At 66.7% G+C, this 48,442-nt stretch carries 63 protein-coding genes; 10 read left to right on the forward strand and 53 right to left on the reverse strand.

Annotated elements, in window-relative coordinates:
* Positions 1–545: 545 nt before the first annotated feature.
* The 3 genes from ABZ412_RS34065 to ABZ412_RS34075 all read left to right on the forward strand — a co-directional run bounded on the left by ABZ412_RS34065 (position 546) and on the right by ABZ412_RS34075 (position 1,592).
* Positions 546–851 (forward strand): hypothetical protein, encoded by a 306-nt coding sequence (locus ABZ412_RS34065; protein WP_357288871.1) that lies wholly within the window; start codon positions 546–548, stop codon positions 849–851.
* Positions 841–1,197, forward strand: coding sequence for a hypothetical protein (locus tag ABZ412_RS34070; protein ID WP_357288874.1), 357 nt, complete (start codon positions 841–843; stop codon positions 1,195–1,197). Before ABZ412_RS34065 ends, ABZ412_RS34070 begins: the two co-directional genes overlap by 11 nt.
* Positions 1,198–1,277: 80 nt before the next feature.
* The gene (locus ABZ412_RS34075; RefSeq protein WP_357288877.1) at positions 1,278–1,592 is read left to right on the forward strand and encodes a hypothetical protein; all 315 of its coding nucleotides are present in this window, start codon (positions 1,278–1,280) and stop codon (positions 1,590–1,592) included.
* A 372-nt stretch (positions 1,593–1,964) separates the two neighbouring features.
* Here the strand turns inward: ABZ412_RS34075 and ABZ412_RS34080 are convergent, their stop codons facing one another.
* Complete coding sequence (locus ABZ412_RS34080; protein ID WP_357288880.1) at positions 1,965–2,189, reverse strand: DUF397 domain-containing protein; 225 nt, start codon at positions 2,187–2,189, stop codon at positions 1,965–1,967.
* Between the two features lie 39 nt (positions 2,190–2,228).
* On the reverse strand, positions 2,229–2,564 hold the full coding sequence (locus ABZ412_RS34085; protein ID WP_357288883.1) for a hypothetical protein: 336 nt from the start codon (positions 2,562–2,564) through the stop codon (positions 2,229–2,231).
* Between the two features lie 152 nt (positions 2,565–2,716).
* On the opposite strand from ABZ412_RS34085, the gene ABZ412_RS34090 reads away from it, so the two are divergent.
* Positions 2,717–3,931 (forward strand): helix-turn-helix transcriptional regulator, encoded by a 1,215-nt coding sequence (locus ABZ412_RS34090; RefSeq protein WP_357288885.1) that lies wholly within the window; start codon positions 2,717–2,719, stop codon positions 3,929–3,931.
* A gap of 3 nt (positions 3,932–3,934) precedes the next feature.
* On the opposite strand, the gene ABZ412_RS34095 is transcribed toward ABZ412_RS34090, so the two are convergent.
* Positions 3,935–4,243 carry an antibiotic biosynthesis monooxygenase gene (locus ABZ412_RS34095; protein ID WP_357288888.1) on the reverse strand — a complete coding sequence of 103 codons (309 nt, stop codon included), beginning with the start codon at positions 4,241–4,243 and terminating at the stop codon, positions 3,935–3,937.
* 160 nt (positions 4,244–4,403) lie between these two features.
* On the opposite strand from ABZ412_RS34095, the gene ABZ412_RS34100 reads away from it, so the two are divergent.
* Both ABZ412_RS34100 and ABZ412_RS34105 read left to right on the forward strand, forming a co-directional pair.
* Positions 4,404–5,126 carry a hypothetical protein gene (locus ABZ412_RS34100; RefSeq protein WP_357288891.1) on the forward strand — a complete coding sequence of 241 codons (723 nt, stop codon included), beginning with the start codon at positions 4,404–4,406 and terminating at the stop codon, positions 5,124–5,126.
* Between the two features lie 584 nt (positions 5,127–5,710).
* Positions 5,711–5,995, forward strand: coding sequence for a hypothetical protein (locus ABZ412_RS34105; RefSeq protein ID WP_357288893.1), 285 nt, complete (start codon positions 5,711–5,713; stop codon positions 5,993–5,995).
* Positions 5,996–6,082: 87 nt separating this feature from the next.
* Here ABZ412_RS34105 and ABZ412_RS34110 read toward each other — a convergent pair whose 3' ends face one another.
* From ABZ412_RS34110 to ABZ412_RS34265, 32 genes are all read right to left on the reverse strand, one after another.
* Complete coding sequence (locus ABZ412_RS34110; RefSeq protein WP_357288896.1) at positions 6,083–8,020, reverse strand: GDSL-type esterase/lipase family protein; 1,938 nt, start codon at positions 8,018–8,020, stop codon at positions 6,083–6,085.
* Positions 8,017–8,343: a hypothetical protein gene (locus ABZ412_RS34115; protein WP_357288898.1), complete on the reverse strand. Its 327-nt coding sequence runs from the start codon at positions 8,341–8,343 to the stop codon at positions 8,017–8,019. The genes ABZ412_RS34110 and ABZ412_RS34115 overlap by 4 nt, the downstream gene beginning before the upstream one ends.
* 49 nt (positions 8,344–8,392) lie before the next feature.
* Positions 8,393–9,637: a hypothetical protein gene (locus ABZ412_RS34120; protein ID WP_357288901.1), complete on the reverse strand. Its 1,245-nt coding sequence runs from the start codon at positions 9,635–9,637 to the stop codon at positions 8,393–8,395.
* Entirely contained in the window at positions 9,634–9,972 is a 339-nt protein-coding gene (locus ABZ412_RS34125) for a hypothetical protein (RefSeq protein ID WP_357288904.1), read from the reverse strand. Before ABZ412_RS34125 ends, ABZ412_RS34120 begins: the two co-directional genes overlap by 4 nt.
* 6 nt (positions 9,973–9,978) lie before the next feature.
* Entirely contained in the window at positions 9,979–10,611 is a 633-nt protein-coding gene (locus ABZ412_RS34130) for a hypothetical protein (protein ID WP_357288907.1), read from the reverse strand.
* Between the two features lie 3 nt (positions 10,612–10,614).
* Positions 10,615–10,887: a hypothetical protein gene (locus ABZ412_RS34135; protein ID WP_357288910.1), complete on the reverse strand. Its 273-nt coding sequence runs from the start codon at positions 10,885–10,887 to the stop codon at positions 10,615–10,617.
* Positions 10,884–11,156, reverse strand: coding sequence for a hypothetical protein (locus tag ABZ412_RS34140; RefSeq protein WP_357288913.1), 273 nt, complete (start codon positions 11,154–11,156; stop codon positions 10,884–10,886). The genes ABZ412_RS34135 and ABZ412_RS34140 overlap by 4 nt, the downstream gene beginning before the upstream one ends.
* Positions 11,156–12,421, reverse strand: a complete 1,266-nt coding sequence (locus tag ABZ412_RS34145) for a peptidoglycan DD-metalloendopeptidase family protein (RefSeq protein WP_357288915.1) — start codon at positions 12,419–12,421, stop codon at positions 11,156–11,158. The genes ABZ412_RS34140 and ABZ412_RS34145 overlap by 1 nt, the downstream gene beginning before the upstream one ends.
* Positions 12,418–13,005, reverse strand: a complete 588-nt coding sequence (locus tag ABZ412_RS34150) for a DUF2744 domain-containing protein (RefSeq protein WP_357288918.1) — start codon at positions 13,003–13,005, stop codon at positions 12,418–12,420. Before ABZ412_RS34150 ends, ABZ412_RS34145 begins: the two co-directional genes overlap by 4 nt.
* Positions 13,002–14,150: a hypothetical protein gene (locus ABZ412_RS34155; RefSeq protein WP_357288920.1), complete on the reverse strand. Its 1,149-nt coding sequence runs from the start codon at positions 14,148–14,150 to the stop codon at positions 13,002–13,004. The genes ABZ412_RS34150 and ABZ412_RS34155 overlap by 4 nt, the downstream gene beginning before the upstream one ends.
* Before the next feature lie 108 nt (positions 14,151–14,258).
* Entirely contained in the window at positions 14,259–14,729 is a 471-nt protein-coding gene (locus ABZ412_RS34160; RefSeq protein ID WP_357288922.1) for a hypothetical protein, read from the reverse strand.
* Positions 14,702–15,634: a phage tail protein gene (locus ABZ412_RS34165; protein WP_357288924.1), complete on the reverse strand. Its 933-nt coding sequence runs from the start codon at positions 15,632–15,634 to the stop codon at positions 14,702–14,704. Before ABZ412_RS34165 ends, ABZ412_RS34160 begins: the two co-directional genes overlap by 28 nt.
* Complete coding sequence (locus ABZ412_RS34170; RefSeq protein ID WP_357288926.1) at positions 15,631–20,157, reverse strand: phage tail tape measure protein; 4,527 nt, start codon at positions 20,155–20,157, stop codon at positions 15,631–15,633. Before ABZ412_RS34170 ends, ABZ412_RS34165 begins: the two co-directional genes overlap by 4 nt.
* Positions 20,158–20,160: 3 nt before the next feature.
* A complete protein-coding gene (locus ABZ412_RS34175) occupies positions 20,161–20,442 on the reverse strand; it encodes a hypothetical protein (protein ID WP_357288928.1) in 282 nt (93 codons plus the stop codon).
* Positions 20,443–20,549: 107 nt separating this feature from the next.
* Positions 20,550–21,002 carry a hypothetical protein gene (locus ABZ412_RS34180; RefSeq protein WP_357288929.1) on the reverse strand — a complete coding sequence of 151 codons (453 nt, stop codon included), beginning with the start codon at positions 21,000–21,002 and terminating at the stop codon, positions 20,550–20,552.
* A 10-nt stretch (positions 21,003–21,012) separates the two neighbouring features.
* On the reverse strand, positions 21,013–21,831 hold the full coding sequence (locus ABZ412_RS34185; protein ID WP_357288931.1) for a hypothetical protein: 819 nt from the start codon (positions 21,829–21,831) through the stop codon (positions 21,013–21,015).
* Between the two features lie 66 nt (positions 21,832–21,897).
* Entirely contained in the window at positions 21,898–22,344 is a 447-nt protein-coding gene (locus ABZ412_RS34190; protein WP_357288933.1) for a hypothetical protein, read from the reverse strand.
* Positions 22,341–22,688: an HK97 gp10 family phage protein gene (locus tag ABZ412_RS34195; protein WP_357288935.1), complete on the reverse strand. Its 348-nt coding sequence runs from the start codon at positions 22,686–22,688 to the stop codon at positions 22,341–22,343. The genes ABZ412_RS34190 and ABZ412_RS34195 overlap by 4 nt, the downstream gene beginning before the upstream one ends.
* Positions 22,689–22,690: 2 nt before the next feature.
* Positions 22,691–22,885, reverse strand: a complete 195-nt coding sequence (locus tag ABZ412_RS34200; RefSeq protein ID WP_357288938.1) for a hypothetical protein — start codon at positions 22,883–22,885, stop codon at positions 22,691–22,693.
* The gene (locus tag ABZ412_RS34205; protein ID WP_357288941.1) at positions 22,882–23,283 is read right to left on the reverse strand and encodes a hypothetical protein; all 402 of its coding nucleotides are present in this window, start codon (positions 23,281–23,283) and stop codon (positions 22,882–22,884) included. The genes ABZ412_RS34200 and ABZ412_RS34205 overlap by 4 nt, the downstream gene beginning before the upstream one ends.
* Positions 23,280–23,672 carry a hypothetical protein gene (locus ABZ412_RS34210; RefSeq protein ID WP_357288943.1) on the reverse strand — a complete coding sequence of 131 codons (393 nt, stop codon included), beginning with the start codon at positions 23,670–23,672 and terminating at the stop codon, positions 23,280–23,282. Before ABZ412_RS34210 ends, ABZ412_RS34205 begins: the two co-directional genes overlap by 4 nt.
* Positions 23,653–23,979, reverse strand: a complete 327-nt coding sequence (locus tag ABZ412_RS34215; protein WP_357288946.1) for a hypothetical protein — start codon at positions 23,977–23,979, stop codon at positions 23,653–23,655. The genes ABZ412_RS34210 and ABZ412_RS34215 overlap by 20 nt, the downstream gene beginning before the upstream one ends.
* Positions 23,979–25,007 (reverse strand): major capsid protein, encoded by a 1,029-nt coding sequence (locus ABZ412_RS34220; RefSeq protein WP_357288949.1) that lies wholly within the window; start codon positions 25,005–25,007, stop codon positions 23,979–23,981. The genes ABZ412_RS34215 and ABZ412_RS34220 overlap by 1 nt, the downstream gene beginning before the upstream one ends.
* A 15-nt stretch (positions 25,008–25,022) precedes the next feature.
* Complete coding sequence (locus tag ABZ412_RS34225; protein WP_357288952.1) at positions 25,023–25,400, reverse strand: hypothetical protein; 378 nt, start codon at positions 25,398–25,400, stop codon at positions 25,023–25,025.
* Positions 25,401–25,427: 27 nt separating this feature from the next.
* Entirely contained in the window at positions 25,428–26,060 is a 633-nt protein-coding gene (locus ABZ412_RS34230; RefSeq protein WP_357288955.1) for a hypothetical protein, read from the reverse strand.
* A 97-nt stretch (positions 26,061–26,157) separates the two neighbouring features.
* Positions 26,158–26,391, reverse strand: a complete 234-nt coding sequence (locus tag ABZ412_RS34235; protein ID WP_357288958.1) for a hypothetical protein — start codon at positions 26,389–26,391, stop codon at positions 26,158–26,160.
* On the reverse strand, positions 26,388–28,190 hold the full coding sequence (locus tag ABZ412_RS34240) for a hypothetical protein (RefSeq protein WP_357288961.1): 1,803 nt from the start codon (positions 28,188–28,190) through the stop codon (positions 26,388–26,390). The genes ABZ412_RS34235 and ABZ412_RS34240 overlap by 4 nt, the downstream gene beginning before the upstream one ends.
* Positions 28,171–29,592: a phage portal protein gene (locus tag ABZ412_RS34245; RefSeq protein ID WP_357288964.1), complete on the reverse strand. Its 1,422-nt coding sequence runs from the start codon at positions 29,590–29,592 to the stop codon at positions 28,171–28,173. The genes ABZ412_RS34240 and ABZ412_RS34245 overlap by 20 nt, the downstream gene beginning before the upstream one ends.
* Before the next feature lie 15 nt (positions 29,593–29,607).
* Positions 29,608–30,213: a terminase TerL endonuclease subunit gene (locus ABZ412_RS34250; protein WP_357288966.1), complete on the reverse strand. Its 606-nt coding sequence runs from the start codon at positions 30,211–30,213 to the stop codon at positions 29,608–29,610.
* Positions 30,191–31,261, reverse strand: coding sequence for a terminase (locus ABZ412_RS34255; RefSeq protein ID WP_357288969.1), 1,071 nt, complete (start codon positions 31,259–31,261; stop codon positions 30,191–30,193). The genes ABZ412_RS34250 and ABZ412_RS34255 overlap by 23 nt, the downstream gene beginning before the upstream one ends.
* The gene (locus ABZ412_RS34260; RefSeq protein WP_357288972.1) at positions 31,248–31,721 is read right to left on the reverse strand and encodes a hypothetical protein; all 474 of its coding nucleotides are present in this window, start codon (positions 31,719–31,721) and stop codon (positions 31,248–31,250) included. The genes ABZ412_RS34255 and ABZ412_RS34260 overlap by 14 nt, the downstream gene beginning before the upstream one ends.
* A 97-nt stretch (positions 31,722–31,818) precedes the next feature.
* On the reverse strand, positions 31,819–32,184 hold the full coding sequence (locus tag ABZ412_RS34265; RefSeq protein WP_357288975.1) for a hypothetical protein: 366 nt from the start codon (positions 32,182–32,184) through the stop codon (positions 31,819–31,821).
* A 784-nt stretch (positions 32,185–32,968) separates the two neighbouring features.
* On the opposite strand from ABZ412_RS34265, the gene ABZ412_RS34270 reads away from it, so the two are divergent.
* Together ABZ412_RS34270 and ABZ412_RS34275 are read left to right on the forward strand one after the other, a co-directional pair.
* Positions 32,969–33,565: a hypothetical protein gene (locus tag ABZ412_RS34270; RefSeq protein ID WP_357288976.1), complete on the forward strand. Its 597-nt coding sequence runs from the start codon at positions 32,969–32,971 to the stop codon at positions 33,563–33,565.
* 377 nt (positions 33,566–33,942) lie between these two features.
* Positions 33,943–34,443 carry a hypothetical protein gene (locus tag ABZ412_RS34275; RefSeq protein WP_357288977.1) on the forward strand — a complete coding sequence of 167 codons (501 nt, stop codon included), beginning with the start codon at positions 33,943–33,945 and terminating at the stop codon, positions 34,441–34,443.
* Between the two features lie 81 nt (positions 34,444–34,524).
* On the opposite strand, the gene ABZ412_RS34280 is transcribed toward ABZ412_RS34275, so the two are convergent.
* The 18 genes from ABZ412_RS34280 to ABZ412_RS34365 form a co-directional block, all read right to left on the reverse strand.
* Positions 34,525–34,746: a hypothetical protein gene (locus tag ABZ412_RS34280; protein WP_357288979.1), complete on the reverse strand. Its 222-nt coding sequence runs from the start codon at positions 34,744–34,746 to the stop codon at positions 34,525–34,527.
* Between the two features lie 146 nt (positions 34,747–34,892).
* Complete coding sequence (locus tag ABZ412_RS34285; RefSeq protein ID WP_357288982.1) at positions 34,893–35,282, reverse strand: hypothetical protein; 390 nt, start codon at positions 35,280–35,282, stop codon at positions 34,893–34,895.
* A gap of 447 nt (positions 35,283–35,729) precedes the next feature.
* A complete protein-coding gene (locus tag ABZ412_RS34290; RefSeq protein WP_357288984.1) occupies positions 35,730–36,668 on the reverse strand; it encodes a hypothetical protein in 939 nt (312 codons plus the stop codon).
* A gap of 75 nt (positions 36,669–36,743) precedes the next feature.
* Positions 36,744–37,097 carry a hypothetical protein gene (locus ABZ412_RS34295; protein WP_357288987.1) on the reverse strand — a complete coding sequence of 118 codons (354 nt, stop codon included), beginning with the start codon at positions 37,095–37,097 and terminating at the stop codon, positions 36,744–36,746.
* 307 nt (positions 37,098–37,404) lie between these two features.
* Positions 37,405–38,238 (reverse strand): TIGR04255 family protein, encoded by an 834-nt coding sequence (locus tag ABZ412_RS34300; RefSeq protein WP_357288990.1) that lies wholly within the window; start codon positions 38,236–38,238, stop codon positions 37,405–37,407.
* Positions 38,239–38,314: 76 nt separating this feature from the next.
* Positions 38,315–39,025, reverse strand: coding sequence for a hypothetical protein (locus ABZ412_RS34305; protein ID WP_357288993.1), 711 nt, complete (start codon positions 39,023–39,025; stop codon positions 38,315–38,317).
* Positions 39,022–39,393, reverse strand: a complete 372-nt coding sequence (locus tag ABZ412_RS34310) for a hypothetical protein (RefSeq protein WP_357288996.1) — start codon at positions 39,391–39,393, stop codon at positions 39,022–39,024. The genes ABZ412_RS34305 and ABZ412_RS34310 overlap by 4 nt, the downstream gene beginning before the upstream one ends.
* Positions 39,390–39,635, reverse strand: a complete 246-nt coding sequence (locus tag ABZ412_RS34315) for a hypothetical protein (protein WP_357288999.1) — start codon at positions 39,633–39,635, stop codon at positions 39,390–39,392. Before ABZ412_RS34315 ends, ABZ412_RS34310 begins: the two co-directional genes overlap by 4 nt.
* Entirely contained in the window at positions 39,625–39,828 is a 204-nt protein-coding gene (locus tag ABZ412_RS34320) for a hypothetical protein (RefSeq protein WP_357289002.1), read from the reverse strand. Before ABZ412_RS34320 ends, ABZ412_RS34315 begins: the two co-directional genes overlap by 11 nt.
* Before the next feature lie 29 nt (positions 39,829–39,857).
* Positions 39,858–40,421, reverse strand: a complete 564-nt coding sequence (locus ABZ412_RS34325; protein WP_357289004.1) for a hypothetical protein — start codon at positions 40,419–40,421, stop codon at positions 39,858–39,860.
* Entirely contained in the window at positions 40,418–40,948 is a 531-nt protein-coding gene (locus ABZ412_RS34330; RefSeq protein WP_357289007.1) for a hypothetical protein, read from the reverse strand. The genes ABZ412_RS34325 and ABZ412_RS34330 overlap by 4 nt, the downstream gene beginning before the upstream one ends.
* On the reverse strand, positions 40,938–41,795 hold the full coding sequence (locus ABZ412_RS34335; protein WP_357289010.1) for a hypothetical protein: 858 nt from the start codon (positions 41,793–41,795) through the stop codon (positions 40,938–40,940). Before ABZ412_RS34335 ends, ABZ412_RS34330 begins: the two co-directional genes overlap by 11 nt.
* An 82-nt stretch (positions 41,796–41,877) precedes the next feature.
* A complete protein-coding gene (locus ABZ412_RS34340; protein WP_357289012.1) occupies positions 41,878–42,144 on the reverse strand; it encodes a hypothetical protein in 267 nt (88 codons plus the stop codon).
* The gene (locus ABZ412_RS34345; RefSeq protein ID WP_357289014.1) at positions 42,141–43,172 is read right to left on the reverse strand and encodes a hypothetical protein; all 1,032 of its coding nucleotides are present in this window, start codon (positions 43,170–43,172) and stop codon (positions 42,141–42,143) included. Before ABZ412_RS34345 ends, ABZ412_RS34340 begins: the two co-directional genes overlap by 4 nt.
* Positions 43,169–44,002 carry a PD-(D/E)XK nuclease-like domain-containing protein gene (locus ABZ412_RS34350; RefSeq protein WP_357289016.1) on the reverse strand — a complete coding sequence of 278 codons (834 nt, stop codon included), beginning with the start codon at positions 44,000–44,002 and terminating at the stop codon, positions 43,169–43,171. The genes ABZ412_RS34345 and ABZ412_RS34350 overlap by 4 nt, the downstream gene beginning before the upstream one ends.
* Entirely contained in the window at positions 43,999–44,286 is a 288-nt protein-coding gene (locus ABZ412_RS34355; RefSeq protein ID WP_357289019.1) for a WhiB family transcriptional regulator, read from the reverse strand. Before ABZ412_RS34355 ends, ABZ412_RS34350 begins: the two co-directional genes overlap by 4 nt.
* On the reverse strand, positions 44,286–44,807 hold the full coding sequence (locus ABZ412_RS34360) for a hypothetical protein (protein ID WP_357289022.1): 522 nt from the start codon (positions 44,805–44,807) through the stop codon (positions 44,286–44,288). Before ABZ412_RS34360 ends, ABZ412_RS34355 begins: the two co-directional genes overlap by 1 nt.
* A 23-nt stretch (positions 44,808–44,830) precedes the next feature.
* Positions 44,831–45,136: a hypothetical protein gene (locus ABZ412_RS34365; protein ID WP_357289026.1), complete on the reverse strand. Its 306-nt coding sequence runs from the start codon at positions 45,134–45,136 to the stop codon at positions 44,831–44,833.
* A gap of 935 nt (positions 45,137–46,071) precedes the next feature.
* On the opposite strand from ABZ412_RS34365, the gene ABZ412_RS34370 reads away from it, so the two are divergent.
* A complete protein-coding gene (locus ABZ412_RS34370; protein ID WP_357289029.1) occupies positions 46,072–46,641 on the forward strand; it encodes a helix-turn-helix transcriptional regulator in 570 nt (189 codons plus the stop codon).
* 563 nt (positions 46,642–47,204) lie between these two features.
* Complete coding sequence (locus ABZ412_RS34375; RefSeq protein WP_357289032.1) at positions 47,205–48,377, forward strand: site-specific integrase; 1,173 nt, start codon at positions 47,205–47,207, stop codon at positions 48,375–48,377.
* Positions 48,378–48,442: the final 65 nt, after the last annotated feature.

Genomic DNA, 48,442 nt, shown 5'->3' on the forward strand with positions numbered 1-48,442 from the left:
GGTGGAGCTGCCGGGAATCGAACCCGGATAGCGGGCCTGGTCATGGACACAAGCCGCCGCCCACCTGCGGAAATACATGCCGGGCGATCACTCGACATCACACGGTCTCACGGGTGATTGTGCCCAGAATGTGCCCACGCAGCCGTCGTTCCCAGGTTGGGAACGACGGCCTAGCGTGGTGCGTCAATAGAGACATGCACCCGGATCCGGACCTGTCGCAGGTCGGCCTGGACTTGCGGATATTCGACGACGACCCGGCGAACGAGATCGTGCGCGCGATCTCAGCCCGCTGGGATTGGGATTCGCGCCGCCCTGCTCGCCTCCGGCGCGCGTGGGAGCAGGGGCGCCGGCACGGTTAGATCTCGTCCGGCGGCGGCAGTAACGGGTACGGCCGGGTGCGGTTCTGATCCTCAATTCGGGCACGGCACTCTGGGCACATCATGGACAGGTAGCCGTCCCCAACCGGCCGCTCGCCGCAAATCTGACACATCCGCTGTTCGTCCGCCATGGCCAGATCATAGAACCGGACCGCGTAGTATCCGCACATGAGTTCGAGCGGGCAGCGCGTCTGGTACCTGCACCCGGACGGTCACGCGATCGACAACGACGAGCTTGTCGAGACTCCGCATGGATGGGTGCAGCCGCGGCCGATGTTCTGCCCGGGCCCGCCGCGTCACGTGCTGACAGATGGCGAGTTCACCCTCGGATGGACGGCGTGCCGCCGCGAGGGATGCCGCCGCGGCCACCTCCTATATACGTGCGGCCAGTGCGGTGCACGTATGTATCAGCCGGAACTCAGCCCGGGCTGCAGCCCGCTCGCGTTCGACGGGCGGGAAAGCGATGGCATCTGACCACCTACTCGCCGCGGTCCTCGACGTCCTCGCCGAGGTGGAGCCGAACGCAGCATTCGACGCGCGCGACGTACTGCGCGTGGTCAGACCGACGGTCGACCCGGTGCCGGACCTCGGCAACGTCGACGAGGTGCTCGAGATGCTCGCGCTGCCGATGCTGGGCGGCGTGGTGATGGTTGGTGACGGTACGTATCGCGCTGGTGTCGAGGCTGAGACGGTGCTAACGCGACTGCGCCAGCTCGGCGACGCCGTGCGCCAGATGGACGTGGACGAGGTCGACACCCACGGGCTCCCGCTACGAAAACAGCCGGTCACAGTCTCGGCTCACGACTTTCCGGGGCCCTGAGTTCCAGATCCCAGTCCAGTTCCGTGGACCCGGGGTATCGTCAGGAGATTCTGTCCGCTCAACCGAGAGGGTCAGTAGTCATGCCACGAATCGTGAAACTCCAGGCCGAGAACTCCGATGGTGAGCATCTCCCGCCGACGTTCTACCTCAAGTTCAGTCAGGAAGAGTTTCCGGCGTTTCTCGCCAGCCCGACGGAAGTCATGAAGGAACTCGGTCACCCTGTAGAGAACCTGAGTGTCTCGGTAAAAGACCACATCTGGGATGCCGGTAACAAGGAATGGGTCAGAAACCAGACCGACGGACACATTGCACGCTTGCCGAAGGTAGTGAAGTGGGAATGGTGGTGCGGTTACTCGGATGAGATGTGCGTATGCGAAAGAGTTATCGTCCCATGAATCGGGTATCCGATACGTCACCGATATCGAGTCGATGGGTGTGATCGGAAGTTACGACGAACGGGCGCATCATCTGATGCGCCCCGGCGGCGTGGTGGCGGCATGTACCGCGCTGGTGTCGAGGCTGAGACCGCGCTCACGCGACTGCGCCAGCTCGGCGACGCCGTGCGCCAGGTGAACGTGGACGAGGTCGACGACCGGTATTGATGTCCGAGCACGCGCGGACGAAAATGCGAGGGTGCCCACCTGTCCGCCTCTTTCGGACGGGTGGGCACCTTTCTCACTGCGACTGGTCAGCTCGCGGCCACATGGCCCAGATGATCACCGCGGCCGGAAGGCCAACTGTGACTGTTAGGCCGATGCACTGCCAGCTCACGACAGGCGGAACTCGCCGCGGCGCACGCCGTCCTCGAATGCCTCCCACTCACCGGGGGTGCAGATGATGGCCGGCCCGGCCGGGTCCGAGTGGCGCAGCGCCACTTCCCCGCTGTCGAGCTCGGCGACGTGCAGGCAGTTCCCGCTCGGGTTGGACGCGGTCGCCTTGCGGAACGGCTTGCGCGTCTTCAACTCGGCCGCGTTGGGGGCGAAGGTGCTCATGATTCTTCTCCTTGATCGGGCGGCGGCTGCCGCCATCGTTCACCGGCCGCGGTTCGGTCGGTGGTCTGTGGCGGTGAGCCCCGCGGACAAGGGCCAGCGGTGGAATGACAAGCGCGGCAGCACGGATTCAACGTCGACCACGCTCAGTAGGGCATTGAGCGCCAGCGCGTCGAGGTGATCCGGGGCCGGGATGATCAGGGTGTCCACGTCGGCCTCTCGGGCGATGTCGACGAGCGGAATGATCGGCACATCCGGCGCCCATTCCAGTTGATAGCCCAGATGTCGTGCGAGCCGCCGCATTTGGGCACGGTCCCAGTCGGGCGCTGAGCTGGCCTCGAAGTCGAGCCAGCCCAGCGCGGTCGGTCGCGGTCGCATCGGCAGCCCCCTGCTCGGTTGGTGACGCACCCGCCACCGGGGACCGAGGTCTGCCCGGTGGCGGGGCGTGTGTCCACCGTGGCGCAGACCCCAGGCGCGAGGTAACAAAGCTTTTGGCACCTTTGCCACACAAGCCGCGCAACAATGAGGCAATGACCGAGGACCGCCGTGGTGTCGGCGCGCGCGTGGCGGAGCGCCGCAAGCTCCAGGGATTGAGTCAGCCGCAGCTGGCCGCGCTGGCGAACATGTCGACCAGCTTGATTCGGCAGGTCGAACAAGGCAGGGTGCCAGCCTCAAATTCGTTCTTGGCGGCGGTGGCGAAGGCTCTGCGCTGCACCCGCAACGATCTCACTGGGCAGCCATACCCGCCTGCGGATGGCCGGGATACGCAGGCCTATGGTGCGATTCGCGCGATCCGTTGCGAGCTGGCCGCCTATGACCTGGATCCGGCCGAGATGGTTACCGCGGTCCGCCCGTTGCCGGAGTTGGAGCGGGAGGTCGCGGCGGTCTGCCGGGGCCGACGCAATGCCTCGTTCCATCGGCTCGGTGAGCAGCTGCCGCTGCTGCTGCCCGAGTTGCGTGCCGCGGTGCACCGCAATGCCGGTGACGATCGCGCGGCGGCGTTCGTGATGCTGTGCGAGCTGTACTACTCATCGCACAGCCTGGCGCACAAGTTGGGGTTCGCGGATCTGGCGACGTTGGCTGTCGAGCGGATGGCTTGGGCGGCTAGCGAATCCGGCGACCCGGTGTGGATTGCTGCCGGACAATTCCAGCGCGCCGCGATCCTCACCAGCGGCGGCGACTGGAATGCGGCGTTGCGCTATTTGGAGACGTGCCGGGGCGATATCGAGTCGCGGCTGAGCGCAGGGCATCGAAGCGACCTGATCGCGTGGGGTGGCCTGCACCTGCAATCAGGGCTGGCTGCTGCCCGGTCTGGTCGGCGCGACCTTGCGGACACGCATCTGGCGGAGGCGCGGGAGACAGCCGCCCGGATCGGTGGCGACCGGCGCGACCTGGTGCTGAGCTTCGGCGCAACGAATGTGGGTATCTGGTCTGTCGCGCTTGCCGTGGAGGGCCTCGACGCCGCGGGCGCGTTGGATCGCGCGGCGGGGCTGATGATCCCGGCTGGTACGCCGAAGGAGCGCGTCGGTATGCACTGGATCGATGTGTCGAGGGCGTACCTGCTGCACGGGAACAAGTCCCGGGCGCTCGACGCGCTGCTGACGGCGCGGACAGCGGCGCCAGCGCAGACGCGCTATAACCCGATGGTTCATGAGACTGTGCGGGCGCTGGCGCGCGCGGAGTCACGGCGCACGGACACCGTGAGCGGATTCGCGTCGTGGTGCGGCATCACCCACGCCTTGTAGCCGTCAGGCAGGCAGGCCCTTCGAGACTGCCGGCGTGAGGAACTCGACGCGGAAGCTGTCGACGAACTTCTCACGCTCGGCGAGGAACTGAAGCGTGTGCTCCTGCTGCTCGTGTACGTCGAACGCATCACGTGACGCGTACACCTCATAGAAGACCCGAGCGAGCGGCTCCCCCTCCACGGCGTGTGTGGCGTACACCAGGGTGCCGGGCTCCCGGTCGCGGATGTGCTGGACGGTCTCAGCGACCAGGGCATCGAAGCCGTCAACCGCTCCGGCATCGGCGAAGTTGAAGCGGACGACGAGAGCGAACATGGTGGTGCCCCTTCCAGTTACGACCCGATGGCGGACCGCGATGGTGCCATCCACCGTAATCCCTCTGGTGGCTGACAATTCGTGCAATTCCCATGTTCGGCGATAGTCGCCCGGTTGTCTGGTCGGTAGCCTCACGGCAACGCGCACCCGAGGGGATCAGATGAGAACTGCCGCACTTCCGTTCGCTGCCACGGCCGCCGCTCTGCTGCTCGCCGGGTGCGGAACCGCCGAAGACCAGACCAGCGCCGCGCCTGGCTCGACGACTGCGCCAGCAGCCGCCACGACGTCCGTCCGGCCTACGGCTACAGTTCCGGCCTACGAGGTCAAAGAGAGCGGCCAGCAGTTCACGGCGCTGGTTCGCACGGACGACACCGCAGAACTCAGCGCCGCGTTCCGGGAGATCGCGCGCAAGGTCCTCGACGGCACCTATCGGGATGGCGGCTATACCGTCAGGTTCGACTGTGCAATCGACTATGACCCGGCGAAGTCGGTGAACCGCCTCGGCACTGGAAAGATCGCCCGTGGCACCCTCGGTGCCGCGCAGACCGGGCTGAGGGCAGGCCAGTACACGATTGACTTCAACACTGGCCGGACGTGCCGCGAGGGCGCACCCACAACGACGTTCGATCCCGCACGCCAACTGGACCATGATTACGCGGTCGAGTTGTGCCTCAAACGGATCGAAGAGAAGTACGTCGCCGACCAGCGCCCTGTAACCCTGTCAGGCGTCAACGTCACCGAGGCGGACGGAAAATGGACAGTGACTGCGGTAGCCCAAGGCGCGCCGAAGCCCGGCATGGGATCCACGGCCGCGGTTGACGTCTCATGTGTGTCGCAGCCGAACCCGCTACGCACCGAACTGACGAAGTTCACAGTGCGATAGCCGTCCTCGAACACCGAACATGTGTCTGGCGGATCTGGCACGCCGCGAATCCGAGACGCGCGACGAGCAGTGACAGTGAAGGCCCCCAACGCTGTTCGGCCCTGGAGGCTTCGTCATGCACGGCACGGTTTGCCCAGAGTGTGCGCAAGGCTACCCGTGCCACGTCTGTGACCTTTCGTGCCAGGTTTCTGTCCGGTTGCTGACATGAGGCGTGGGTAGCGGGAAGGATCGGCGCGACGCTCCCAGCTGGTTCATCGCGGCGTGGCAGTGCCGCGGGGGGAGGTCACTCGAAACCATGCGAGACGAAAGACATTGAGTATGAATAATATTGCGCGAGCCGCAGTGCTGGGTGGAGTCGTTGCGGCGGCGGTTGGTCTCGGGGCGGGCCCGGCGAATGCGGGAGAGTCGCCAACGATCATCGGCCGCAAGGCATGCGAGGACGTCGCGAAGATGTACCGGGACATGGGATACACCGCGCGCTGCTACAACATTCATGGCGAGCGGTACTACGTGCAGTTCGACAAGCCGCGACCGGGCACGCTGCCGTCCACTGGCAGCTTCGGATCCAGCTAGGCGGAGGCGACATGGTGAACGATCCTGGGAACATCGTTCCGGGCTCCGACTTCGGTACCGGTAATCCTTTCGACCGCCCGCAGGCGCCGAAGGCCGAGACCATCAACACCGGTCAGCTGGTGGTGAACGGGCAGCCGGTCAGGTTGCCTCCACACATCCAGCCGGTCTATGTCGTGCAGGTGCCCCGCGACCAGATCGCGACAGCAGTCATGCGCGGCGTCATCTACGCAGTCGTCATGCTGGCACTGATCGGTTTCGCGATCGCGCTCTTGATCGGCGTGGTCGCCAACCTGTGAGCATCGAGGAGTGCTGACTCCTCAAACACCGAAAACGTCCAGGGTGTCCGGCTGTTGGCCGGGCACCTTGGACGCGTTGTATGGGTTTCACAGTTGTATGTGCGCTCTCAGCGTGCGGGCCAGCACGCCGACGCCCTGCGTACTTGGGTGCGTGGCGTCCGAGCAGCAGAGCGACGCGTCGATCGCCGATGCCGACGAGGTGCGCATCGCGACGTCCGAGTCGACCACTCCAGCGATACCGCCCGGCAACGTGCTGAGCCAGTTGTTCACGCCAGTCCGAACCCCCTCGGTGGTAGAGAACGATCTCGGCGCGATGTTCACCACGTAGATCGGTTTGCCCGCACCGATGATCGTCTGCGTGTTGCCGATGATCGTGAGCAGGTCCGCCTGGATCTGCGCCAGCGTTCGGCCCGCGTTCACGTCATTCGAGCCGAGCCCGATGATCGCGCCGCCCCAGGAACCCTGCGACGTGTCCAGCCGGGACCACAGCGCGTGCGAGGTGTTCGCCCAGGTCTGCGCCGAGATCGTCGCAATCGCGTGATTCTGGACGAGCACCGGAGAACCCAGCTCCCACTGCTGCGGGTAGCTGGCGCGGTACAGCGAGGTAGCGTTCGCCCCTGCCTGTCGGTCGCCGGTGATCCCTTCCATGATCGAATCCCCGATGCACAGCCACGCCGAGCGCCGGGACGTCGACTCGTATTCGATCACCCAGTCGATCGGGATGTACTGCTGCGGGGTCGTCGCGGCCGAGCCCGCGATCGTGGGGTCCACTCCCCCAGTCGCATTCGACCAGTACCACGCGCGGCCCGTGCCGGTCTGCATCGTGATCGAGCTGCCAGCAGTCCAGGCGACCGCGACCAGATGCTCAACGCCGGCGTCGAACTGATCGGCGGCGGCGGTCACCCACGCACTCGTGTACCAGCTCCCATCACTGGGGATGGTGAAGTCGGATCCGACGATGGTGCTTGCGGCATTGCCAACGAAGTTCCCCGTTTCCGGGACCGCGGCCGAGACCGACCGGGCGTGATCGCCGTGCAAGATCTTCTTGCCAGTGAGCGTGGTCTTCGCGGCCTGGTTGAACACGTCGTAATTCCGCAGCCGGATCCGCCAACGCGTCGAGGCGACAGGCAATTTCACGATGACCCGGAAGCTGGCCGCCGCGGTGGACACCGTGACCGCGAGGCCGCCCAGCCCGCCGTTGGTGTAGCTCAGGGTGCGGGTTACCGCCGCGCCCTGGATCGCATCCTGCGCTTCGGCCAGAGACGCGGCGCCAGAAGCGGAGCGGGCGGCCGCCTGGGTGGCGGCGGTGAGCAGGGCTCGGCCGATCGTGGTCGAGTCGGAGATATCGGCGGCCGGATGGGTGTGTGCCGAGGGCGTGAACGTGGACGGCTTGCCGGTGATGCCCGACCAATCGGTTGTCCCCGCCGGACCGGTCGCGCCTGTGGCGCCCTGAATTCCCTGAATTCCTTGGTCGCCCTTCGGGCCTTGGGCGCCGGTGGCGCCGGTGGCTCCTTGGATACCTTGAGCGCCGGTGTTTCCCGTGTCGCCCTTCGGTCCTTGGGGGCCGGTCGCGCCGGTATCACCTTGGGGTCCCTGGATACCTTGCGCCCCTTGCTGTCCGGTGTTGCCGGTGTCGCCCTTCGGTCCTTGCGGACCGGTCGGGCCCTGAGCTCCTTGCACGGGGGTGCCCGCTGATTCGGCAGGCCATGCGCCGGCGGTGCGCCGGTACAGCTTGCCGCCCGCGAGCCACACCGCGCCGTCGGGTGCGGACGTGGGGAGCTCGGCATAGGTGGAGACCTGGCCGTCGATCTCCAGCCCATCGCCGGGGTCGCCCTTGGCTCCGGTCGCACCAGTGTTTCCCGTGTCGCCCTTGGGTCCGGGGACCGTGGACGCGGGCCCGGTCGCGCCTTGCGGTCCGGTCGGGCCGGTCGGGCCGGCGGGTCCGGGGACGGCCAGGATGATGCCGCTCGGGCGCGGCGTGGTCTCGATGATCTCCCCGCCAGGGGAGGAGCCGCTGAGGATCATTCGCCTTGCCTCGCAATCCGGCCCAAGGCCAACGGTCGACCGCCGGCGGCTTCGCCTTGCGGGAGGAACACCAGCTGCCAGAGGGTTCCCTCGTCGATCAGGTCGGAGGCGGTCGACTCGACTTTCAAGTTCGCCTCCGACCCGGTAATCGTGAATGTCCACAGCGTCAGCGTGGGCACGGTCGCGAGCTCGAAGTACAGCGAGCCGGCCGGGAAGTTGACCGGGTTCCGGTTGAGGTCGAGATGCTGCCAGTAGTACTCAAAGTCGCGGCCGCGGGTGAGTACCAGCGTGTCGGATGGAAGCTTGTCGCCAATGATGGCCACGGGCGGTGGTCCTTTCCGTGTGGCGGGGAATGGGGGCGGCAGGTCTCGTCTATGAGCGGGTGAGGATTCGCACGTCGTTCCACGAGGCCGAGTTGCTGCTCGACGCGCGCTCGACGCGCAGGCCTGCCCATGAATTCGTGGTGGTTACGGTGTGGTTCACGTCCGCCATCAGCACGATGGCGCCGTTGAGTTCGATCCATGCCGCTTGCCCGGTGACCGCGAATGCGAGTGTTGCGCCGTCGGGGACTGCGATCTCATCGGTGTTCTCGAAGTCGGAGAACGTCGGGGCTTCCAGGCCGCCTGTGAAGTGGGCGAGATAGAGATGTCCCGAGAAGATGTTCGCCGCAAGCCCTTCGCTGCCAGTGGCGTTGGTGCGCAGGATCAGCGACGAGTCGGCCTGGCTAGACGGTGGCAGGTCGCCGCCGATCGTTCCTTCGATCCGCTGCACGCCATTAGTGACGCCGGTGTCGCGGATCAATCCGCGGCTGCCCGCGGTTGTGCCGGTCGTTGACCAGGTGTTGTTGACGATGGCGGCGTCGGTGCCGAGCTGTGTCCACCCATTGCCGGGCGGGCCGTTGACCCTGTTGAAGTTGTCGGCGTAGACCTCGGACCATGGTGCGACACTTTGGAAGTCGCTGACCTGGTCGAATAGAACGAAGTTCCGTTGCATGGACCAGGCGGTGCACTGGTTCAGGAAGTTCATCGCGCGTTTGCCGGGCCCGGACGCGTAGCCGCTTGGCAGCCATTGCTGGATGAGGAACACGCCATTGATGTACGCGCGGACGAGGCGGTCGCGGTCGACGAGAACGGTGAACCTGCACCACGTCCGATTCATCAGCCCCGAGAGCTCGCCAGTCTCGGCGAGAGTCTCGATGGTGTTGAGGTCGTGATAGACCATTACTTTCAGGGTGTTGCCGACCTGTCCGACGTTGCGGTGAATCGCGACCATCGGCCGATTGGCGAGGTCGGTGAACGCGACCGATGTCCACGTCGGCGAGATGCATGCGGCGAAGAACTGCTGCTGAATCAGGATCGCGCCATCGATGTTGAGGTCCATCTCGCAGCCCCAGTTCGATGTGAACGGCTGCTGCTCGTAGCTGACACCGCCGAGTTGCATGGGCGTTGAGAGGCCATCGGCGATGCTGAGAATGTTGTTCTCCAGCCACACGTTGCGGCCGGTGTTCGTGCGCCGCCAGGGGGGTTGGATGGGGTTCTCGTCCGGTCGTGCGTGCACCGCGTCGAGGTCGCGCCAGCCCGCCCACGCCCGGCCGGTGCGACGCACCAGGAAACTCACGGTGCCGGTGCGCCGTCGTCGACGCCGCCGGTGATGGTGCCGCCGTTGTCCGCCAGCCAGGTTCGCAGCTTGAGCAGCACGCGACGGTTGCCGAACAGGCCGAGCGGGTCCGCGGGATCGACCAGCGCGCGAAGGCCTTCGGGGTCGCTGTTGAATCTCGCGATTGCCGCGTCGACCATGGCGATCGCGTCCGCGGCCGGCGTCATATCGAACAGCCCCTCAAGGGATTCGACGCCGAACGCTGCCGACCACAAGGCCGCCCGGTACGGCTGCACGGTGACCGATGAGTGATAGGTGTCAGCGGTGGCGATGCATTCGAATGCGAGCACTTCCATTGCCTCTCAGATGAATACGCCAGCAACGGCGACTTGCAGAACAGTTGGGGGAACCGTCCCGGATATCGCCGTGACGTACGGCCAGAACCGTTCCTTGTCCAGCACCGATACGCCGAGCGCGGTGAAGTTGCGGCGCGTGACGTTGGGGCCGAGGGTGCCGGTATGGATGGTGGTGTAGCTGGTCCCGGCCGGGTTCCACTTGCGGGTTTCGATCGTGATGCCGTTGGGCTGATTGAGTAGTCCGATGTGGATGTCGGTCAGGATCGCGGTGCGCCCGTCCTGCACGTTGAGAACGGGCCCGAGCAGCAACTCGTTCACGCCGAGCAGTACCTCGGCGCTGGCGACGAGGAACTCGATCGACCAGAAACTCGCTGTGTTGTAGGCGATGTCCGCTTTCTCCACCGCGTTCGCGGCATCGTTGGCGGCGGCTTGCGACGTCGTGACCGCTTGGTCCGCCGCGCCCTGCGCCAGCTCGATCGGGTGCCGGACTTCCGAGCCGACCGCATTCTGCGTGCGGGTGTACGCGGCGATGGTTCCGGCCTTGAGCTGCTGCTTGGTGGTCTCTGCGTTCAGGTCGGAGGAGAACGCGCCGCCCACGACGAGCGCGTTCTCGGGGGGTGGAATGCCCGGGGTGGTCACTGACTAGACCTCCTCGCGCAGCCGTTCGGGGATCTCGGGTGTCTGCGGGGCGGGCGTGCCGAGGCGGTGCGCGTGGGTGAGCTCGGCGATGTGGGCCATCAGGATGCGGATGAATTTGACGGCTTCGCGGAACAGGCCCTTGCTTTCGGCGAGTTCGCCCTCGACCTTGTCCACGCGTGCTTGCAGCTCGGCGACCTTCTTGACCTGCCACGTAGTGACCGCGCCGATGAGGGTGGTCACGATTGCGCCGATGGCGGTTATCTGGTCCGTCGTCATTGGTCGCCTGCTCGCGGCTCAGCGGCCAGCCACGGGGCCCACTCGGAGAGCGCGGCATTGACCGCGGGCACGGACATGATTCGGGTGATCGCGCCCGAGATCGCCAGCGCGGTGCCGATACCGGCGGCCGTGGTCGGCAGGCCGGACGAGGCGACGATCACGGGCATCATCGGGGCAAGGCCGACGACGAGCTGAAACACGGTGCGCGTCGTGGCGCGCCATGGATAGCGGACCTGGCTGGCTGTCTCGGGTGCGCTGTGCTGCCCCATCACTGCGCGGCCTTGATCGCCGCGGCGATCTTCGCGGGCAGCTCGTCGAGTGTGCGCTGCAGCGCGGCGAGCTGGGTGGGTACGTCGACGCTGGCCTCGTGTTCGCGGCCGTCGATGTTGAGGACGAATCCGGCGAGGGTGTCGACGGGCTTGTCGTCGTGGCGGTACTTGGACCGGGACGGGTAGCGCTGAGTCAGTTCGCGGTGGACGTCGGCGAGTTGCTTCGCCTGCTCGGGAGTCATGTCGTCGGTCTCCTCATTCGGGGTAGTAGTGGTGCGGTTGGCCTTGGCCAGCAGGACATCCCAGGGAAAGTCCGGGCCGGGGTCGGTGTGGTCGGTGGCATGCCAGGCGTCGACGGTGTCGGCGTGCCCGCCGACGCCGGACCGACCCGCACGCATCTCGGCGCCGGAGAGTTTCACCAGCGGGATGCCGTAGCGGTCGGACCAGTCGCGCAGCACGCGGGCCGCGGCGTCGAACTGCGCCGGGGCGTCGAGCCATTCGGCGCGCGTCTGCTCGGAGTAGCCGAGGAAACACAGGTGCAGGCCGATCTCGTTCGCGGGCGAGCCGGCCGACCAGGGAACGTAGTTGTCGTCATTGGATCGGCCGATCCGTCCGTCCGCGCCGACGACCAGGTTGTAGCTGACCTCGCGGGCGGGGTCAGCCATGTAGCGCAGCAGACCCTCGACGCTGCCCATCTCCGGACCCTGGTTGGTGTGGATCACGATGAGGCGGCAGGCGCGTGGATCGCGGGTGCCAGAGTCGCTGGGCGACAGGATCGTCACGTCGGCGTCGAGCTGATTCCCCATGGGCTTTCCTCCTGGTGCGGGTGGGGTCGGTGCGGGTGAGGGCGCGCCGGACAGCCACACGAGCGGGTTGAGGTCGCGGCCGCCGAATCGGCCGGGCGGTCCCCAGATTTCGAAATGCAGGTGCGGCCCGGTCGAGCCGCCTTCGCTGCCCACGTCGGCGATGTGTTGGCCGGCGGTCACGCGGTCGCCGAACCGCACCCGGAACGAGGCGGGCGGCATGTGTCCGTACACGCTGTCGACGCCGTGCTCGTCCTGGTGGTCGATCACCAGCCAGGATCCGAACCCGTTGGGGTCGTCGTTGATTCCGCAGTGCGCGACCCATCCGTCGGCGACCGCGTAGATCGGTGTGCCGTAGTCCGCGGGGAAGTCCTGGCCGCGGTGGTCGGGGCGGCCGGGTGTGCGGTAGCCGTCGCCGGTGCGGTAGGTGCCGGTGCGCAGCGGCATCACCTTGCCGCTCATGACCGGCCGCCGCTGTGGCGCTTGAGGATTCCGTTGCGTGCCTTGCCGTGCCGCTCGGCGTAGATCACGCGCGCGTGCTCGACCTCGTCGTCGAGGCCGCGCAGGTAGGCGTTGACCTCGGTGACCGAATGCGCGCTCGGGTCGAGGCGCGGCGGGGTGTCGATCGCGTCGACCTCGGCCGCGCGCGGCTGCTCCGGTTCAGGCTCGTCGATCTTGTAGCCCAGGAACCGGTACCGCTCGAGCTGTGCATCCCGTTCGCGGGTGGTCATCTGCACGGGATCCTGGATCACGACCGGCGGAGCCTCGGGTGTATCGAGGGGAACCCATTGCGCCGAACCGTTCAGGGTTGTCTGCTCACCGCGGTACGGGCGGATGAACTTCTTCGTCGCGAGCGCCGGATCCATGGGCGGGCAGCCGGCCTCGGTGAGGTGACGGGAGATCGCGCGGGCGATCGGTTCGACGAAGATCATCGGCTGTCCGGTGCCCGCGCCGGCGAGGTCGAGCGGGATGCACTGCAGCGCAGGTAGGAACCGCTCCTCGGGGTTGTCGGGGTCGATGTCCTCGAGCCGCCATATCTTGCTCACAGCATGCCCAGTTCTCGCGCGATGGCCGCGACCTCTTGAATCATTTCGAGTCCCTTCACGATCGGGTCCTCCTCATCGCGGTGACCGACGGTGAGGTCGAAAATCGGTGTCGTCTTGCGGTCCCACGAGATCGTGATCTCGGTGATCCGGTCGACGTAGATGACGCCGGGCACGCCCCAGTCCTTGACCGTGGTCCCGATGCGCGTGCCCAGGTACGCGTTGCCGTGGCCGTACTGGCCGATGCGCAAACCCTCGTACCCGTCGACCACCTTGAGTTGGTGGGTCGACTGCTCCCTCGTTCGCCACCAGCCAGCCCTGAGCGCGAGCAGCGCTGAGATGGTGTACGCGCGATCGCTTCCCTCACAGAGGGTTTCGTGCAGGTGACTCCAGCCCAGGCGGCCAGCACGGACAGGGTCGTGCTGCTTCATGTACGCGAACAGGGTGTCGGTATAGAGCGGCTTGAGGATCGCGTCGATCGCGCCGCCGACCGGCGGGACGAACAGGGCCGCGGCCACAAGATCACCCGCCATGTTCACGGCCGCCGAGATCGCCTCATTCACGCCGTAAGCGGAGTGACCCCCGACCACGAACCCGACGTCGGTGGCGGGCTTCCATTTGAAGCTGGACGTCTTGATGCCGGTGCGGTCGCCGTCACGCAGAACGATGCCGGGTGCCCGGGCGATGGTGCCGCGGTAGCCGGGCTCGCTGTACTCCGGCGGGAACGTCGGGTCGGGAATCGTCTCCTCGCCGGAGTTGAATCCGTTGCCGCCGATGATGGTGCGGGCCCGGTCGAGGCCGTTGAAAACGTCTCCGCCGAACGATGTTTCGATGTCCCAGGACGAGGAGTCGACCAGGTCCCACACCAGCGTGCCGTGCCGCAAGGTTGCCCCGGGCCACGGTGGCGGATCCCCATCGAGGTATCGGCGTGGCAGCCACGTGATTTGCGCGTCCGCGCTGATGCGCTTCTGCACGTCGTACATGTACTTGAACCGGCTGTGCACGATCGCGAACTGCGAGTGATCGTCCTCGATCGCAGTGGGTTTGACGACCTGCTGCCAATTCGACTGATCGAGACCCGTCCAGCCCGAGCCGTTCATCGGGTCGGCCGGCAGCTCCCACGGGAGGCCAGACTGCAGACGGAACAAGTTCAGGAAGAGGGTCAGCTTGAGAGCCCAGATCGCGGGCCCAAACAGGATCCAGGTTCGCGGGAACTGGACCTCAGGAAGTAAGAACTCAGGCCTTTGCCTGCCCCCCTACCCGAAGGCAGGGGGGCAGGCAAAGGGGTTGCAGTACACCAGGATATGCCGCAGGTGCTCAAAATCGTGCTTGAAGGTGGCGCGCACGATGCGTTGACCGTCGTCGCCCTTGGTGAGCTCGACATCGTCGAGGAAGCCGGACCAGCGGGTGCCGAGGTGGTCCACGGTGATGTGGACGTTGTCGGTCGGCCGGTTCTTGTGGTCGGTGAGCCACCGCGCCAGGTAGTAGGTCGCGGGCAGTTCGATAGTCCCGACGCCGGTTTCGTTTTCGAGCAGCTGGAACTTTGCGCTGATCTCGCGCCACACGTCGCCGCGGTAGTTGTAGTCCCCATCCCACAGCCGAATGGTCGGCCGCTGGATGCGCCGCTCGTCCTCGCGCTTGAGGCGGGTGGCGATCTCATCGAATACGGCGTCGAAATCGATCGTTGTGGTGGTTGCTGTCATTCGAGCCCCCAGGGTCGTGGCCATTCGAGCAGGCAGCGCAGTCGGATGCCGGCGCCGATGGGGGCGCCGGTGACGGTGACGGGGATCTGCGTTTTCTTCAGGCCGCCCGGGAAGGGGTACATGAACTTCTTGCCAGCCATCCGCAGGTACACCTGGGTATCGAGGCTGGAATTGACCTGGCCGTTGCGGGCCATCTTGTCCGTGTCGATCCACAGGTGTTCGCCCGCGATGAGCGGAGGCATGGTCACCTTGCGCAGCGCGTCCTCTTCAGCGCGCTCGTGTTCGTCGTTGCCCCAGGAGTAATCCGGGATCGTCCACTTGATTCCGGCCGTGCCCTGGACGTCCCACTGCGGCCAGCTCGGGTAGTCCTCGGGCAGTGGGTTCCACGCGGTGACGTAGCCGGTTTCGGTTCCGCCGCCGGTTGTGTCGGTGGCGGTGATGAACTTGGTCTCGAATGCCTTCTGCACCCACCGCGGGTACGGCCCGACCAGCGGCAGCAGCGCGAGCGCGTAGCCCTCTGAATTCGGGTCGTTGATCGCCTTGATCTTTGGTTTCGCGCCGAGCCGCACGGTGAGGCTGCGGCGGGATCCGCCGACCTCGACATGGATCTTGCTGTCCCGGCGGACCGAGAACATTTTTCGAAACTCGGAATCGGCTTCGCGCCAAGTCATCTGGGGTGTGCCGATGATGTGGCATGCGAGGATGAAATCGTATTTGTCTTCGCGGTATCCGCCGAAGTCGGCTCCGATGCTGAATGCGGTGGCGTTGTAGATCGCGGTGATCGGGGCCTCGTACATGCCGTCGAAGTCGGTGCCGCTGTCCTCGTCGGCCAGGGCTACGCCCTGTTCCCATTGCCCGGGCCCGGCCACTGTGATCCGCCGCCCGTTGCAGCCCTCGATCTCGATGAGGGTGTTCTCGGGCGGGTTCACCGCGTCGCCAGCCGCTTGGCTCGCTGCTGCTGCTCGAGCTGCATCATCTTCCATTCCCGCTGGAACTCACCAGCGCTCATGCCGGTGGTGAGGTTCTGGATGGTCACGGAGTTGTCGACGTGGCCCGCGGTCCCGCCGATCTGGCTGGCGGCGACGTTGCGGGCCGCGGCGAGCTGGTCGCCGGTCAGTACCCATTCCTCTTGCCCGGACAGGTTCAGGGCGGCGACGCCGTGCGGCAGTGGGCCGCCCATGTCGCGCAGCACGGTCGGCACGGTGAACGTCTTGAGCAGCTGCTCCATCCAGTTCGGCGTGCCGGGGGTGACCGGGCCCTGCTTGTCGATGTCGTCCTGGCTGATCGCTGGTTTCGTGAACTGCTGCTGCGCTGCGGTCTTGGCGTTCTGGGACTGCAGCGCTTCGCTGTACTTCTTGCCTTCGGTTATGGCCGCGCCGACCGCGCCGCCGATGTTGCCCTCGAGTCCAACCACGGTGAGGAAGTCCGAGAGCTGCCCGGTGACAGCGGTTTTCACGACGTCGCCGACGAGGTTGACGACGCTGCTGGTGTCCGACGAACCGGTCGTCGCCTTGGATTGCTTCTGCTGCTCGGCGACCAGGGCGTTGCGCGCCTTGTAGACAGCGCGGTCGGCGGCCGCCCGTTCGGCATCGGTCGAGGTGGGATCGTTGTAGACGTCGTCCCGGTCGGCCTCGGCGTTCTCCAGCGCGTCCTGCAGATCAGCCAGGGTGATCTGGTCGTCGGTCATGGTGCCGGTCAGGTCGGGCGCGGTCGTGACGTCCTTGCCGCTCTTGGCCTGGTCCCGCTTGGCCTCCAGTTCCTTGACCCGCAGCTGCGCCTGCTCGACACGAACCTGCGCCGCGTCCTTCTCGGACTGCTTGGCCTTGGGGTCGGCGAGCTCCTTGTCGCGCGCCTCGATCGCCTGCGTCACAGCGATGTTCGCCGACCGCAGATCGAGTTCGTCGCTGTCGTCCCAGGTCTGTTCCTTGCTCTTGCCGTTGCGGCCGCGCCGCCCCTTGGTGGAGGTGGGCGGGTTGAACTCGGTTGTCGGCAGGTAGTAGCGCGGGCCGAACTGGCTGTCGGTGACCGGGGTTGCGCCGGCGCCGACACGGACGCCGTTGGCGCCGGACTCCAGCGCGGTGCCCGCGAGGTTGCCGGCCATGTGGGAGTACTGGCCGCCGCCGCCGTTGTGCACGGCGATGGTCAGGCCGCGGCCGGTCGGGTCGGCACCGGAGAGGAATCCCAGCGAAGCGAAGTTCGATTCGGTGGTGAACCAGCGCGTGAACGGGTCGAGCCCCTTCAGCAGCGCGAACGCGGCGGAGATGAAAGCCGAGCAGTCCCAGGACGGATTGCCCACTCCCCCGTACTGGTACGGCTTGCCGGACTCGCCGCGCAGGTAGCTGAGGGCGCGGGTGACGGCGATGCCGCCGTCGGCCATCGGGGTGAGCTGGAACCCGAACATGTTCGCGACGGTGCCGAGGATATTGGTTGACCGCTCCCGCTTCCCCGCGGCGAGGGGGATGAAAGCCTCACCGCCCGTTTCGGGTTCGGCCCACTGGTACAGGCGCGACTGCGGCGACTGGATCGTTGCCTGCCCGGGTAGCGGGCCGTCGATTCCGCCGGCCGCGCGGGGCTGGGCGATCGGGATGTCGTCGATGTTTTCGTGCAGCTTGCGGATGGTCGGATCCGGCAGCGAACCCTGCTCGTAATCGACCTTCACTTTCTGCGTCTTGTCCGGCAGGGCCGTGTTGATCAGCGTGGCCAGTTTGTCCAGCACGGCCTGCAGATCAGGCGCCGTGATCTTGACAATGCCGGGCTTGCCGTTGATCTCTTCGACCTGGGCGCCGGCCGCGCGCAGTTTCGCTATGAGGTCGGCGTCGCCCTTCATGTCGAGCGGGACCTCGGCGCCGCCGCCGGTCATGCGCAGCAGGCTCTCGATGACGACGAGTTTCTGCTCGACGGAGTCCGCGCCCTTGAGTTTGGCGAGGATCTCGATGTCACGCGGCAGGTAGCCGAGCTGGCTCGCCATCTGCCGGACCTGGTCGACGGTCAGCCCGGCGGAGTGGGCGAGCTGCTCGAACTGGGTGTCGTTGCGCGCGAACACGTCGGCCATCGGCAGGCCGGCCTCGGCCGCGGTGAGGGTCGCGTCTTTGATCTTGGTGAGCGCCTGAAACAGCCTGTCGCCGTTGCTGGTGGCCGTTTCGACCGAGCCGTCCTGGCGGACCAGCTGCTCGCCGAATCCCGCGGTCTTGTCCCACACTTCGGCGGTCGCGGCCGCGGTGTCGCGGACGGTCTGGTTGTACTTGGCCAGCGCGTCCTGCGCGGCGACCGGCTTACCCGAGAGCAGATCGAGCGCGGTCCGCATGGCGTTGAGGCGGTCGCCCGCCGACGCCGATTCGTCGGACAGCGTCTTGACGGCCTGGGTCAGGCTGGCGAATCCGGGCGTGGTGTTCTTCGCCGTGTCCTGCAGCTTGACGATGTTGTCACGCAGCGCAGACAGCTCCGACAGCGCGAACCTACCGTCGGCCCCGGCGCCCTTCAGCTTGTCCGACAGCGCGTTGAATTTCGCGGTGTCGCCGAGGGTTTCGGCGAGCTGCTCGTCGGACATCTTCAGGTCGTCGATGACCTGCTTGGCGCCCTTCCACCGGTCGGCGTACCAGTTCTTGTTCGCGGTGGCGTCGTCGTTCAGGGTGACGACGTTCCAGCCCTTCTCGAAGAATCCGGCCCGGTTCTTCGCGGCCTCGTCGAGCGACTTCTTCATGATGCCGATTTGGCCGGTCACGTTGGAGATGGCCTGGGTGTTGAACACGCCGCCGTTGACCGAGAAGATCTCCGACAGTTCGCTGCGGGCGACGCCGATCTCGCGCATGGACTGGCGCATCGCGTTGGCGTGGTCTTCAGCCTTCTTGAACTCCGAGTACAGCTGATAGACCGCGGCCGCCGCGGCGGCGATGCCGACGACCCACGGGCCACCCAGCATGCTGACGACACCGCCGACGGCCGAGCGTGCACCGCTCGCGGCCGCGGCAACCGCGCCCTGTGTGCGGGCGAAGTTCGTGGCGCTGCCGGCGGCGGTCCGGTACGCGTCGCCCATCTGGCCGAGGGCCGGGACGCGTGCCTGCACGGTGGCCATGGCCGCGCCCCAGTTGGACAGCGCGACGCCGCTGGCCGCGGCCAGTTGGCGCTGCACGACCATCTGGTCGCCGAACCTGCTGAACGCGGCGGTCGTCGCCGTGACAGCGGCGGAGATCGATGTGCCGATCGATGTGGCCTTGAACAGGACCAGCGCGGCTATCGCTGCGTGCACCGGGCCCGGCAGTCCGACGAAGGCCTGCACGACCGGTGCCACAGCCTGACCGACGCCGACCAGCGCGGTCGCGCCGTCGCGCAATCCGTTGACCAGCCGCGGTGTCTCGTTGGTGACGAAACCGGCGACGCTCTTGGTGAACTGCTCGAGCGGGCCCTTGACCTCGTCGTAGATTTCGAGCGCGAGGGATTCGGCGGCGTTCTGCACCATCTGCATGGCGCCTGGCAGGCCTTGCATTTTCGCGGCCGCCACGTCGGCGGCCGATCCCTGCTTGGACATGGCCGCGTGCATGGAGTCGAACCCGGTCACGCCCTTTTCAGCGGCGATACCCGCCAGACGCATTGCGTCCGAACCGAACAGGGTGGCGGTCGCGGCCTGATACATCTGCGGTGTCATGCGCTGCGAGGCGCCCTGCAGCTGCTCGAACAGAGTGCGCAGTCCAGCGAACTTGCCCTGCCCGTCGTAGACGGTCAGGCCGAGTTCCCTGATCGCCTCTTGCGCGGGCTTGCCCTGGTCGGTGAGCGCCAGAAGCGCGGACTTCAGCAGGGTGCCCGCGTCGCTGCCCTTGATGCCGGAGTTGGCGAACATACCCAAGGCGGTCGCGGTGTCCTCGACGGTCAGCCCGAACTGGTGGCTGACCGCGCCCGCGGCCTGCAAGCCGTGGGCGACGTCGGTGATCTCGGCGCTCGACGCGTTCGCGGTGTTGGCGAGCACATCGGCGACGCGGCTGGCGTCGGACGCGGACAGGCCGAAGGCCTGCAGCGCGGCGGACTGGATCGTCGCGGCCTGGGCGGCGTCGATCTGCGCGGCTGCCGCCAGCTGCAGCGAGCCCTTGGCCGCGTCCATCGATTGCTGAACCGTGAACCCGCCCTTCGCGAGTTCGGTCATGGCCGCGGCAGCGTCGTTCGCGCTCGTGCCGGGCAGCGTGATGTCGTTGCCCAGCTGCTTGGCCCGCTCCGATACCGCGGCCATCTGGTCGGCCGACGCTCCCGCTACCGCCTTCATGGTGTTGAGGGAGGTAGTGAAGTCGTTGCCGACGCTGATGACCTTGCCGAACGCGGCCGCCGCGCCGCCGCCGATCGCCAGCCCGAGGGACGCGCCGATACCCGCGGCCATGCCGAGGGCGGGTGAGAGTCCAGACCGCATCCTGTTGGCGAAGTCCCGGGTATCGGGGTGCAGCAGGATGTCTATGCGGCCGCCGGCCATGGGTCACACCTCCCCTCGGCGCGCAGCAAGTAGCTGCTGGAGTTTGCTTTTCGGCTGTTGTTCCGGAACCCGGAACGGTCGTTGCGCGGCCTGGTAGCGCTCGACCAGGGCGGCGGTGACCAGCGGGTCACGCTGGGCGATCGGGGCGAGGATCGGCAGCGGCGGCGGCTTGATGCCGTGCCGGGCCCGTTGCGCCCGTTCGTGTTTGACCTCGGGATCCTCGGGATCGGTGGTGCCCGAGACGTAATCGAAATTCAGCCCGAAGTCGTGGCGGTCGACGAGCATGGCCAGGTTTTCCGAGTCCCGGGCCCGCTGTGCGTCCTGCGCTGCCGAGTCCTCCAGCAGCGCAGCGACGTCTCGGTAGGGGAGCTCGGCCAGCGCGACGCGCAGGTTCAGGCCGTACCAGCGCTGGACTCGGGCGAAGGCTGCGCCCCAGCGGTCGGGGCGATGTAGCCCGACAAGGGCAGGGGCGCCAGCAGTTCCCCCGAGTGCAGCCCGCTGATGTTGATGATCCGGTTCAGCGCGGTCGCCGCGTGCGCTGGTGTGAGCGCGGCGATCTCGGCCCACAAGCCGGGGCCGTCGCTGGTGATCAGCGACAGCATCGCCTCGAACTCGTTCTCACCGATCAGCCGATAGAACGTCACGGCCTCGGCGCCGGTGAATGTGCGGCGCACGTCGGCGTCGACGCCGAGCAGGGTGATCGGCACGGGCGGCTGGTCGCCGGTGCCGAGCTCGGCCAGGACGTCGACGCGGTCGACGCCGGGCGCCGCCGGCGCGGCCGAGGTTCTCGACCGTGCCGGGCGGCGCGGGGCGGCAGTCTTTTTCGCGGGAGTCTTCGCGGACACTGCTGCTACCTCAGCTGATGGTCACGGTGCCGGACGGGGTGAGGCTCGCGCCCGTGCTGGACAGCACGCCCACCTTGCTGATGGTCACGGAGTAGGGGCCGCCCGCGAGGCCGGTCACGGTGACGTTGCCCGCGCCGATGCTGGACAGCGCTTCCAGCGCGGTCTGCACCGCGGACGCGGCAGCGTTGTACGCGATGCCGGATGCGGTCTGCCCGTTGAAGGTCAGCGGGAACGTGCCGCCGGTGGGGCTGCCGCCGATGGTGACGGTGAAATGGGACTGCAGCGGGTTCCAGTTCGTCAGCGGGATGAACGGTTCCAGGGCCAGCAGCTCGAACTCGAAGCCGTCGAGGTCCTCCTTGCCGAAGGTGCGCGGCGGCGGGGTGGTGAGGGTGACTCGCGGGGAGTAGAAGCCAGCGGCGCTGCCCTCGTCGCGCACGTTCAGCAGCACGGCGAAATCCTCGTCGTCGCCGTTGTGCCATTCGAAGATGCCGGAGCCGGGCGGGGTCTCGACAATCGAGCCGCCCTGCAGCGCGGTGAGCACGGTCGCCGGGCTGTAGTCAACCGGGCGCAGCTTGACGCGCTCCTCGGTCGGGGCCTTGATCACCTTGTACGGGGCCAGGCGCCGGTTCCACACCTTCTTGGGCGAGACGTCGCGCGTCGGGTTCACCTCGAAACCCGCCTCAATACCGCCGTAGCACAGCCACGGCACGGCACCGGATACAGGATTGTCGGCGAACGGGGCGGCGGGGCGCGCGGTGCCGGCGGGCGCCCGGTAGACGTCGCCGTCAAGCCAGACATAGGCCTTGTTCGGATCGGCGTGAGTACTCACGATTCAAACCTCCAGAGGGAAGGGAGCGCACGGCGAAATGCCGTGAGCGAGAAGGGGGAAGGGTGATCAGGCGCGGGCGGCGCGCATCTTGAGGTCGACCCGAATGGTGGCCCGGAAAATCAATTGATCGGGGCCGCGGGTCTTGTCGACCGCAGTGAGGATGCCGGTGCGCCAGTGACCCGACCAGGCCGAACCGCAGAACGGAATGTTGCGGGCCCGGCCGAGTAGCTGGCCGGCCATGGCCGCGATGTCCCACGCGACTTCCTCGGGATCGGTGGTGCCGCCGAGGATTTCCAGCGACGGCGCCCACGCATCCAGCTGGACGGTCGGTGTGCGCAGCATTGGGTCATCCCCAGAGCCACCCATGCCACGCAGCGTGACGAACGGGCCGCGGATCGGATCGGGCACGTCTCGCGTGGTGACCGACGCGGCGGGCACGAGCGCGGTGAACGCGGCCTGCCCGACCAGGAACACGCGGGCCGCGCCGGGCGCGAACGGGATCGGCGCGCTCATCGCTTACCCATCGCCTGCCGGAACGCGCCCTTGTCGTTGTACTTGGCGAGCTCCTGGGCGGCCTCGGACAGGATCAGATGCGCCGGGGTGTCGACGGTCCCGAATTCCTTCATGAACGCGATCGGATCGTTGTCGACGACGAACACGTCGTCGCCGTCGACAACCACGTCGATACCGCCCTGATAGGCGCCCGAGACGACCGGCGCGAGGTCGATCGCCTTGAGCGCCACCTCGTAGGCCATCGCTTCGCGGTCCGGTAGCGATGCCTTCTTGGCTTCGCTGCGAACCTGGGCGGCGAAGATGGTGAGCCGTACCCGCCCGTTGTCGATGACGTTGTCGGACATGGTCAGTCCACGCGGGCCGATCGCCGCGCCGGCTTGGCGTCCAACTCGGGCGCGGCCTCAGCCGGGCCGTCGACGGCGGGCGGTTCGGCCGCCGCCGCCACGGTGGGCGCGGCGGGTTCGTCGCGGTCTCGGTAGGCCTTGCTGGTGCTGTCGGCCCAGTGGGTCACGCCAGCCGAGTCGGTCCACGAAACGATCACGGTGCTGTCTCCTGTAGGTCGGTGGAATGCCGCACTACCGCGGCGATGTAGGCGGGGCGGCGAGATCCTCGGGCGGGGCGCCGCACTCGCGGGATGCCCTGGACGGTCACGTGGTCGCCGACCTTGATGAGGTCGGATACCGATGTCGGTCCGTCGAATCGCCAAACGTCGCGGCGGTCGGTGCCGCCGGGCAGCCCGGGGGCGAGCAGCAGGGTCACCCGCTGCGTGACGTGTCCGTCGTCGAACTCCTCGAGGACGGTGTCATCGGTGAGTACGCGGATCTGCAGCAGGCCACGCCAGGGGACCTCGCTCACCGGTCCGGGCTGGCGGTTTCCGGTGACCGGGTCGAACACCGGTGTGCCGGGGCGCAGCAGCGTCCATCGCTCAGGCAGGTTCACGACTGGCCGCCCACGACGATGGTGAAGGCGCCACCGGTTTCGGGGGTGTCGAGCAGTTCCTCGAGCTCGGCATCGGTGAGGTAGATCAGACCGCGGTCGGGCCCGCTGTCGCTGTACTCGGTCATGACTTCCGGGTACTCGGTGCGCTTCACACCGATGCCACGCCCGATGGCGGCCATGGCGCGCATGACCATGTCGACGCCGATGCCGGTCACGATGTCAGGATCGAGGCCACCCGCCGCGATCCGGGCGTCGAGTCCAGACACCTTGGATCGCATTCGCGCGCAGGCGATCGTGATGAACCGGTTGACCTGGGTGATCTCCGGTCCGACGAATGTCTCGCCGGAGATCTCCTGAACGTCGGACAGGTCAAACAGCGGGGTTGCCATCGGCCCCGGTGTTGCTGTTCTCGGCGGCGGCCGCGATGACGGCCAGGACGTCGGCCTTCTTCGTCGCGTCGCCGAGATCGATCTTCTTGTCGGCCGCGTAGTCGCGCAGCTGCGGGACCGTCCACGATTCCGACGGTTCCGATTCCGGGACCTGCTGCGCCGGTTCGGGATCCGGCGGGTCAGCCCAGGCGTCCGGGTTGGTGATGAGCTTCGCGAGCTCGGCCGGAACGGTGTCGTCGGGCCCGAGGATGTGGGTGACGCCGTCCTCGTCGTGGACGTGCACGAACGTCGCAAGACGCGCTGCCATCACAGGACCTTCACGATCATGCTGGCGTTGGCGTTGAGCAGCAGCGGCAGCGCGATGCCGCTGGCCTTGGTCCAGCGGGCGACAGGGTCGTTGTCCATGTAGGAACCGACCACGATGCCGGGCGCTTCGGACGCGTCGATCCCGTAGTCGGGTTCGATCGCTTCCGCGGTGGTGCCCCAGGCGGTTTCGCCGAGCTTGCTGTTCCCGCCGATGTAGAGGATCCGGTCGTCGGGGATGAGCCGCTGGGTGTTGCCGTCGGCGTCCTCGACCTGGGCGTCGAAGATCTCGAACGGCGGGTGACCGAACGAGGTGAACAGGGCATTTACCTGATCGCGGGTCACGATGCCGCTGGTCGAGCCAGGCGGCAGGCACGCAGCGCGAATCTTGTCCTGCCGCATGAGCGTCGACATGACACGCTGGCTGGTGATCGCGCGCGCCGGGTTCGCCGAGTTGCTGACGCGGAAGGTCGAGAAATACGATTCCTGGTCGATGACCGGGTCGGCCGCGCCGGCACCGGTCACGCTCCACAAGACAGCCGCGGTGATGGTGTGGCCGGGGAGCCGCAGGAAATCGGCCTCAAGGTCGAGGCCGTTCTCGGTCAGCGTCACCTTGCCGTTCACCAGGGCGGCGGCCTTGGCCATGATGACGCGGGTGCGGATCGCCTGCGCGAGCTCGACCGCATCGTTCTCGATGACGTCGCGGATCGCGGTGTCGGCCTTGCGGAGTCGCAGCCGGTCATATTCGCCGAGCCGCCGCTTCTCCGACATGGGCGGCAGTTCGCCGCTGATGCGGGCGATTCCCTTGCGGCCGCTGATGCGGGCCTCGGTGTCCCACGACCGGAACTGGCCGGCCTTACGCAGACCACGCTGGGTGATCTGCGCACGGAACTCGACGTCGTCGACCATGGTGTCGGGGAGCAGGTCGTCGATGATCGTCAGGTCGTTGATCGGCTGGTCGGCCAGGGCTTCGCGGACGTAGCCGGTCAGCTCGGCCGGGGTGACGTAGTCGGAATTGAGCACGAGTGCCATCGGTTACGCCTCCTCTCAGAAGTAGGTGATCTGCTTGGCAGTCGCCTGCCCGGCAGCGTTGACGGTGTGGGGGCACTTGGCGGCCAGGACGCTGCCGTGCCACAGCAGGGCGCCGGACACCTTGGTCGCGCCGGTGGGGATGCGTACCGGGGTCAGCAGGTGACCGGCGATCGTCGCGGTCGCTTCGTCGCCCGGGCTGAACAGCCCGTACTTGCCGCTGCCGAGCTTCTTGAGCGCATAGCCCGACTTGAGGTAGCCGTTCGGGTAGTGGGTACCCGCGGTGAAGGTGGTCAGGTCCAGGGTGATGGTGCGGGCCCGGTTGGTACCTTCGGCCGACGCCATCCAGGACTGATCGTCCTGGCCGAACGTGTCGACAGTGATCTTGAGATCCATTGCGCCCCTCCTTTTCTGGGGTCGTGGTTACTTGCGGTTCTTGCGCGCTTCGTAGGCCGCGCGGCCGGCGGCCATGGATCCGGACACGTCGCCGCTGCCCCCGCCTTGGCGGCGGTCGGGCTTCGGGGTGCTCGGTTCCTTGGTGTCGGTCGTCGAGCCCTGCGCGGTATTGCCGCCGATGAGCGCCTTGAGGTCCTCGGCGTCGGCGATCATTTCGTCGAGGGTGCTGCCCTTGAGTCGCTGCGCCAGGGCCAGTGACAGCCCGGTCTTTTCGGCGGCCTCGTAGCGGAGCGCCTTCGCGGCGTCCTTCTCGAGTCCGGCGATCCGTTCAGCGGTACGCTCGGCGTCGGTCTTGTTCGCATCCTCGAAAGCCTTGAGCTTGGCCGCGAGATCCTGCTCGCGCGTGGTGCTCTCGCGGGCGGCCTTCTCGGCTGCGCGGCGCGCGGCGCGCTCGGCCTTGAGTGCCTTCTCGCCGCTCTCGCCGAGGTCGTCCTCGTCGGGGGCAGGAGGCGGCGGGGTGGGGACGTTCGGCTCGGTCGGCGTCGCGCCGGTCGGGTCGTGGTCGGGGGACGCGCCGCGGATCGGCCAGATCGGTGCGCCGGTGCGGCGCAGGCCGATTGCGCGGCCGAAGATCGGATGCACGGGCAGGTCAATACTCATCGGGTGGGGCTCCTCCATCGCGGAAGATTCCGGCCGGCCTCGCGCCGGTCGGGACGAATACGCCCTGTGCGCCGGGCGTCGGCGGTGATTCCCGCTGCTAGCGGGAAGATTCGGCGGCGTCGCGGCCGGACTGCCAGCCGGTCAGCCACAGTCGCGCCAGGGCAGCCCCGCGAGGATTCACCTCGGAAGGATCACGCTGCTCGACGACGATGTCCCGCACGGTCATTCCCGCGCGGGCGGCGGTGGCGTACGGGTTGGCGGTGGTCGGTTCGCCGCGCCCGTAGGCAGCGCGCCCGGCGGCGAGTGCGTCGCGGTAGTCCTGGCTGCTCACTGCAGGAAGTCCCTTCGGCGAGACTGCATCCGGGCCAACTCGGTCGGGTCGAGTAGCTGGGCCTTGAGCTCGGCCGCGGTCATGCGGCCGTTCTGATCCCACCATCCGCGCAGTTCCTCGGAGGCGTATTTGCGGGCCCGGTCTTCGGGCATGGACCACAGCTTGCGCGGGTCCACACCTGCGCGTTCGCCCGCCTTCGACAGCATGTATCCGTTGGTGGCTTCCTCGGCGTTCAGCCAGGCGTGGTGTGCCTCGTCGCGGTGCCAGGCGCGAACCTGCTCGTCGAGCCCCTTACCTTCGTAGCCGAGTCCCGCCAAGTGCGAGCGGGCGTTGCGGCGGCGCTGCTCGGGAACAGCGACGCCGTAGGCCTTCTCGATGGCTTCCTCGTCGTCGACGCCGGCGCGGGTCAGCTGCTCGTATTTGTCGTCCTGCGCTTTCGCTTTCGCGTCACGCTTGGCGGCGCGGCGGTCGCGCTCGACCTTGGCGCGTTGGTCGCGCTTGTCGATCTCGGCGGCCAGGCGGTCGAACTCTTCGTCGATCTCTCCGGCCTCGGCCTTCGCGTTCAGCGTGGCAGTGAGATCCTCGGTCGTCCGGCCGGCGAACGGGGAAGACTTGCGGGCCTTCTTTTTCGGCTCGGGCGCCTTTGGCTCGGTGGGCGCGGTCTCCGGTTCGATGGGCGCGGGCGGCTCGGCCGCGGGCTTGGCTGCCTTCTTCGCCGCCTTCTTCGCGGGAGCCTTAGCGGGTTCGGCGGGCGGCTCGGCCACAGGGGTCGGTGCAGGTTCCGGTTTCGGCGCAGCAGATTTTGGCGCGGCCGCGGTGCGCGGTTTGGCGCCCTCGAGCAGGTAGCCGTTTTTGCGCAGCAGCTCGAGGGCTTCCTCGCGGGTCTCGGCGATCTCGTAGATCGCCTCGGGCATGAGCCGCGGCGTGGTCCGCGGATTGCGGCCGCGGGCCCGCATCGTGCGGCCGGCCACTCCTCGGCGCGTAGTGCCTTCGCTGGTGGTCAGCAGTTGGCGGCCGTAGACCTCGGTGCGCTGGGCGCGGCCGCCGATGATGGTGAGGCCGCGGCGGGCGTTCACGATCTGCGACATGTCGGCGCCGTCGCGGATCGCCTGCGCGCCAGCCTTGCCGAACACCTTCGCCTGCTCGGCCTCGGTCAGCGACTCGAAGTACTTCACGGGGTCGGTGCGGATGTCGTCGGCGTGGTCTTCCCTGGACGGGATGTGTCGGCAGTTGCAGTTCGGATGGCGCTGGAAGCCTGACGACCAGTGGTAGTACCGGCCCGCCAGGACCACGCAGCGCGAGCACGAGGGCGGCGTCAGCATCCGCACGTACCCGACGCCGAGCCGGGACACGATGCCGATGCCGGTGGCGGCGCGGCCCGCGTCGGCGAATTCGTTGCTGATCACGCGCCGCACCTCGAGCCCGGCCTCTTGCCAGGCTCGGTAGGCGGGCATCCCTTCGGCCATGCGGGCGCGGGCGCCGATGACCGACTGTGCGAGCAGCCCGTCGATGGTGCGGCCGTCTGCGGTCACGCCGACCAGGCGGGCGGGGTTCGGGGTGCCGGTTTGCGGGGCGCGGATGCCCTGCTCGTCCAGGGCGTCCGCGACGTATTGGTTTGCGCCGGCGACCGCGGCCGCCTGGCCGGCGGTCACGATCTTCGTGAGGCGGTCGACGTGGCGGGCGAACCAGGCGTCGAAATCGCGCGGCGGGGTCCGGGCCCACTGCTGGGCGATCTCCTCGATCGCCGCGACCGACAGCTTGCGCTGTGCGTCGTCGAACTCAGTTGCCGAGGCCAGCATCGACGCCGGAATTCGCCAGGGTATCGGCGGCGCGCTTGGCGTCTAGCTCTCGCTGGATCCGGGTGACCTCGGGGTCGATGCCCTCGTCCTCGAAGTAGCCGCGCTCGCGGGCCTTGCGTTCCTCGTCCCAGCCCATCTCGTCCCAGGAACCCTCGCGGGACAGAACGGGGTTGCCGCCGTTGAGTTTCTGGATCGCGTCGGCTTCCTCGGCGCGGGTGGGCGTCGCGGGGTCGCGCCACTGGACAGAGATCGGATCCCCGGCGGCGGGCCATTCGCCGGTGCGGAATCGCTCGTAGAGGGCCATCACCCAGGAAAGTCCCACGCCCATCTGGGTATTGAAGTCCTCGACATTCGACACGATGCGCGACTCGTCAGCCCTGATCGCGCCCTCGGCCGCGGGGTTGGCGGTGTTCTCGCCGAAGTACCGGAACGGCAGCCCGGTCACGGAACTGGCCAGCCCGGCGTACAGCTTCACGGTTTCGTGGAAGTTCCGCAGGTCCGTCGCCGAGAACTGCCCCAGGGCAGCATCCTTCGGCGACTTCTGGGTCGCCCAGATCGACTGGTAGTAGGACTGCCACACGGGCAGCGGCTTGCCGTCCTTGTCGACGAAGTCGCCTTTGCTCATGCCGAGCGCCCACCGCGGCGGTACAGCATGGGTCTCGACACCCACGCCCATGTTGGTCAGGGTCCGCGCGCACGCGTCGGTGATCCCCATGACGTCGGACATCTCGGATGCGCCATGCCATTGGCCGAGCCGCTGCCGGTTCAGGAACATCACCATGGGCACGCGGCCGAGTTTGTGCTCGTCGCGCCCATCGTCGCTGCCGACACTGTCGACCACCCAGCCGCCACGGCCCGCGACGACCTGAATGGTCTTGTCGGGCAACAGCAAGGTTCCAACCCGTTCGCCGTTGTCCTCGCGGAACTGGCGGAATCCGGCGGCCAGGCGTCGACGGCGCCGGTCGACGAGCACCGAGATCTGTCGAGCCGACTCGACGCTGACCAGCGGGCGGGCGGTGTCTTCGTCGTTCGTGCCCACCACTGCGAAAGCCCGGCCGAAGATGCGGGCTTCCTCGATGAGCAGCGACACCTGAGCGGCCAGGTTGTTCGTCGTGAACGCTTCCTGCATCTCCGGGTCACGCATGTTGCGGCCTGGCCGGAAGATGGCCTTGATCTTCGATCGGCGCTTCAGCTCACGCACGTACATGCCTGGCCAGTTGGCGACGAGCTCGAAAATGCGGAGCTCCTCGGGCACGGCCAGGCCGATGTGCTTGAGACGCTGCGAGCCCTCGAAATAGGCGTCGAGCAGCTTGTCATGACGCGCGTCCTTGTGGTGCTTGGCATTGAGCTTGCCGAGCATGTCGCGTTCGTCGTCGGTGAGCTGCGTCCGAAGCTCGACCATTCGCGCTCACCTCCTTCAGCTGAAACAGAACATGCGGCCGTCGGTGGCTTCCCATCCGCCTTCGCGCGCGTCGGCCGCGGCCTCGTGCGCCAGGATGGAAGTGATCGCGGCGTCAATCTTTTGGTGGTCGGCGGGCTTGCCGAGCACGTACTTGTTGCCCGGCTTCGCCACCTTGCGCGCGTTGCCGATGTGGGTTGCTGCGATCGGGCAGCCGTCCTGGCGGATCCGGCCGGTCTGCAGGTCGATCTCGTATCGGCGAATCGCCTCGTACATGGGCGAATTCCGGTTCGTCGCCCACTCGATGACGTGCTCGTCGCCGTATCGCAGGGCCCAATCACCTATCTCGCTGCGCCAGTCCTGCGGGTCGCAGTACATCCGCTCGACCGCCCACATGGTGAACACCTCGTCGACCGCGGCGTGCACTTCCCCACGGGGGATGCGGCCGCCCCATTCCTCGGGCGCCCAGATCGTTGGCCGGCGGTCCGGACCGTACCGCGGCGTGAACTGCAGACCGTCGCGGGTTTCGCAGCGCAGTGCAGTCCAGTCGTTGTTCTCGCTGCCGTCGAACCCTGCGCAGACCGCGGTCCCGGATGGCGGGTTAGGTAGCCATATCTGCTGCATAGCGGCTCTCCCAGAGGCCTTGCGGTAGCCAGGTTCCCGCGCGGGCGACCAGGCGGTTGCCGAAGAACCGTTCGGCCTGGGCGGGATCGGTCTCGCCGAGCTCGACCGCTTCGGCCTCGATCGAATCCAGGTTCACCCAGGGGCTACCGGCGTAAACGTGGCGCAGGATCTTGCGCCGCTCGCGCTTGTTGCCCCACGACAGCCCGGTCGGTGGCATCCGGAAGAACTTCCAAATGTCGGGCGCCTTGGACTCCCAGGTACGTTGCGCGGTCGAGTTCTCGGCCGGATCCCACGCGTTCGTGGTCTCGATCGTCCGACCGCCCATACCGGCCGCGCCGCGGCGCTGGTGCTCGGCGATGGCGACCATCTTGTTCCGCTTGGTGTACAGGCCGGTCTCGTCCTGCAGCGCCCAGCTGATCGGATTGCCGACTCGACCGTTGGCGCTCGAGGTGACGGCGTCGATGCGGTCGAAGTCCTCGCCGCCCGCGTCGCCCAGGATGCGAATGAACGTGTCGCGCACGGCCATCAGGTCCGACAGCGGCCCGAGCTTGATCATCGCGGTCAGCGGACGGTACACGTTGCCGACCTGGTCCTCGTTGGTGGCGGTCAGCTGCAGCACCGGCGACGGGTGCCGCATGGCCATCGGCTCACCGGGCAGATATTCGTACTCCCAGCCGCAGCCGCAACCATGCTCGCTGCATGCCCACCCGTCTCCGGCTTCTGCCCAGCCGAGGAACTGCGACGGTCCCACGGCCTCGAGGCACGCCATCGACGCCGCCCACGGGCCCTTGCCGGTCTTCTGCGGGGCAACGATCTGGACGCGCCGGTAGACGAACGCCTGATTGAACAGCGGCTGTTCAGGCGCCGGCCACGCGACACCCTCACGGACGCGCCCGTAGTTGGCCGCGCACCAGAATTGCCAATCCGACCAGGCGAATTCGGCGCCGCGCCGGTAACCGTCGGGAATCCTGCAATGCTGGCGTACCCAGGCATCACCGATGTCGCCGAGCGTCGGCCAGTCGACGCGCCAGCCTTCAGGCGCCGCCACCGGGCATTGCCCGCAAGCGGCGGGTAGGCGCCGAAGGTGTTGCAGCCGGGGGTTTCTCCACGGCCGCAGCGCGAGCGTGGCTGACCTCGTCGACGGCGATGCACCAGCCGTTCTCCTTGAGTCCGGCCGGCGTCAGCCCGATCTGGTCGCCGAGCTGGCGCATCGCCGTGGCGTCGGCGGCGGTCGCGTCGGCGAGCTCGGCGCGCACCTTCCAGCGCACGTACATGGCAACGGTTTCCCACCGCCACGGCTCGCGGGCCCAGGCGACCGCCTGCGGGTATGTCCAGATCAGGCGCCAGAGCGCTTTCTCGCGGACCTTCGGCCGCGGCAGCGGGAACTCGGGCACGTCACCCGAGTAGCCCTCGCTGGGCAGCGCAGTCAGTTGCAGGCCGCGCCGGTCCGACCGCGCCGAGCGCGGATCCGGTTGCGGGCCTGAGCGGTTGCGTGCACCTCCACGCATTGCGCACCTCCTCCGCAGCATCGCGCTACGGCAAGCAGGACAACGGCCGACATCATCGCGATGCCGGCCGGATGGGGCGCTGGTGAACCGAGAGGGCTTAGCTGCTGGTCACATTCGAGACGACCAGGACGTTGCCGAGAGGGTCGACTCGCAGGTGACAGGCCACCGTCGACCGCAGCGTCGCGCCGAGGCCGTTCTTGGATTCAACCCAGCTGGAAATCTTGTGGGTGTACTCGCCGGGCGCAGTGAGCGGCTCGACTTCCATGGGGCCGAATGTCGCACTGCTGGGCGAGGTGAGTCGGGCGGTCGCGCTCTGCTGGCAGGCGGCGACCATCTTGTCGTCGCGGCTCTCGGCGGACGCTGAACGTCCGACGAGCAGCCAGGCCGCGAGACCGGCGACCACGACAACGACGGCGGCCGCGGCGACGATCACCCGCGGCTGCTTCAACGCTGATGCACCCAATGCAACCCCCTCGGTCAGGCAATTCCGAGGACGCTACCGGGTCGAGCGGCCGGGGGTAACCCCATCGCCCGAACAGGCCGAGCCGCAGGGTAACTGACCGATTGCGACCGACGGGGTCGAGCTCCGGGTCGGCTGATCGGCAGCCGCCCGCCGCCCCCTCCCCCGGCCGGTCCGGGCTTTTGAACCCTCCAAACCCCCGAGCGCCCTCCCCGTAGGTGGCGCTCCGGGCCCCCATGGGGGGTACCCCCCTGGGGTATCGGAGAATTAACGGTACGCGCGTTCTATTCGAGCAGATCGTCAGCAAACACTTGACAGGAACTAGCGAATACGCTTGCGGGAGTTGCAACTTCGGCACAGCACATCGAGCGGCCCATCGGGGCGGCCGCCCGCGGCGATCGCGTGCCGGTGGTCTGCTGTGAGGTCTGTGGATAAGTGCCCAGGCCGTCGCCAGCCGGGACACCAATCGCCATGTCGCTCACGATGAAGACGCACCACGGCCGCACGCCGTTGTCGCTCGCCCCAGTCGCGCGTCGCCTTGGTCGGCGTGGTCTGCCGCCGGTGTCGCTCCTGGTCACGCTGGTGCCGTGCACACCGCGGGAGGACCTGCAGCTCAGGGCAACCCACGACTGCGCAGACACGCAGCCGGGTACGAGTCACAGTCTGGGCACCCCTTCACATCAGGAATGGCAGCACATACAAAGAGTCCCTGATTACCGCGACGAAGTCAGGCGACCCGGGGGTCGAATATTCTGCCTGCGAAATTGGTTCCTGGCAGGATCACAGCGTGATCGCTTGGCTCGCAGCAGACCCTGTTCAAACGGGTGGTGTGTCGTGGAAGGACTTCTTATCGCTCGGTGCACCGGTAGCAACCATCACGGCCGCACTGATCGCTGGTGCGTTCTTGCTCCGGAACACTAAGAAGACTCCCTACGATCGACTTGATTTGCTGGTCAAGGTCCGGAGTACCTGGCCCGACGAAGTCGATGGAATCGATACGGTCGATCGGTCGATCGGTCGTGCGCTGGCTGAGATTCGTACCGCCGAAGGCGCTGCGTCGCAGCCATCCGAGTCAGCGGACGAACAAGCAGCTGACAGACAACTCGCTCGCGAACTACGTAGCGAGACGATCTTGAGCTTCGTTGGCACTGTTCTCGCAGTCGTTGCTGCCGTCGGTAACTATCTGTATGACCGAAGCGCTACCGGTCTAGGAATTTCTGCCATTGCCATCGGGCTCGGCACGGGGCTTTTCATCAGAGCTCTGGGCAACATCCGCTTCCTGTACCGAAGTACGCGACGCCTTAACGACGATGCCGAGATTGCGATGAGGGCAGAACGGGCGCGCGCCCGCACTGAACCAACACGCATCACGTACGACTACTGATCCGCCAGTCGAGGACGTTGCCCGGACATCCACCCCGAGTCCGGGTTAGCGCCGGCCGCAGGTGGTCACGTGATCCGTCGCCGCGCTGCTTGTTGCACACGCCATGTAGCAGGCGGTCGGCCTGTGTACCGCCGTGAGCTCGGGCATGCGAGGGTCGGCGGCCAGGCTCTCGCCGTCGCGGTTGCGGGCGGCGTCGCGGTACATCGGTTCGCCGCACCACCAGCAGCGCGCGCCGTCGCGGTGCCGACCGAGGGCAGTGCGCTGTTGCTCGTGCTTCCAGCCGAGGCCACGTTGCGTTGTAGTTCGGCGAACCATCCTCACCCCCTGAATGCTCGGCATGAGCCACGAACCGGGCAGAACCTGCATACCGTAGGCGGGTGAAAACCTTTGGTGACGTATTGGAGTTGCTCGGCTCGCTGATCACCGCGGGCGGATTGGTCTACGCCTGGCACAGGCTGACCGGACGGTTCACACAGTGGCGCAGCGCCATTGCGAAGGTTGGCTCCGAGATCAGAGCGCGACTCAGTGGCCCCCAAACCCACACGATCGAGGGAGCCACCTTCGGCGGGTTCGCAACGCTCACAGCGACAGCGGAAAAGTCATACCCAATCGACGTGACATTGCCGCTCGAGCGCCAGGTCGCCAGGTTGGTGGAGATTTCGCAAGCACAGCAAGTGGAAATCAATGCGCTAGAGCGGCACATTCATAGTGTTCGCGAGAACCCCGCGGTCACGATGGAGGATGTTGAAATAGCTGTGGCAGAAGCGATTTCAAAACTCGAGTCCATCCAGACTGGATCCGCTGTTCGCGACCTGGGTTGGGCTCTCCTCGGCATCGGACTTACGGTTGTTGGGATCTCCGTCGGGATTGTGGCCTAGCGGGGGCCGTACATCAGCGTGGCGAGGGTGGTCGGCCACCAGGCGAACGGCAGGACGAGGATCGGATAGTGGAGTTCCACGTCATCCCCTCGGCGGCCAGTTCCAGCACCCGGCGGCGGGCTCGTCGTTTTCGGCGTGCGGCACTTCGGATTTGAAGCTGATCCCGTTGTCGTAGAACACGGCCAAGCTCACGAGGTAGCCCTCAGCCTTGGTCACGATGGCCGCTTGCGGCGCGGGCACGTGCTCGCCGCCGGGCGTGCCGTAACTCTGATAATGAACGACGCGCCCGACGGTCGGGCTCATCGGGAGATGACGCGGATCAGTGCGCCGCCGATCTGGGCGACGATGTCGACAACGGCGCGGCTGACGACCGACCAGTCGACCTGTTGGGCAGCGGCGGACATGGTGGACCACATGTGATGCTCCTGTGGGGTTGTGGCGTTTTTGGGTTAAGCGGGCCGGTCGTCGGGTACGGCGATGCCACCCCAATCGACAATTTCGTATCCCGCGCCGAACTGGGGCAGCTCCCAGACGAGCAGGCCCTTGATCGTCCGGCCGCCCCAGAACGAGCGGCCGACACCGCGGAAGAACCGGCGCTGTCCCGTAGCGCTGATGCCGGTGACCTCGTAGTTGGTGGCGTAGTACGGGACGTTGTCGAACTTGATTTCGACCTGGGTGTATTCGACGCCGCTGACGACGTGCGGGATGTTGAGGTCAAACAGATACGAGCTGTAGTTCGCTGCCGCGGTCTTCAAGCGCGCGTAGCGGAACGGCTCAGCCATCCATGTCACCAGTAGCGATTCGTCCTTCTTCAATGCGATCTCGCGTACGACAGTCACGCGACCTTCCTTTCTCTTGGTGGGGGAAGCGCGTATTGCGAACCTTGTGCTCGCGCCATCGTTGGGCGCTGGACTACAAGGTGCGGCGATGGTCCCGAACCTCGACCGGCCGGAGCCCCGAGTGGTCAGGGTTGTCTGCGTCATCCGCGGCAGGCTCACAGGGGAGACTCGGGATGTTGCCGCGATCGTGACCGCGGGAATTCGTAGTGTTGGTTGCACCCTGGACTCACGCCCGATGCCCGGATGGTGCTCGATGGCCGGTGCAGGGTGCGGGAATGGCGAAGGCCACGCACGGGCTGCCCGTGGTGGCCTTGAGGATTCAGTGCCCGGAGTGGACGTGCTGCGCGGACAATTCACGCGCTACGCGCTCAGCGTAGCACCTGGGGTGTCCGTAACAAGATCACCCGAGTTCGACACGCCAGCGGAAGGTTTCAGCAACCAGCATGATCAGCAAAGATCATCAACGTCGAGAATCTCGGTTCGGCGGTAGCGGGCATAGGTGAGTTCATCTGTGGAGATCGGCTCAGCAACAATCTCACCGCCGAGTACGGCCGCGCGAACCTCGGGAGAGGCGTCAGCAGGTGGCTGGCACAACCCAGCCAGAGCGCTCGCGAAGGCATCCCAGAGAAAATACCTCTCAGCTGGGTCGTTGATCGTCCGGATTCGATCGGCGATCTCCTTGGGCTTGCGCACAACGCCGGCGTCGGGGAACAGCCAACTGTCAAGTTGCGGCGGAAGATCGGGTTCGTCACCATCCGCGTAGACAGGCATCACGCCTGGCTCTACAACTACGAGGAGCTTCAGCTCATACGGTGGATCACCCCAGCCACCGATGGACTCGATCCGGAGCTCGAGAACGTCACGCATAACCTCGGCAAAGGCCGAGTTCTGCTTCCCAACACCGGTGCGAATGAACTTCTCCAAGTTGCTCAGCCAAGGCGTGACCTCATCGGGGAAGGCGAAGCGTCCGAATTTGCGAGCGACCGCGGCGCTGAACTTGCGGATGGCCATGTCGGTGGCGACACCTCTCTTCGGCGAGAGTGGTGCGATCACCGACTTGTGAACCGTCGCAATCACTTCCAGGTCCGCAAACCAGTCGGTTCCGAACTCTGGCAAGTGCGCGTAGCGGGGACGTCGCCCGCTTCGTGCAAGGCTCGCATCGCTCTCGCGAAGGGGAACGAGTTTCGCTACCTGCACATATGCTCTGGTCTCCTGGACGATGTCGCATGTTTGGCTGATCAGCGCAACGCCATCCGACACGTTGATCGGATCCCACCCGCTAGCCGTGAGGACGCAAACTTCGGTGAGGCCATCGAGGACATCACCTTGCTGGAACCCCCTGAGCAGCGGAACCTTGGTGTCTACCCCAGCTCCTGCGTCGGTCACCGCTTGTAGTGCCCCTCCTCGATCAGAGGATACGGATCTGATCGAATTCCCGTGTCGAGCAACATCTGCGTAATTCTACTGTCGCGCAACGTCTCCGTGTTGAGCACCGAGGTAGAAATCCGGCGACTCCATCGCTCCCGATACGTCCCCCGGGCCGCTGCGGTGGCGGCTCCGAAACCTGTCCACCAGGCTCAGCCCGTCCGCATCGGCGGCCAGCAAAGCACTGCGCCGCTCCTCTGGCGTGTCAGCACCAAGCTGTTGGACCACCGCGATCAACTCGTGGAGGGTCTCAACGTTGCTGGCGTTCATCCGGCTGCCGCTTGCCCACATGTGGACGGCACGACGTGACACTCCAAACACGCGCCCCAGTTGATCCCAGGTCAGCCCGGAGGACTCATGGAGCCATCGAACAGCGTCCTTCGTACTCATCGCGGCTGCACCCTGCGTTCGCAGGGCCTCCACCTTGCCGATGTCCTGGGACGCGTGAGTTACGCCGGTCGGCGCCGCTGGTGCCTGCATAACTCGACGGTTCGAGGTTCGATCGCCTACATACCCGCACCACGCCTGCGGTTCACGTACGGGAGATGCCTGGGTCGTACCTCCGCCACCAGTGAAGATGCCTGCCACCACCAGCAAGGACACACCGAATTTGGGTAGCTTAGACGCGCCGCTCCGCCCAGGGGGCTGGTTCCCAGTCCACTCTTCTTCTGGAATCGACCTCTGCCAGAGTTCTTGATCAACCGCGTGCATCTTCGCTTCCTCCAAATACTTCGAGGAATTGCTCGGTGACCGTCCATCGGAAGTATCGATACGCACGGCCAGCCAGATGGCTGATATTTTCAGCAAGTTCACCGGGCTGAAGCTGCGACAAGCTGTCTTCATAGTTCATGAAGGCATCCATATCCAGCACCCAACTCGGCGTGTCCACCGTCGGAACGGTCGGGTCAAATGCGGCACCGGCAGGCAATAGTCCCCATCGCGCATGAAACCCTTCTCGACCGCCTAAAGTATATGCCGCCTCGCTAATAGAATGCCGCCGCTCGACGGGGGCTATTGACGCCGCGGCTTCGCCCAGCATTTCAGGTCGCACCAGCTCAGGCAGCTGATCTATCGCAACACCACCGGAAATTCGGTTGGTGTATCGGATTCCAACACGTTCGTGGCGAACCGATTCGATTACGTTCGCAAAAACCTCCCAGGAATCCAGGAGTCGCTTCACAAAATCGGATCGACTGGTGTACTTCAATGCCGTGAGAGAGAAGAAATCACTGCCGAAGTTGATCATCCAATTACGATCCCGACTCTGGAGTTGCCAGATCGGAGCAGCCTGCGGCACCGGCTGAATTCCATCGGGTCCGATCTGAAACCCAGTCTCCATCCTATGGTCGAAGATCGGATACTCATGACCTACACGCCCGATGAACTCTCTCGCTGCGGCATCACCAACCCACAGCTGAGACACTTTCGCAAAACGCACTTGAGCGAGGACCTGAGCCAGGGGTGGACGGGCAAGCGGCACCTCGTCCAGCGGTTCCGAACCGAATGGGCTTCCCAACACAACTCCCGCCATACTTCACACTGTACTTCACACACCTGCAGACCTGCGCACTATGCCCAACGTCGGACTGTCCTTGTCGTTCAGAAACTCAACGACCTCCTTGAGTAGCCTGTCCGCAGGTCTTCCGCCAGCAGGATTTGGCATGCCGATCCCGGATCGGCACTCGCAGGTGCGAGTCAAGTACCTCCCCGACCGCGAACAACATCGGCCAATCCGGTCGCCACGGCCCCGGGACGGGATCGATTTCGCCCGCCTCCTTCAGTACGTGCACGCGGCGCCGGGTGAGGTTGCGGTACTCCTCGCCGAGCTCCTGAGCGAGCGTGGCGATTCCGGACGCGCTGAGCGCCATCGCCCGGGCGCGAGTCAGCTTGGCGTCATCGACCACGATGGCGACCGCTGGCGGGCACACGATCCGCTCCGCCTGGTCTGCGATCGCGCGCAACTCGCGGTAGCACTCCCCCGCACCCTCCGTGATGGCCAGTGAGTAGACGTGTCGGGCAAGCCATCTGGCGAGGCTACCCGTATCGGCCAAGCCCTCGTAGACAACCGCGCGCTGCTCACACACCAACCGCACCCAGCCGACGAGCTCGTTCCGGAGCTCGTCTGCGACGGCCGCCGCGCCGAGGTGGACCGGCAGCGGCTGCTCGGACGGCCGGTGCTGCTGCCGCCGCCGAATAACCTCGCCGAGACGGGCCTGCTTGGTTCTGGTGTCGCCGAGGTCAACAGCGAGCTGGGGCAGATCAGCCAAGAGCCGCCGCAGCAGCTTCAGTTCGTGGTCGGGAATGAACGCCTCGGTCACTTCGCCTCCCAGGTGATTTCGAGCCACAGCACGCCGCCTTGGCCGCGCTCTGCGGGGTGAATGATCGGTTCCGGCTTGGCCATGTGCGCCTTCGTCCCGGCCGCGAGGGCGTCGTACGCCGGTTTCGCAGTGGCCGTGAGGTTGTCGGTGTCCCGCCGGCGCCGGTCGCGCGGTCGGTAGTGCAGCTGCACGGTGACGTGGTCGAGGCCGCGCGGCAGCTGGGCGGCCTGCGCGAGGCGGTGTACCGTACCGCGGACCTCGGCCACCCTGCGGGCGTGCGCGTATCGCGCGCCCGGCGTCCGCCCGCGGTCGTTCATGCTGAGCGGCGGTGCCGTCCAGGGCAGTTCGAGAATGGCGTGACCGGTCATCGTTCGGCCCTCCTGGTGGTGATGGCGTCGATCAGCGAGATAGCCCCGCCGACGATGCTTTTCAGCGTCGGGGCGACGAGCTGGGCGGGGGCCTCGGGCGCGGTGCCTGTGCTGCGGCATCCGCACGTGGGATCGGTCGCGCCGACTGTGAGCGTGGCGCAGCAGGGTGCGGCGGCCATTCGCGATCCGCGGGCGTGCGCGTCGTCGAAGTCCGCGAACCAGGGGCGGCGGTCAGCGCTCATCTGGCCACTCCCCTACGGCCTCGGCCACGGTGTCGAGCACGCTGGGCGCACGGTCGGCCGCCTCCGGGCAGTCGCAGGCATCCAACTCCGGCACGCCGATCTTGGTGCGGTTGCCACACTCCCAGGTGTGCCGCTGACGGCTGGACCGCGCGAACGCCGCGCGCGCTTCGGCGATCAGGTCTCGGTCAGGCATTGCTCATCTCCTCCAGGAGCTCCAGCAGGTCAACGGGGTTCGGGCTTCGGCGCTGGCGTCAAGGCGTCATCGACGAGCAGGCTCACGGCCAGCGCGGTGAGGGCGATGGGGTCGCTCGTGTCCACGGGATAGGCCCGGTCCCAGGCGTGCGCGTGTTCACGAATCGACGCCGGCATGGACTCGGCCCACTGCTGTAGTCGGCGGTAGGTGACCTTTGCCTCGGCCAGTAGCGCGCCATCTCGCCACTGCTTCGGTTCGCCGTTGTCCCACCAGGCGACCGGGTGCCATTCGTGCCACGTGCCAATGACCGTGGTTGTGGTGCAGCGGAAATGGAACTCCCCGCCGCCTCCGGACCGCGTGCCGCAGTCGTAGGTCTCGGCCGCCCGCTTAGGCGTCGCCAGGAACTCTGCCGCGAGGCCCCGCAGCTTCAGCAGCAACGCCCTTTCGTTCGTCGTGAACGCCGAGCGGGTGATCCGCTGCGCCTCAGGCTGATCTTGGCGCACCGCTTCCGGCCACCTGGATGCCCACGGGAACGATCGGCCGAATGCCGCGATGCTGGCGAGCGAAACCTGTTCGGGTGAGAGTGTGTTCACAATCCACCCCCGAACGCTCCGGCGTGAGCCATCGCATTGAGCCGCTCGAGGCACGGAATTTTCTGCGCAGTCCCGCGCCCGGTCACGCACGCGCCGTTCGGCTCGGCGTGGCAGCGCGGGCACTCGCGGTCGATCGCGCCGTGCACGTCGTAGGCCGCCCAGACCGGCGCGCCCTCGGCGCCGATCGGCAGCCCGGAGTAGCCGCGAGGAAGCGCGGCCGCAGCGGTCACTTCGGAGCGCACCTCGGCGGCCTTCTCCCGCTCGGCGCGCTGGCGCCGGGATTCGCGGGCGTGGTGCAGCAGGTCGCCGACACCGATGGTGCGGCCGGCGGTCTCGCCCTCGTAGAAGCGAGTGACGCCCTCGAGCAGGTCCGAAACGTCGAGCCGCCAACGTTCGACGCTCTCGGCCCAGGCGGCGATCCGGGCGGCGTCGGCGTCGCCGAGTTTGTCGTCGAAGATGCGGGCCCGGGACCAGGCCGCCGCAGCGGCGCGCATGGCGTTCTGGCTGGCGGAAATCTCAACGGCCATTCGTCATCCCCTCATTGATCAGCTGCTCGGCAACGGCCATCGCGTCCACAGCCTTCGCGCTGGGCTTGCCGCGGCCACGCTGCTTGCCGCCGCTGTTGGCCTTGTGGACGAAGGACGGAATCTGCGAAGTCGCCGTGATGGGCGACTCGGACCAGGCAACGAGCCCGCGGACGATCTGGTCGGAATCGATGCCCGATTCGAGGCAGTCGTCGATGCGCTGGGCGATCTCGGTGAGCACCTTGCCGGGAACGGCTGCGCCCGAGTGCTCTTCGTACTTTCGGGCGATGGCGTGCGCGGCTGCCGAGTGGGCGGTCTCGTTCCATCGCTCGGCGATGGCCCTTCCCTTCGTGGGTCGCAGCGCCACCAAGGTGCCGCCGGGCTGGGGGGTAAGGGGGGAAGTAGTTACGTCAGTAACTACCTGGTCGGGTCGGGTCGGGTCGGGGGTAGAAGACTCACGCGTGTTGTCACGCGTGACATCCGACGTGACAGACCCGTTCGAATCAGGCGGCACGGCAGTCTTTTTGGCCTCCCGCGTAGCCCTCGAGCGCTGCTGCCTCTCCCGGGCGGCCGCCCTCCGGTCCTTCACCGTCGCACTGGTTTCCTGGTACTCGGCCCAATCGTGAAATACGTAGCCACCTGCTGTTTCGGTCCACAGCCCAACGGCCACCAGCTCCTCGGCGGCCGCTTTGTCGCCCACCATGCGCAGTACGGGCGTGCCGATCACGCCGTCGGTGAGGTGCTGGCAGGCGTACGCGCCCGCCCGCACCCACAGCGCGACAGCCGAATCCGACAGCCCGACCGTTTTCGGGTGCGACCAGAAGCCGTCATCGACCTTGAACCACGTCACCTCGCGGCACCTCCCGCGAACGCGTCCAGTGAGTCACGCGTGACAGCACGCATGACAGCACCGGAATCGGAAGCCAGGGGCATCACGCACCGCCCGCCAGGCCGAGCGCGGCCTTGATGTGCTTCCGGATCGCCTGGCGCTCCTCGTCGTTCAGCGGTACGGCCGCGGTGACGTACGCCGAGATCAACATCTGCAGCTTCTGCTGTTCGACCAACGCGGCCAGCTGGTCGCCCGCGTACAGCAGGGCATGCGCGGCGGCCTCACTGGTGTAGGCGATCGCGTCCGAGTAGGGGGTACTCGCGGCGTTCTCCAGAGCGTTCAGCGCTGCGGCGCGGTGATCGGTGCTCATTCCGCACCGCCGTCCGTGGCGCGCGCGTCGGCCAGCTCGGCGGCGAGGGTCTCGGCCTCGTCGTAGGTGAGGTCCTTCACGGTCGTGATTTCGCGGCCGAGGATCCGGGAGGCCAAGTCCAGCTGCTGCGCCTCCTCGGCCACGCCGAGAGTGGCCAGGTGCCCGCCGATGACTTCGGACTGCGCCTTGGTCATCCGCCGCGTAGTCCGAGCGCGCTGCTTCTCGGCGGCATCATCTGTGGGCGGCTGCTCGGCGGGCTGCTCGGGTTCCGGCGTCGCCTCGGCGGCCTCGGCCGGGCGGTCACCGGCCCATTCAACGACGGCTACGGGCTGTGCTGGTGCGGCGTCCTCGCCGAGCACTTCGGCGGCCGAGACGCGTTCAGAGGCGACCCGCACCGGGGCTGGCGCGGGCTCGGACTCCAGATCCTCGGTGGTGCGGGAGATTCCGAGCAGCACGTCCGGGGCCAGGCGGCGGCAGACCTCGGCGGCGGCCTTGGCGTACAGCATGTTCGCCGAGTCCGTCAGGTACTTCATGTTTCCGGCGAGCTTGCCGTTGGTGTTGACCGCGTAATCGCCGGTCTTCGGGTCGATCTGCGGCACGTACCCGGCCTGGATGGCGCGGTCGATGGTCCAAGTGCAGGTCTCGACGTCCCCGCCGGGCGCGGTGCCGGTCACGGTCGCCACGGTGGCGGTCGCCTCGACGGTCTGGAAGCGGTAGCCGCGGCGCTTCAACAGCGCCACCATGGTGCGGGCGTAGATGGCCGGGGTGCCGTGCACGGTGAAGATCTGCTGCAGCGACTGGATCGGGTTCAGCCCGATTTCCGCGCCGTACAGGATCGCCACGGCCGCATCGGCGGGCTTGCCGCGGTACACGGTGCCGACAAGCGGTGTGCGGCACAACTTGTCCGCGAGGTTGTACGCGGTGTCGATCACGTCCAGGTAGATGCTGACCGCGCCCAGCGGGTCACCGAACCCGGAGCCGAGCGCGGGAACGAACTGGTCTTCGGTGGTGGCGATTTCGGCGCTCACGGGCGGTACTCCTGGTTCTTGTAAGCCCAACGGGGCAGGTCGATTTGATGGATCACGGGCGCGTGGCCGGGCCATTCATCGGCCGCGGTGCACTTCGCGAAGATGTCGAGCGCCCGGCGCTTGGACTCGCGGCCGAGATCGGTCGCGCGAGGCGGGAGTTCGTTCACGCTGACCAGGTACGGCGGCCGCTTGGACACGACCACCCACAGCCATGCCGACAGCGGCAGGCCAGCCAGCTCGAAAACGTCCTCGTAGAAGGGCTGCTGGATGTGGTAGCCCCAGCGGGCCACGGCCTTCTCGAACTCGTCCGGGTCGGATGACTCATCGGTCTTCAGGTCCACGGCCACGCGCCCGCCGGCGGCCTCGCGTAGCCAGTCGGTGCGGGCCCGCATCATCACCCTGGTCTGCGGGTCACGGGCGTACGCGCTCAGTTCCGGTGCCCCACTGGTGAACAGCGGCCCGGCCACGGGGTGCTCACGCACGGCCGCGGCCATCGCCCGCACCTGGTCGACCTGCGGAGGCAGCAAAGGCACCTCACCGCGAGCGCGGATGGCCTTGCGCCGCTCCTGGTCCGCGGGCTTCTTCCAGTTCAGAGCGTCCACTTGCACGTACCGCGCACCCTTGCGAAGAACCTCGGTGTGCACCGCGGTCCCCAGCTCCATCGACTCGGTGGGGACGCGGGTCTCGGGGTGGTCCTGCTCCCACTTCCATTCCGCCGGGGTGATTTCCAGCAGGCGGCGGGCCTGGCTGCTGGAGATCGAGCCCCGGTCGGCGTGGTAGATCGACTCGGGGACACCGGAATAGACGCCGGGCTCGGTCGGGGCGGTCACGCGGCTTGCCCGCGGGCCACGGCTTCCAGCTGCGCACGGGCGCGGGCGAGTCGCCGCGTTACGTTGCTGCTGGTGCTGTCGCCCATGTCGACACCGGCAATCACGCCGTGCCGGATATCGGACTTGAGCGCCTGGGCGGCGCACTGCGCCCGGACCGGACACGCCCCGCAGATGGCGACGGCGTCCGCGGCGAGTTCACGCCGTGCGTCGTTGTCGATCCGGCCGACGGGGAAGAACAGCCCTTCACGGCCCTTGCATGCCGCGTCGTCCTGAAGGTTCGGCATCATCGCGCACCGCCCTCGTCCGCGATGGCGCGGTCCCAGGCGGCGCCGTCGTCCTCGGGGTTGTCCTCGCCGTCGTCCTCGGCGACCGCGCGTGCCAGCAACTCGCGCTCCCAATCGGTCAGCGCCGCACCTCCGGTGGCCGTGTTCCATCGCTCGGCTTCCGCGAGGGATTCGGCCTCGCTGACGCACCCGGTGCACCCGTCCGAATAGCCACAGTCCTCGCGGGCATGGTCGCGGCCGGGCTCGCTGGGCTCGCACGGATCCGCTTCATAGACGCTGATCAGGTCGGCCTGCGGTGCTGGCTGCATGAGGGCACAGTCGAGTTCGGTCATGCCGGATTCGGTGCCGGTGGGCGGGGCCTTCCGCTCGCTGGTCATGACGGCGAGCGCATTCCCGAACTGGGCGTAGAACTCCTGCGCGTCCTCGAACGACAGGTGCAGCATCCCGCCGAAGTTGAACACGGCAACGATGCACTCGCGGTCGGTGCTCACGCGGACGTCGAAGCCTCGTTCGATGCTCATGCTGACGGAGATGTGAGACCGGCTCATCGCGCACCACCCTTCGGCGCGCAGCCGTGCTGCGCTTCCCAGGACGACGTGGAGGTCCAGCCGTCCACCGGCGGCAGGTTCTGCAACCACGCGTTCCAAGGCAGCTCGGCGTCCACTGCGGCCGGGTCCATGGTCAGCACACCGTTCCGCACGAACGGCGTCGCCATGGTGATCGGCTGGGTGTCGTCATCGCCGAACTGCGGCGCGCTCGGCCGGGCGATCCGCGCGGCGTGGTGCGCGACGATGGACTGCACCAACGCGCGGGCGCGCCCGCTGCGCTGGCTCAGGGTGTGTTTCCCCATTAGGATTGCTCCTTGATCTCTGGATTGCGCCCCGTGAGCTGGTACCTCGCGGGGCGCGTGCTTTTTCAGGGGTTGATGGACAGGACGCCCGGCGCGGGGATAGCTACGCCAGCGCCGGGCATACTGATCTCCGGCGCGAACACCGGAGACGTAGGGGCCGTGAACGTGCAGTTCAGGCAACGGCAACCGACGGCGTGCATGTACATGTGCGATCCGCGCTCGGCCGCCAATTCGTATGGCTCCCACCAGCTCACGACGCCGCTCCGGTCGTCGTGGCAGCACCGGCGTCCAAGTACGCATTGACGTCGTCCCAGCAGTAGAGGACGCGGCGTCCTAGCTTCCGAAAGGCCGGACCTTCCCCGCGGTACCGCAAGTTGGCGAGGGCACCGACGGTTGTGCGAAGCGCATTGGCGACTTCGAGAGGCGTTGCCATGGCGGGAGCTACTGGGCTCATGACGAGACCGCCAGCGCTCCACGGCCCGTCAACCGATTCGACTTGCCTTGGGTCGTAGTCGGCGACACTCCGGGCACAAAAAGCGTTCCCGGGAGCACCCGGAGGGCCTCCTCAATGAGACTGCCGACCTGCTTCGTGCATGTGCGACGCTGCCCAGACACGAGCAGGTGGATGAACTGGCGACTACATCCGACGTATCGCGCGAGGCGCGCTTGCGAGAAGTCGGCATTCGCCATGTAGCGCGCGAGTAGGTCGGGATCGCGGACCTGCATCCAGACTCCCTTCGATTTCCTGCGCCGACGAAGTGCGGCATTCAAGATCTTTGCCCCCTATGACCTAGTTGTCAACGTCTACGACACATATTGTGTCGTAGACGTTGACAAAATGTCAACCGCGCCAAAGGGGGAATAGGTGCAGGACCGGGGGTTGAGACGCCTAGAATCGTCCATAGTCAGTTGACAAGATTCCCCCAACGGGCGACATGGCCGTGGTTGACAAGCCATCCCGCTCCGCCTGGACCGCGAAACCGCCATCGGAGAGGCTCGACCCCGTGCATCACTTCCGGAGTTTCATCCAGGAGCAACTGGACATCCGCGGCTGGCGACAGGCCGACCTTGTCCGTTCCTCCGGGCTCTCACGATCGTTGGTTTCGAAGCTTCTGCGCGACGAGCGGCCATTCCTTGGCCAGATGCCCGATCAAGAAACCATCGAGGGACTCGCCCGCGGCTTTGGGGTCAGCGAAGAGGTCGTCAGGACGGCAGCCGCCCGAGCCCTGAGTGGCTACACCGACGATGGGCAGCCCCTCCAGATCAACCTGACCGAGGTGCCCACCGACGCCCTGTTGAACGAGATCAGCCGACGACTCCACCGCGCCGAGTCCCCAACGACCGGTTCCGGCATGTGGACACCCGCGCTTGCGCCGGTTCCAAAGTTGACAGGTAACGACGATTCGATGCCACCGTGGGACGAAAGCCGCCAGCTGGCCGCCTACAACCCTGCCGACGGAGATCCCGACAAGGATCGCGACGACGACTGGAACAACATCCCCTAGCCAGGTTGGCACGATTGGTCACACGGACACCCTGCGTGAACCCCTAGCAACCACACTCGAACACATGTTCTAATTCTCGGCTATGGGGAGATCATTACCTGAACGAAATGGTCGGTGGAATCCCTGGCGGCACCTGAGTCGCCACCATCCACACATCCGCGTGTCGTGCAGCGCGGACCTACCAGGTACGCAGCGCGCGTCGTGGACAGCCGATGGGGTCTACCTCGATCGAGCTCTCGATCAGACGGCCCGGCGATGCGCCCTCGCGCACGAGATCATTCATATTGAGCGAGGCCCGGTACCCGACCATCCCCACCTAGCCGCAGTCGAGGAGCGAATAGTCAGCGCCCTCGCCGCGAGACTCCTCATCTCGTTCGCCAGCCTCGCCGACGCAATCATGTGGGCTTCCCCAACTTCCGAGGCCGAGCTAGCCGACGAACTATGGGTCGACGTACCCACTCTCCGAATTAGGCTTCGCAGCCTGACATTCCATGAGCGTGCCACGCTGAAACAGGCGGTCCACGACCGCCACCCGTGGCATTGCGATCCGTAAGGGAGATCCCATGGCGACAGTCGAGCCGTACGAGACGAGCAAGGGCAGACGCTACATGGTCCGGTATCGAAAACCGGACGGCAAGCCGACCAAGAAGCGAGGCTTCCGGCGCAAGCTCGATGCCGAGAAGTTCATGGCCACCATCGAAGTGCAGAAGATGACCGGCGAGTACATCGCTCCATCGATGGGCCGGATCACCGTCGCCGAGATGGGCGAGAAGTGGCTACCGCGACAGGTGCACACGAAGGATTCATGGTCTGAGCGAGTCGAGTCGATCTGGCGCGTGCACGTCAAACCGTATTGGGGCACAAGGCAAGTCGCGTCGATCGTCCGGCCCGAGATTCGGGACTGGATTGCGGGAATCGACCGTGCCCCGTCAACGATCGAAGACATTCACGGCGTGCTGCTGGCCGTCCTTGACGAAGCGGTGGACGAGCGGCGGATCGCGGCGAACCCCGCCGCGGGCGTTCCTCTCCCCCGCCGAGTGCCGGTCGATCATGTCTATCTCACGCACGACCAAGTGGCCGCCCTCGCGAATGAGTGCAGCAAAGGAGCCGAGATCGTCATGCTGCTCGCGTACTCCGGAATGCGATGGGGCGAGATGGCCGCGCTGCGCCCGCGGGATGTCGATCTCGACCGCCGGCGTATTCGGGTCGCGCGGTCTGCGTCGAAGGTCAACTCACGCAGCGTGATCGGCACGCCGAAGACCTGGGAACAGCGGACCATCGCGGTGCCCGCCGAGGTGGCCGAACTTTTACGCCCCGCGGTCGAGACCCAGAAGAACCCCGCCGAACTCATTTGGTCACGCGAGGACGGAACGCCGATTCGCCCACCGACTACGACGAACTGGTTCACAAAGGCCGTCGGCCGATGCATCGCGGCGTCGGTGCCGCGGGACGATGACGGCGAAGAGGTTGGCCCAGCGACCTTTCCGCGCGTGACCGCACACCAGCTCCGCCACACCGCGGCGTCCCTCATGATCGCCAGCGGTGCGCACGTGAAGACCATTCAACGTCAGCTCGGGCACAAGTCGGCAACCATGACGCTCGACAACTACGGGCACCTGTTCGACGACGACCTCGACGACGTCGCCGGGCGCATGGGCACGGGTTTTCGAGCTGCCGCTGAGCGGCGTGCCCAAAATGTGCCCACGGCAACGCATTTGCGGGTGGTCGGCGAATGAAAAAGCCCCCTGACCTGTACTCCAGATCAGAGGGCCTTGGTGGAGCTGCCGGGAATCGAACCCGG

It is taken from the genome of Nocardia sp. NPDC005746 (assembly GCF_040630785.1).
Taxonomy (GTDB): domain Bacteria; phylum Actinomycetota; class Actinomycetes; order Mycobacteriales; family Mycobacteriaceae; genus Nocardia.

Excerpts from the sequence above, each read along its gene's own strand:
- ABZ412_RS34065 (WP_357288871.1), top strand. The coding sequence starts at position 546 with ATGAGTTCGAGCGGGCAGCGCGTCTGGTACCTGCACCCGGACGGTCAC.
- ABZ412_RS34070 (WP_357288874.1), top strand. The coding sequence starts at position 841 with ATGGCATCTGACCACCTACTCGCCGCGGTCCTCGACGTCCTCGCCGAG.
- ABZ412_RS34075 (WP_357288877.1), top strand. The coding sequence starts at position 1,278 with ATGCCACGAATCGTGAAACTCCAGGCCGAGAACTCCGATGGTGAGCAT.
- ABZ412_RS34080 (WP_357288880.1), bottom strand. The coding sequence starts at position 2,189 with ATGAGCACCTTCGCCCCCAACGCGGCCGAGTTGAAGACGCGCAAGCCG.
- ABZ412_RS34085 (WP_357288883.1), bottom strand. The coding sequence starts at position 2,564 with ATGCGACCGCGACCGACCGCGCTGGGCTGGCTCGACTTCGAGGCCAGC.
- ABZ412_RS34090 (WP_357288885.1), top strand. The coding sequence starts at position 2,717 with ATGACCGAGGACCGCCGTGGTGTCGGCGCGCGCGTGGCGGAGCGCCGC.
- ABZ412_RS34095 (WP_357288888.1), bottom strand. The coding sequence starts at position 4,243 with ATGTTCGCTCTCGTCGTCCGCTTCAACTTCGCCGATGCCGGAGCGGTT.
- ABZ412_RS34100 (WP_357288891.1), top strand. The coding sequence starts at position 4,404 with ATGAGAACTGCCGCACTTCCGTTCGCTGCCACGGCCGCCGCTCTGCTG.
- ABZ412_RS34105 (WP_357288893.1), top strand. The coding sequence starts at position 5,711 with ATGGTGAACGATCCTGGGAACATCGTTCCGGGCTCCGACTTCGGTACC.
- ABZ412_RS34110 (WP_357288896.1), bottom strand. The coding sequence starts at position 8,020 with ATGATCCTCAGCGGCTCCTCCCCTGGCGGGGAGATCATCGAGACCACG.
- ABZ412_RS34125 (WP_357288904.1), bottom strand. The coding sequence starts at position 9,972 with ATGGAAGTGCTCGCATTCGAATGCATCGCCACCGCTGACACCTATCAC.
- ABZ412_RS34135 (WP_357288910.1), bottom strand. The coding sequence starts at position 10,887 with ATGACGACGGACCAGATAACCGCCATCGGCGCAATCGTGACCACCCTC.
- ABZ412_RS34140 (WP_357288913.1), bottom strand. The coding sequence starts at position 11,156 with ATGGGGCAGCACAGCGCACCCGAGACAGCCAGCCAGGTCCGCTATCCA.
- ABZ412_RS34145 (WP_357288915.1), bottom strand. The coding sequence starts at position 12,421 with ATGAGCGGCAAGGTGATGCCGCTGCGCACCGGCACCTACCGCACCGGC.
- ABZ412_RS34160 (WP_357288922.1), bottom strand. The coding sequence starts at position 14,729 with ATGGCCACGACCCTGGGGGCTCGAATGACAGCAACCACCACAACGATC.
- ABZ412_RS34170 (WP_357288926.1), bottom strand. The coding sequence starts at position 20,157 with ATGGCCGGCGGCCGCATAGACATCCTGCTGCACCCCGATACCCGGGAC.
- ABZ412_RS34175 (WP_357288928.1), bottom strand. The coding sequence starts at position 20,442 with ATGCTCGTCGACCGCCACGACTTCGGGCTGAATTTCGATTACGTCTCG.
- ABZ412_RS34190 (WP_357288933.1), bottom strand. The coding sequence starts at position 22,344 with ATGAGCGCGCCGATCCCGTTCGCGCCCGGCGCGGCCCGCGTGTTCCTG.
- ABZ412_RS34195 (WP_357288935.1), bottom strand. The coding sequence starts at position 22,688 with ATGTCCGACAACGTCATCGACAACGGGCGGGTACGGCTCACCATCTTC.
- ABZ412_RS34210 (WP_357288943.1), bottom strand. The coding sequence starts at position 23,672 with ATGGCAACCCCGCTGTTTGACCTGTCCGACGTTCAGGAGATCTCCGGC.
- ABZ412_RS34215 (WP_357288946.1), bottom strand. The coding sequence starts at position 23,979 with ATGGCAGCGCGTCTTGCGACGTTCGTGCACGTCCACGACGAGGACGGC.
- ABZ412_RS34220 (WP_357288949.1), bottom strand. The coding sequence starts at position 25,007 with ATGGCACTCGTGCTCAATTCCGACTACGTCACCCCGGCCGAGCTGACC.
- ABZ412_RS34225 (WP_357288952.1), bottom strand. The coding sequence starts at position 25,400 with ATGGATCTCAAGATCACTGTCGACACGTTCGGCCAGGACGATCAGTCC.
- ABZ412_RS34230 (WP_357288955.1), bottom strand. The coding sequence starts at position 26,060 with ATGAGTATTGACCTGCCCGTGCATCCGATCTTCGGCCGCGCAATCGGC.
- ABZ412_RS34240 (WP_357288961.1), bottom strand. The coding sequence starts at position 28,190 with ATGCTGGCCTCGGCAACTGAGTTCGACGACGCACAGCGCAAGCTGTCG.
- ABZ412_RS34245 (WP_357288964.1), bottom strand. The coding sequence starts at position 29,592 with ATGGTCGAGCTTCGGACGCAGCTCACCGACGACGAACGCGACATGCTC.
- ABZ412_RS34250 (WP_357288966.1), bottom strand. The coding sequence starts at position 30,213 with ATGCAGCAGATATGGCTACCTAACCCGCCATCCGGGACCGCGGTCTGC.
- ABZ412_RS34260 (WP_357288972.1), bottom strand. The coding sequence starts at position 31,721 with ATGCGTGGAGGTGCACGCAACCGCTCAGGCCCGCAACCGGATCCGCGC.
- ABZ412_RS34280 (WP_357288979.1), bottom strand. The coding sequence starts at position 34,746 with ATGAGCCCGACCGTCGGGCGCGTCGTTCATTATCAGAGTTACGGCACG.
- ABZ412_RS34295 (WP_357288987.1), bottom strand. The coding sequence starts at position 37,097 with ATGAGTACGAAGGACGCTGTTCGATGGCTCCATGAGTCCTCCGGGCTG.
- ABZ412_RS34300 (WP_357288990.1), bottom strand. The coding sequence starts at position 38,238 with ATGGCGGGAGTTGTGTTGGGAAGCCCATTCGGTTCGGAACCGCTGGAC.
- ABZ412_RS34310 (WP_357288996.1), bottom strand. The coding sequence starts at position 39,393 with ATGACCGGTCACGCCATTCTCGAACTGCCCTGGACGGCACCGCCGCTC.
- ABZ412_RS34315 (WP_357288999.1), bottom strand. The coding sequence starts at position 39,635 with ATGAGCGCTGACCGCCGCCCCTGGTTCGCGGACTTCGACGACGCGCAC.
- ABZ412_RS34320 (WP_357289002.1), bottom strand. The coding sequence starts at position 39,828 with ATGCCTGACCGAGACCTGATCGCCGAAGCGCGCGCGGCGTTCGCGCGG.
- ABZ412_RS34330 (WP_357289007.1), bottom strand. The coding sequence starts at position 40,948 with ATGGCCGTTGAGATTTCCGCCAGCCAGAACGCCATGCGCGCCGCTGCG.
- ABZ412_RS34340 (WP_357289012.1), bottom strand. The coding sequence starts at position 42,144 with ATGAGCACCGATCACCGCGCCGCAGCGCTGAACGCTCTGGAGAACGCC.
- ABZ412_RS34355 (WP_357289019.1), bottom strand. The coding sequence starts at position 44,286 with ATGCCGAACCTTCAGGACGACGCGGCATGCAAGGGCCGTGAAGGGCTG.
- ABZ412_RS34360 (WP_357289022.1), bottom strand. The coding sequence starts at position 44,807 with ATGAGCATCGAACGAGGCTTCGACGTCCGCGTGAGCACCGACCGCGAG.
- ABZ412_RS34365 (WP_357289026.1), bottom strand. The coding sequence starts at position 45,136 with ATGGGGAAACACACCCTGAGCCAGCGCAGCGGGCGCGCCCGCGCGTTG.
- ABZ412_RS34370 (WP_357289029.1), top strand. The coding sequence starts at position 46,072 with ATGGCCGTGGTTGACAAGCCATCCCGCTCCGCCTGGACCGCGAAACCG.
- ABZ412_RS34375 (WP_357289032.1), top strand. The coding sequence starts at position 47,205 with ATGGCGACAGTCGAGCCGTACGAGACGAGCAAGGGCAGACGCTACATG.